This window comes from Botryobacter ruber, from assembly GCF_003347595.2.
In the GTDB taxonomy this organism is placed as follows: Bacteria; Bacteroidota; Bacteroidia; order Cytophagales; family Hymenobacteraceae; genus Pontibacter; species Pontibacter ruber_A.
Genome location: NZ_QCZK02000024.1, coordinates 173,015 through 230,248 on the forward strand (window position 1 = coordinate 173,015; position 57,234 = coordinate 230,248).

Sequence of the window (57,234 nt, forward strand, 5' to 3'; positions counted from 1 at the left end):
AAATAAAACAGCCAATCGTATCACCGATTGGCTGTTTTTGTTCAGAGGAATAATTTAGAAAAACTTCCCGGCCGCCATAAACAAGGTCCGGAAGCTGACCAAAATAATCACCACACCCACCATAATCAGCATGGTCTTCACCGGGATGCGGCGGGTAAGTGAGGCAGCGATGGGCGCAGCCAGCACACCGCCGATAATCAGGCCGGCAATAATCTGCCAGTGCGTGAGGCCAATCATGGTGATAAACGTGAGCGACGAAGCCAGCGCCACAAAGAATTCAGCCAGGTTAACAGAGCCGATGGTAAAGCGGGGGTTGTTGCCGCGCACAATCAGGCTCGACGATACAATAGGCCCCCAGCCGCCACCGCCAACCGAATCCATAAAGCCACCGAAGATAGCCAGCGGTGCGATTTTCTTGGCTTTGATACCATCCTTTTTGGGCACAAACGCCTTGCGCAGGATAATCATACCCAGCACCAGCGTGTACGCCGACACCAGCGGCTTAAGAATGTAGTTATATTCCTCCAGCGACGACAGCACATACGCCCCCAGCATAGCGCCCACAATACCCGGCAGCAGCAGGTTCTGGAACAGCTTGCGGTTTACGTTGCCAAATTTCAGGTGCATGAGCCCCGAGGCGCCGCTGGTAAAAATTTCGGACACATGCACACTGGCACTGGCCGCGGCAGGCGATACACCGGTAGCAATCAGGAAAGTAGTAGAGCTGACGCCGTAGGCCATGCCCAGCGCCCCGTCTATCATCTGGGCAATAAAACCGCCGAGTATGAACAGGAAAATATCGGAAGTCACTTCCTGTTTGATGCCAGCTGGAATGTACTCCAGCACCAGCAGGTGCATATCTGTAAACCAGGCAACGCAGCCAACCAACAGCAACAAAGTCAGCCCGAACCAAAGGTTCAGCTTTACTCCTTTTTCTTCTGCAGCAGCCACCAAAGCCTCTGCTCCTGTTTCTTGCTGCGGCTCTAAAACCGTGGCATTGTTAATCTTACTTCCTGAAGCCATCATGTTACCTGTTTAGCACTGTTAACTGCCTCTATTCTGAGATCGCAAGATAAACCCTTAATCTCTATAGAAATTATAGACAAATAGAGTAAAACTTTTTGACACTTCCAATTTATTCTTCTAAAAAGGTATTTATTTTGTCCAGATCGCTTAAAAACGTGGAATCCAGGATGTCGGCGGTGGCATCTCTTACCTTCTTCATCACGATCCGTATCTCGCAGGTTGCCTCGTCGATACACTCGTCGCACTTGCGGTAGTAGAGGTGGCTGACACAGGGAATCGGCGCCAGCGGACCATCAATCATCCGGATAACACTGCCAACCGATACCTCCGCCGGGTTCTTCACCAGCGCATATCCGCCTTTTTTGCCCCGTACACTTTGCAGCAGCCCGTTTGTTTTCAGGTCTACCAGTATCGCCTCCAGGAACTTACGCGGAATCCGTTCTTTTTCGGCAATGTCAGATATCAGGATGAGCCCCTCCTGCTGGTGCCTGGCCAGGTACAGAAGCGCTTTTAAGGCATATTTTGCTTTTTTAGAAAGCATGTTCAGGTTAATGGTTAATTTAGCAAAGGTACAAATAAAACAGGACAACCGTTTCCCGCACCAGTCACTTAGCGCTGCCAAGGACCTCAGGAGCAACCTGCGTGCATCAATTCTGAGTAGAAAGAACAGCCTGTTATTGCTAATGCTCTGCCTACTACACTACCTTTGCCGGTTCAGAAACAACAGCTACGGCTAAGCAGACACCCTATGCGTTATTTTTTATTTCTCCTGCTTTTTCTACCTTTTGCTGTCCGGGCACAGTCGGGCAGGAATGTAACGCATCAGCAACTGGTCTGGACGCGGTATCAGAACCAGTTGCAACTTGGCTCCAGATGGGCAATACAATCCGAAGTTGACATGCGTCGTTTCGTATACCACTACAAAATGCACCACCTCGTGATGCGGTCGCAAGGCAGATACACCTTTAACTCGCAGGTAGAGGCAGGGGCAGGATTAGTTTACACGCGACAGTATCCGCAGGACTCCAGGTCGGTTAGCGAACTGGTGGTGCCGGAGTTTCGGGTACAGGCAGATGTTACACTGAAGCAGGCGACAGGGCAGGTGAACCTGCAGCACCGGTACCTGGTGGAGCAGCGCTTTGTACGACGCGTAGTAGCCGATGCCCTTGCCAGCGACTACGTTACCAGCACCCGGTTCAGGTACAGGCTACAGGCGGAGGTGCCGCTCTGGAAAGGCGAAAAGCAGAGTTTTCGGGCAACTATACATGATGAGGTGATGGTACAAACCAGAGAGGCCGTAAAACGAAATATCTTCGACCAGAACCGTATTTACGCCGGGCTGCGGTGGGGAGTATCGCCTAAACTGGCTTTTGAACTGGGCTACCTGAAGTGGTACCAGCAACGGTCCTCCGGCGATGACTTTTACAGCAGGGATATCCTGCGGTTCAGCATCTTGCATAAAGTGCAGTTCTCCGGAGCTAAGTAGAGTACAGCAGCGGGTGTGGTGGCAGGTGCAGCCAGGTTTATTACCGTGTTTTTGACTTTTTTCTATCATCAGTCTTTCGGCGCATGGATACAAGTACGCAGCATTTTCCGGCTTCACGCCCCGTGAAACCAGGCTTCCGGGAGGCCCTGCTTTTCTGGCTCAAGCTGGGCTTTATCAGCTTTGGCGGACCGGCCGGGCAGATTGCCATCATGCATACCTTCCTGGTAGACCAGAAGAAATGGATATCCGACTCCAAGTTTCTGCACGCACTCAACTACTGCATGCTGCTGCCGGGGCCGGAGGCGCAGCAACTGGCTACCTACATGGGCTGGCTCCTGCACGGTGTGCGGGGCGGACTGGCGGCGGGTATCCTGTTTGTGCTGCCGTCGGTGTTCATCCTGCTGGGGCTGAGCATGCTGTACGTAACTTATGGTACCATTCCGTGGGTGGCGGCCCTGTTCTATGGCCTCAAGCCTGCCGTGGTAGCTATTGTGGCGCTGGCGCTGCTTAAAATCGGCAAAAAGTCGCTGCACAGCCCGTTCCACTACGCGGTGGCCCTGCTCAGCTTTGTAGCCATTTTCTTCCTCAACATCCCGTTTCCTTACATTATCCTGGGCGCCATGGCGGTGGCGTTTGTTGTCCGTAAACTGCACCCTTCGCTCCTGCAGGAAGGCAAAGACGGCGTGAGAAGTGCTGCCGATGAACAAAACTACTACATCAACGCATCCAGCAAAGTAGCGGAATCACAACTGGGACCAAAACAGCTCCTGGTAAGAGGAATTTCCGTGCTGCTGCTGTGGCTGATGCCTTTTGTTCTGTTCTACAGCCTGTCGCGGCACTTTGCTTTCTGGAAGACCCTTTCGCTGTTCTTTACCAAAGCGGCCCTCGTTACGTTTGGTGGTGCCTATGCAGTGCTGCCGTATGTGGCGCAGGTGAGCGTTGAAAAACTGCACTGGCTTACGGAGCTGCAGATGATAGACGGGCTGGCCCTCGGCGAAACCACTCCGGGACCGCTGGTGATGGTGCTGGTGTTCGTGGGTTTTATGGCGGGCTACTCTACCTACGGCGGTTCGCTGCTGATGGGCGCGCTGGGCTTACTCACCACCACCTTCTTTACCTTCCTCCCCTGCTTCCTTTTTATCCTGGCCGGCGGACCGCTTATCGAACGCACGCATGGCAACGTAAAAGTAAAAGCAATGCTGGGTGTGGTAACGGCAGCTGTGGTGGGCGTGATCCTCAACCTGACGGTTTACTTTGGCCGCGCTGTCGTATTTCCGGAAAGCTTCCGCTTCCCCGACCTCTTCGCCCTCACCTGGATTATCATTTCGGTGGTGGCGCTATACCGTTTCAAAATTGGCATGATCCCGTGGATTGGCGTGAGCGCGCTGGCGGGTTTGCTGTATTACCTGGTGACCGCCTATCTTTTTTAAGTAGCCGCTATGAAAGGATGTACAACAAACTGCAAAACCTGCCTGTAAACTATTCCATACAAAAAATAGTCAGGTTTAGGATTCCGGCAGGTTTGGCGTTCAACCGCTCCGTGAAAGATCCGCTACTTTTTTCTAAGAAAAATAATTAAATTAGCTTGTGCTTCACCTGTAAAAGCAGGAACTATCCGTTTAACTGGTATGATAAAAAAAATAAAACTACTGGCAGCCACTGCTATCCTTCTTTTTACCTGTGCCGCTTTACCGGCCACGGCACAGGAAGTAGATGTGATCAAGTTCAAAGAACTGGAAAAACTGCGCCAGCTCCCCCACGACACCCTGTACGTGGTAAATTTCTGGGCCACCTGGTGCAAGCCCTGCATCCAGGAGATGCCTTATTTTGAAGCGGTAACCAAACAATACAAAGACCAGCCGGTACGCGTGATCCTGGTGAGCATGGATGCGGTGGAAGACCTGGAAAAACGCGTTAAACCTTTTGTACAGAAGCGCAGTCTAAAATCCAGGCTGCTGCTGCTCGATGAAACCGACGCCAACACCTGGATTGACAAACTGGAGCCCAGGTGGTCGGGCGCTATTCCGGCTACCCTCCTGTTTAACAACCACCGCAAGCAGTACTTCTTCGCCGAAAAGGAGCTGAAAGAAGAAGAGTTACAGGCATTGATTAACAAGTATAAACCCGTAAAAAAGTAGTCGTATATGAAAAAAGTAAACCTCTCTTTTCTTTACCTGGCCTGCCTGCTGCTTGCAGGTGTGCTGGTATCTGCTGTTCCGGCTGAGGATGGCTATCAGGTCGGTGACAAGGCACGCGACTTTAAACTGAAGAACATAGATGGCAAGATGCTGTCGATGAGCGACTTCAAAGACGTGAAAGGCATTATTGTTACCTTCACCTGCAATTCCTGCCCATATGCCGTGGGCTACGAAGACCGCCTCATCGAGCTGCATAACAAATACGCGCCGCAAGGCTATCCTGTAGTTGCCATCAACCCCAACGACAAAACAAAATCGCCTGCCGATTCTTTCGACAAAATGCAGGAGCGCGCCAAAGACAAGAAGTTCCCGTTCCCGTACCTCTACGACGAAACACAGGAAATTACCAAAACCTATGGCGCTACCCGCACACCGCAGCTGTATGTGGTGCAAAAGCAGAAAGACGGCTCGTTTAAAGTGGCCTACATCGGCGCGATAGACGACAACTCCCGCGACGCTTCGAAGGTGGAAAAGAAATATGCCGAAGCAGCCCTGGATGAACTGGTAAAAGGCAAGCCCGTAACCCAGAACAGCACCAAAGCCATTGGCTGCACCATCAAGTGGCGCGAAGCATAAGCTAAACTATCAAGCAAAGGCTTATTACAGCTGGAAAGCCAGCGGCAACAGGATACTGAGATACCTGCCGCCGCTGGCTTTGTTGTTTTATTGGCCTGTCATCAGTTCTCCGGCATCGATTTTTTATTCTGCACCTGCCACCACACCTACACCTGCTGCTCACCGGCCTGTGCCAGCCCCGGCGGCTTTAGTATGTCCGGCATGTCCGGCGGAAAAATACGCTGCGCCCCGGCTACCCGGGCCTCTACTTCAAACTTGTTGTTGTAGTACCCCCGCTTCACTGACTCCCACAGGTACAATCCCAGGAAACGGTAATAGCCATGTTCCTTAAACTGCCTGATGTGGCACAGCTCATGCGCCACCCACTCTTCGTTGCGGAGAAAGGTGTCCCTGTCCACCCCGCTTAAATGAATGGTTTCCCCCAGCACCATCGCCACCCGTTTGGTTTTTAAAACGACGCGTGCGATACGGGCAAAAAAAGAATTTTCCACAATTTTACAATTCATATACTCCTATTCCTATATTGTATTATCCCTGGCTTCCGAAGCCGCTTTTCAAACAAGCTAAAAGGTTAATGTGCTGAAATATTGGGCGAACAATCAGTGGCGCCAAGCCAACTGTAAACCACTTAAATTTGGATATTTAACTTTTCACATTTAACTTCACAACCGGTTGTTATCTGGCAACACCCTGAAATTATAATCCGGCCTGGCTGGTGCCCTGTTGCACAGCCGGTTTGTAACAAAAGGTGAAACTGTTTTCTCCCGTAGCACGGGTCACAAACGAGCTAAACCCCATGATAAAAAGTATTACGCTGAGTGTATTTGCCCTGATCTCACTCGCGCTTTCTTATTTCTACGAAGTAATTCCTGCTGCAGACACCTCAGCAGCAACTGCAGCCGCAGCCGCCCCGGCTGCTTCTTTCTCCGGTGCCGACATGGTAAATACCCTGCAGCTGCGTCTGCCACCCGAAGAGGCTCCTGATGCACTCACAGCCACAGACTCTCTTTTTTACGAACGCTACTCCCAAAAGCTGGGCCTGAACCTCGACTACAGTGAAGACCGGAAGCTTTTGAAAACCGTAACCGCGTGGCTCGGCACCCCCTACCGCTACGGCAGCAGCTCTAAAAAGAAAGGCACCGACTGCTCCGGCTTCGTTTCCAGCATTTACCGCGAAGTGTATGGCATTAACCTTACCCACAGTTCCCACTCCATGTTCCAGCAAGTCGAACGTGTCCGGAAAGACAGCATCCGCACCGGCGACATCGTTTTCTTCCGCCGGAGCCCGAAACAACCCATCTTCCATGTAGGCATTTACCTGAAAGGCAACAAATTTATCCACTCCGCCTCCAAGGGTGGTGTCCGGATCAGTTCGCTGAAAGAGCCGTTTTACAACAGAAATTATTTTGCAGCCGGACGCGTAAACTAAGCTGCTCCCGATAACATTCTCAAGCCCTGTGGTGTATACGCTACAGGGTTTTTTGTTTTAAAAGCTACAACAATTTTTTCAGGAGGGAAGTATAGCTAGGTTGTTATTATTTAATCAAATTGCAACCTGTAACCAAAGCAACCGCCTGGCAGCACAGCCCGGGCAAATGCAGCATTAACAACAGCGTAATACACGAACAAACAGCATGGAGAATCAACGACCAGATGGCACCAGAGTAGCACAAAGCACTTTTTTTAAAGCATTTCTGCAGAAAGCTGAAAAGCTTCTGAAACACCCGATTGAAGTATCGAAACTGATAGGCGATGTGCTTAAAAAAGCAGCCTCCAAAAAGAACATTGGCGAACTGGCAGTAGAAGTCTGGGAAAACCTGCAGCTACTGTCGCGCATGATCAAGGCCGCCATGTCGGGCGAGTACCAGGGCATACCAACGCCTACGCTGGTAGGCGGCATTGCCGTTTTTATCTATTTCCTGTCGCCCATCGATTTTATCCCGGACTTTATACCGGTTGTCGGCCTGCTCGACGACGCCGCCCTACTGGCCTGGTTTATGACAAGCATTAAAACCGAGCTCGACCGCTTTGCCCACTGGGAAGCCACCAAACCCACTCCTGTCAGAAGCAGCACCGTCCACGACGCCGACAGCTCCTTCGGAACGCCAAAATACAGCAACCAGCCGGCAGGCACCGTAACAACTGCCAGCGGACAGGAAGCACCACACACGCATGGCGTAGGTTCCGAAAGCACGCACACCGGCAGCGACGAGCCTACGCTACGCTCCGCCACCACCGACAGCAGCCGCAGCCCCAAGAGCAGCAACGACGATCTGCCCACCGGCGGCAACATCCGGTAACATAAAATAACAGACAGGAAAGGCTGCTTTTTGCAGCCTTTTTTTGTGCCTTCCGGAGCCGCTTATCTTCCTCTTATCTTCCTCTCTGTTACCTTAAATATTCCAATAATTAACTATTAACAGGCTAAAATATAGTACAATTCAAATACAAAAATTTAAATTATTTAAGATAAAAGCACTGACCACTATAGCTTTTTAAAAAAATAATTACTTATATTTGGTTCAAGTATTTTGTATTTTAACTCTTAGCCACAGTGAGTTCATCATTTTTACGACTATCTTCCGTTAATCTTCACATAGATGGGATCGGGAAAGTACTGATTGAGAGAAGCGATAAAGCGAAGCGTGTTACCATCAGCGTAAGGCCCCTCAAAGGCATTCGGGTGGCTGTGCCGCCGCATGTTAGCTTTGAGAAGGCCGAACAACTGATCTACACCAAAAGCGACTGGATTAAGGAGCACCAGGCACGCATGAAGCAGCATGAGGCCAAGGTAACGGTGTACGACCACAACCAGGAGTTTAAAACCCGCTCGCATACCTTGCGCCTGCTCACCCACGCACAGTACACCATGCGCTGCGTGATTGACAACGAGTATATCAATGTATTTTATCCTGCCAACAAGGATGTGCGCGACAACGATGTACAGAAGTTTATTCGTAAGTCTATCGAGGAAACGTACCGCAAAGAGGCCAAGCAGTACCTGCCGCAACGCACTGCTTTTTTTGCCGAGAAGTTCGGGTTTAACTATCAGAATGTGTTCATCAAGAATGCCAAGTCGCGGTGGGGCAGCTGCTCGCACATCAACAACATCAACCTGAACCTGCACCTGATGCGCCTGCCCGATGCCCTCTGCGATTACGTGATCCTGCACGAACTGGCCCACACCGTAGAAAAAAACCACGGCCCGCGTTTCTGGGCACTGCTCGACAGCGTGTGCGGCAATGCCCGTGCCCTGGATAAAAAACTGAAAGCTTACCGCATCTCCATCTATTAATCCGGAACTTATCGGGAAAACTGTTACTATACTACATTTATTCTGAAACAGTCCGGGTGTTTGTGAAATGCATAAATCCACAAACACCCGGACTGTTTTATTTTGCTGCACCTGCCACCACACCCTCTGCTCCTTTGCCTGAACACGATTAAATGATTAAAGGATAAACAGGATGCTACACCAGCAATTCAACAATTTAGCCATTTAACAATTCACCCCCATTAGCACATCAGCACATTATATTCCGCTGCTGCAGCCACCATACCCTCTGCTTCACTTTGCAACGGGTAAGCTCTAAACAAAAAAAGGTGAAGCTCAGCCCCACCCTTTCTTGTACAAACACTATATTCAACTTGCCTTGCGGATCACGTGTGTCGACACATACTCTATGAAATCGCCCACCGTATCTATCGGAACTTCATCCGGAATGGTGATATGAAAATTTTTCTCTAACTCAAGAATAATATCCACCACATCTACCGGATCAAAACCAATGTCCTGCATCAGGTTCGCTTTTGCCTGCAGACGCGCAGGCCGGATGCGTTTCGTTTTGCTGATGATCTGGACTACTTCCTTTTTGATGGTTCTATCTGTTGTATCCATAATCTTATATATATTCTCTAACCTTTCCGTTTACTTGTACTGATTCCTGATTGCGCTTAAAGGTTGCAGCTCGTTTCTGTTTCCCGATGATTTTATCTTTCACCTTTTCGTTGAGCAGGTACATCACCGGCACAATCAGCAAGGTAATGATCGTGGCAAAACTCAGGCCAAAGATAATTGTCCAGGCTAACGGGCCCCAGAAAGCGGCACTGTTGCCGCCCATAAAGAAGTGCGGCTCAAACCTGGTGAACAGGGTGTAAAAATTCAGGTTGATACCTAAGGCCAGCGGCACAAGACCCAGTACAGTAGCTGTGGCTGTAAGCAACACCGGGTTCAGACGCGTTTTACCGGCTTCCACAATCGCTTCTTTCAGCTCTTTGCCTTCTTCCAGCAGCAGGTCTGTGAACTCTACAATCAGGATACCGTTTTTCACCACGATACCAGCCAGTGCCACGATACCTACACCGGTCATCACAATCGAAACATCCATTCCGAAAATGGAGAAGCCCAGCAGCACGCCAATAATACTAAACAGCACCTCGCTCAGGATAATGAATGGTTTCGAAACGGAGTTGAACTGCGTTACCAGCACCAGGAAGATAATACAGAAAGCTGCCACCAGTGCTATGAGCAGGAACTCCATTGTTTCCTGCTGTTCTTCCTGCTGTCCACCCATTTTTACCTCGTAGCCTTCCGGCGTCTGGAAGTTCTTCAGCGACTGCTCTATCTGCTGCACAATTTCGTTGGCGTTATAGCCTGCCAACACATTCGACTCGAGCGTCACCATGCGCTTCAGGTTTTTGCGTTTGATGCCGCCATAGGTGTTGGCATACTCCACACTCGCCACCGACGACATCGGGATCTGGCGGATCTGCCCGGAGTTCATGTCGCGGTACGTGATGCGCATATCGAGCAAGGCATTCAGGTTTTCCCGGTAATTCTCCTCCAGCCTTACCTGGATCGGGTATTCATCTTCGTCCAGTTTAAACTTAGAGGCCTCTTTACCAAAAATAGCCGTTCGTAACTCCGTACCAATCTGGGCAGTGCTGATGCCTTCGCGGTTGGCACGCTCACGGTCGATGTTGATGACGATCTCCGGTTTGCTGTCTTCCAGATCCGACTTCAAGCCTTCGATACCGGCAATCTGCTGCTGGTTGATGTACTGCGTCACAGACTTGGAAAGGGCGATCAGTTCCGGGAACTCTTCGCCCGAAATTTCGATGCTGATCGGCTTGCCAACCGGAGGTCCGGACTGCTCTTTGTCCACGGTTATCTCTGCACCCGGTATGCCTTTTACCGCCTCGCGTATCTCGCTCAGGTAATCGGCGGTGGTTCTGTCGGTGGTGCGGTCCTGGTACTCCACAAAGGCTACCGTCACTTTTCCTTTATGCGACTGCGCGGTTGTGCTGCGGTCGTTCTGGTCGCCGGCGCCAATGGCCACGTTCGAAATAACTGACTCCACATCCGGGTTTTCCTGGCCTATTACCTTGTAAATGCGGTTTTCCACCACTTTGGTCACAGAGTCGGTTACAACCTGGTCGGTACCAACCGGCATCTGGATGTAAGTGTACACAAAGTTCGGATCACTCTCCGGGAAGAACACCACCTTGGGCGGACGCACCGCCGTCAGGAAAATAGACAGGAAAAGCAACCCAATAACTCCCAGGAACACACCAACCGGCCTGTAGCCTACCAGTGTCCAGCGCAGCACGCGCTCATAGCCGTTCATAAAGCGGGGCAGCGTCTTGTTCTGGAAGGAGTGGATCATGCGCGTAAACAGGTACTTGTTCAGCACCACCAGCAGTACGCCCAGCACGATCAGGTTAGCAGTACCATACCAGCCTGTAATGTAGCCGATCACAGCCAATGCCAGGGCGCCCAGCACCAGCAGCAGGAACGACTTGCGTGCTTTTACCGAAACATCGGCACCATGATGCTCTTTCTTCATAAAAGAAACCGCAAACACCGGGTTCATGATAAAAGCCACCAGCAACGACGACACCAGCGTGAGGATGAGCGTGATGGGCAGGTAGAACATGAACTTACCCACAATACCCGGCCAGAAGGCCAGCGGCAGGAAGGGTGCTACCGTTGTAAGCGTACCGGCCAGTACCGGCACAAACACTTCGCCGGCCGCTAATTTGGCCGCCTTTACAATCCCTACATTCGACTGGTTAAAGATACGGTGCGTGTTTTCGATTACCACAATGGCATCGTCTACCACAATCCCCAGCGCCAGCAGAAACGCGAACAGCACAATCATATTGAGCGAAAACCCGATAATAGGCATCACGATAAAGGCAAGGCACATCGAAATTGGCACCGACAGGCCCACGAAAATGGCGTTCGTGGTTCCCATGAAGAACATCAGGATGATCGTTACCAGCACAAAGCCGATGATGATGGTGTTCAGCAGGTCGTTCAGGGTGTGGCGTGTCTGCGTGGCCTGCTCGCCGGTTATGGTTACCTTCAGGTCGTCGGGGAGCACGGTTCCCTGCATCTCTTCCACCAGGTCGGAGATGTTATTCGAAGCTTCGATCAGGTTCTCGCCGCTTCGCTTGATCACGCTGAGGGTGATAACGGGAGAATTGTCGAGGCGGGCAAAACTTTCACGCTCTTCAAATCCTTCCTTCACCTCGGCAATCTCCTTTAGCTGAATGTTGGCTCCGGAAAGCGATTTCACCACGATATCGCCAATCTTGTTCGGGTCCACATACTGGCCGGCAATGCGCACCGAACGGCGCATCTCGCCAACCACAATGTTACCGCCTGAGATTGTTACGTTTTCAGAAGCAATGGCACGCTCCACATCCGAGAAGGTAACTTTTGCCAGCTGCATTTTGTAGAGGTCCAGGTTCACCTGCACTTCTTTGTCCAGGGCACCAACCAGGTCTACGCGGGTAATTTCTTTCATCCCCTCAATCCGGTCCTGCACGTCTTCGGCATATTTTTTCAGCCGGTCCATGCTGTAGTTGCCCGACACGTTCACGGCCATAATCGGGAATTCGGAGAAGTTCACCTCCTGCACGTCCGGCTCCCGTGGCAGGTCCGACGGCAGCTCGGAACGGGCTTTATCCACCGCGTCTTTTACCAGCTGCTTGGCCTCCGTTACCTCCACATCGGTGTTAAACTCCACGATCACCATGGAGAAGTCCTGGATGGAGTTGGACGTAATTTTCTTCACCCCCGATACCGCCTTCAGCTTTTTCTCGATGGGGCGCGTTACCAGGTTCTCCATATCAGAGGGAGAGGTGCCCGGGTAAACGGTACCTACAAAAACAGTAGGAATAACAATATCGGGGAAGTTTTCTTTCTGCAGGGTGATATACGAATATATACCCGCCAGCGTAATGATTATGGTCATGATATAGACACTCGTTCTATTATCAATCGACCAACTTGTGGGCTTAAACTGCTTCATCTGGTTACGCTTTAATTTGATTGAACATTGCTCACCTGCCCGAACACCACCGGCTGCCCTTCGTTCAGGTTCTGGTAACCGGCTGTAATAATCTGGTCGGTAGGCTTAAGGCCTTCCAGCACTTCTACCTGGCCGGCATACGTAACGCCGGTGGTAATTTCCTGGCGTGCCGCCACATAGCGGTTGCCTTCTTTGCGGGCCACATAAATGTATTCGGCCTTACCATCCTGCTGCACCAGGTTTACCGGCACCGTAATGGCGTCTTCGTTTTTGTAGTTGCGGATGCGCACCACCGCCAGCAGGTTAGGGCGCAGCGCTATTTCCTTGTTGTTCTTCAGCTTAAGTTCGATTGTAAAAGTGCGGCTGGAAGGGTTGATAAACTGACTCACCACATCCACGGTAGCCGGCACCTCTTTGTCCAGGTCGGGAAAGCGCACAATGGCTTCGTCGCCTTTGTTTATCTTAGCCATGTAAGCTTCCGATACTTCTGCCACTACCTTGCCGCCTGTAGTATTCACGACCCGGATAATGCCCATACCCGGCATCACTGCCTCGCCTGTATTCGGCATTACATCGTCTACCACGCCACTGATAGGCGCTTTCACGTTAAACTGGCTGCGTTGCTGCTGCAGGGCACCCAGGTTGCGCTGCAGAGCTTCGTAGTTGTTTTTGGCCGTGAGGTACTGCATTTCGGTTCCAATCTTCTGGTCCCAGAGGTTTTTCTGTTTCTCGTAGGCAATGCGGGCCAGGTCCAGACGGGTGCGCAGTTCGGCCAGGTTCTGCTCCAGCACCGTCGCATCAATCGTAGCCATGGTCTGTCCTTTCGACACGCGGTCGCCACGCTCTACCTTCACGCTCGTCAGCACCCCGCCCACCTGCGGACTTACCAGCACATCCTGGTCGAACTGCGCCTTGCCCGGCACTTCCAGGTAATGGCTGAAAGTATCCTGCTGCACCGATGCCACGCTCACCGGCACCGTCTTTTTCTCGACAACACCACCTTTGCCTTCTTTTTTCAACTCTGCCTCCAGTGTGGCAATCTGCTCCTGTAGCTCTGTCTGCTGCTCTTTTAAGGCGGCCAGTTGCGCTTCCTTATCATTTTCCTGTTGGCAAGCTGCAAAGGCTATGGTGGCAGCTACAGAAGTAAATAGTAGTATCTTTTTCATTTTTAGTACAGGTCTGGTTGGTTTCAAGTGTTTTATTTTGTTGTTAAGGTGCCGGTAGCTTTGTCGAGGTTTACTTTGGCGATAAGGGCATCGTACATGGCGGCGTAGTAATTGGTTTGTGCCTGGCGCAGGTCGGTTTCGGCAGTTACCACTTCCAGGTTCGTGCCCACCCCTTCCTGGAATTTGATTTTGGCAACACGCGCGATTTCTTCTGCTAACTCTAAATTTTCGCGCTGCGAGGCCAGTACCTCCAGCGAGTTGGTGAGTTCTGTAGAAGATTGCGCCAGTTGCAGGTCAATGCTTTGCTTGAGGGTTTCAAATCCTAACTTCGTATTTTCGAGGGTAAGCTTGGACTGTTGTATCTGGTAGTGTTTGCGAAGTCCATCAAAAATGGGCACCTGCAGCTGCACGCCAAGAAATCCAAAATCCAGCCAGTTGGTCCTTTTAGTTATAAAAGAAAACTCATTACTGGCGGTACTGTAACCAAAGCGGGAATTCAGATACAGTTTTGGCAAATACCCGGAGCGCAGATTTTTCAGGTCCAGTTGGGCCAGGTCACGTTGCGTTTCCAGCAACGAATATTCTATGCGGTTGCTGTAGTTAAAGCTGCCCGTGTTCGCTTTGCTCATGTCCACCTCCACTTCACTTAGCTTATCTGTCAACACGAGCTGTTCTTCCTGGTCCATACCCATCTGGAATTTAAGCAGGTCTTCGCTCAGCTGCAGCAGGCGCTCTGTTTTTTGCTTCTCCACGTTCAGGTTATTGCGCGTAACACGCAGGCGGTCTACATCCAGCTTTTCGGCCACGCCATTCTCGAACATTACCTGCGTTTGATGCAGCAGGGTATCCAGGCGGGCTAGGTTCTGGTTCAGAAGCTCCATGCGCTCCCGACTTACCAGCACACTGTAATAAGCTTTTGACACCTGCTCTGCTACCTCTATTTCAGTTTGCGTCAGGCTCTTGCGCGATAGCTCTGTATAGGTTTTAGCAGCCTTTAGCCCGATCAGGTAAGATCCGTCAAACAGCAACTGGCTACCCGTAAGAACTGCATTGCCGGAATATATTGGTGTAAAAGGCAATGCCACGTATGTACCTGGCTCTGCATCCGGGTTAGTAAACTGAGCAGGCACAAAGGTCTTTTGCTGCACAAAGAAACCGCCCACATCAGCGGAAGCATTTATCTGCGGCAATCCCATCGCCCTGATCTCTCCCACTTTGGCTTTGGCACTAAGCTGCTCGTTGCGGGCAGCTTTCAGGTTGGGCCGGTTGGCGATGGCAAACTCGATACTCTGGCTTAGGCTAAAGGACTTGGGCGCTTCCTGAGCCTGCGCTCCTTGCAGGCAGAGGATGGCGAAAACAGCCCATAGCAGGCTACTTATTTTTTTCATGGTTCTGAGGAAATTTAAAGGAAGGATCAATTACTCTTCTTCTGTAATCTGTTTGTACTTGTTGATAAGTTTATGGCCTTTCAGGGTAGCGATGCCAAGCATGTATATCTCAAGATTTGACTCCTGCACGTGGTGCAGTTCAAACTTGTGTGGGGGGAAAATGTGCCTGTCGAACGGCACCTCGATCATGGTCAGGCGCAGGCGGGATACTACTTCAATATCCAAGTCGGTACGAAACAGGCCTTCTTTCATGCCCCGCTCCAGGTTCTCTTTTATCTTGCCAAGTATAAAATCAGCTTTATGTTTCTGCCACATCTGCCAGCTGCCGGCATGGTACTTCTGCAGATCATGAAAAATAACCGGATGTATGTTGGCAAAGATCTCCCGGGTTACCTCCATTATTTTAAACTGCTCATCAATGGCATTTTCAGCATGCTGAATAAAGCATTCGCAACTCGATGTATGATTTTCCAGGAAAACCCGGAAAGCGGCAAACACCATTTCATCTTTGTTGCTGAACCACTTGTAAATCGTTTTCTTGGACATAGACAGGTGCTGCGCCACCTCATCCATCGAAACACTTTTTATGCCCTTCTGGCAAAACAGCTCAAATGCGCCCTTTACTATCCTGTTTTGCACAGCTGCATTCTCTGCTAAAACTACTTCTTTCTGTTCCACAACACAAAACTATGGAAACGTTTTTTATTCCAAAAGTTTCCAAAAGCATTTATTTTTCCTCCTAACAAACCTTCGTGCAGCCGCTGCGGCTGTAAAATTGGAACATCCCGTTAACATCAGGAAGCACTATTAGACCAACTGCCGCTTTTCCTGTCCCAGTAGCCGGATTTTACCGCCGAACAAGAAAAGCGCCGCTATCACTTTACTGGAGCAGCGGGTGCTTCAGATGCCAAGCACACTGCGCAACCTGGTGTAGCCACTCTTACTCAGCGGAATGCGTACCCCACTCTTCAGCAAGGCCACATGGCTGTCTTTTTCAAAAGGTTCGATGCGGGTGAGCTGGCTCAGCGCCAGCATAAAAGAGCGGTGCACCCGCACGAACTGCTTCGGGTCCAGCGTCTTTTCATAATAGCTCATGGTCTTCTTCTTCAGGAAAACGCCGTCTCTGATATGAATTTTTACATAGTCGTCGTAGGCTTCCAGGTACAGCACCTCCTGCACCGGGATAATGCGGATGTTGTTGCCGGTTTTTACCACGATGCGCAGGTGCTCTTCGGGCTGCTTGCCTGTTACCTCCTCCAGTTGGTGAGCAGCGGGTGTGGTGGCAGCTGCAGAGCGCTGGGCGAGCCATTTTTTTACCGCCGCCTCAAAACGTTCTTTGCTGAAGGGCTTGAGCAGGTAGTCTACGGCATTGGCCTCGAAGGCTTTGATCGCATATTCATCAAAGGCGGTTGTGAAGATAACGCCCGGCGCCTGCTCTACCAGTTCCAGCATCTCAAACCCGTTTATTTTGGGCATCTGGATGTCGAGGAAGATGAGGTCGGGCTGGTGCTGCAGGATGGCTTTTACACCTTCAAACCCGTCGCCGCACTCCTGCACTACCTCCAGCTCCGGAAAGCTTTGCAGGTACTCGGCCACGATACTCCGGGCCAGGGGCTCATCGTCTATTATCAGGCATTTTTTCATGTTGCTGTTGTGGAATTTTAATGGTTGTTGTAAACACGCTGTCGTGCGGACTGGTAGTGAGCAGGTCCTGGCGGGCGTAGAGCAGGTAGAGCCTGCGCCTTACGGAATCGAGTCCGAAGCCGGTACCTTTGCGGGGCTGCTGCGTAGTCGGGTCGTATGGATTTTGAGTGGTGATTACAAGGTAACCGTCTTCCGTCGCGGCTTTTATGCTGATTTCGGTGTCGCCAACCGTATCGTAAAGTCCGAATTTGATGGCGTTCTCCACCACCGGCTGAAGCAACAGGACAGGCAGGCGCATTGGCAGGCTCTCCTCCTGCGCCGCTAACGTTACATGCAGGCGATGCCCGAAACGCACTTTTTCAATATCCAGGTACAGCTGCAGTTGCTGCAGTTCATCTGCCAGCGGCACCTGTTGCTGGTTGTCCTGGCGCAGCGTGCCCCGCAGGAAATCGGAGAGCTGCTGCACCATTTTCCGGGCCTGCTCCGGCCTGGCCACCACCAGTGCACTGATGGAGTTGAGGCTGTTGAACAGGAAGTGCGGCTGCAGTTGCTGGCGCAGGTTGTAGAGTTCCGCCTCACGGGCCAGTTTCTCGGTGGCCATTTTCCGCTCCTCGGCCTGTTGCAGCTCACGGGTATAAAACCAGAGCCACGTCAGCAGCAGCATCAGCAGTATCATCAGCCAGGCAACCGCCACACGCACAGCCAGGGTCGCGTTTACAAATGCCAGGTAAGCTTCCTGCCCTGCCCACAGCTCACCCACCAACCAGTAAAAAACAGCAGTACAGATACCGGCCAGCCCCAGTCCCCAGCCCAGCAGGAAAGCGCCCTGCCGTATGTCGGGCTGGTAATAGCGCAGACCGGTACCCATGGCATAGCCGCCCATCGCGATCAGCAGGTTGGAGAGCAGCGCATCGGTACCGGTGATGGCCACCCCGAAGCCGGCAGGCCACAGCACCAGTGCCTGTACCACCGCCCACAGCAGCGCCCAGCCCAGGTAAAGGAGAATCAGACGGAAAGGAGACATGAATTTTTCCGGTAGCGTTAGTAACTCTTGATGTTGAGGCCGCCGAGCAGCGTAGTTCCCTTCAGGATCAGCACTTTGTTGGGGTCGTGGCCGTGTGCCAAAGCAGGTCGCCTGTCATCGATACCGCCCAGGATGGCCACCATTTCTGATTTTAGCTGCCAGTGCGGCGGCAAAATGAGCGTAGTTCCCCCGAATATCTGCGTCACGTCCAGCACCACCGGGTGCTCTATATCGGCCTGGGCCAGGTTCAGCTCGGTACCGCCGAACACGTTCACTACCTCGCCTCCTTTAAAGCGTTTAGAAATGATGTTTTTTTTTATACCGCCAAATACGGCCGTGCTATCAATATAATCTTCTGCAGAAGTTTGGGCTGCATAGTCAACCGAGGCACCGGTATTGCTGCTGGTTCCGGCATAGCTGCTATCCTCGAAACCGGTGGGCGCTGCTGCCGGTGGTGGTGGCATAACGGGTTCCCGGTAGTGGTGCCGCCTGAACCGGTAGGGTTTCCGGGGCCGCAGCATCAGCCATAAACCTAAGGTAATTATCATTATGGGCCAGAAATACGGCTTCAGGTTGAACTGGTAGTAGTCGCTTAACAGGAAAACCAAACCGACAAGCACCAGCACCAGCCACCCCGGCCGCTGAAACGAATGGCGGAAACCCAGGAACAGCCCCAGCACAATCAGGAACATCTGCCACGACAGCACCCACGACGGCAGAACGAGCATGTCCAGTTTAGCGGCCAGTAGCAGCACACCAATGCCAATCAACAGCAGGCCGCCCAGCACCCTGCCCGAACGGTTGCCCCCCGGCCGCTCCCAGCCGCTGTTGGGGTCGAACTCCGGTTTATTATCTTGTTTTTCCATATCTGAATAACTTTAGCTTCAATGTCTGCTTCAAAAGTACGGCAATCGCCCGCGTACTACAACAGGCTTTAGGCAGGCCCGAACCGGAAGTCGGTAAAGCAGCAGATAAAGTCGGTGAATGAGAAGCAACAGAACTTTTCGGACCGCTGATGGTAGTGGTTGTACTGGTTAGGGTGATTTTATGATTGCCCAAACGTCTGCTGCAGCTGCCACCACTCCCGCTGCTCCTTGTGACTGAATCAGGACTTATAAAATTTCAAATTATTCAGGATTCCTGAGCTGTTTTGCTCCCGCTCATTTCGCTAGTACCGTCACTATCATCTATATTCAAAAAGCAAACATAAAATCACACCCATCATGCCATCACTACTATCAACGGTCAAAATTATTATCTTTGTGCATGGTTGAGAAAATACAACAAGTAGAACAAGATATAGCAGCGGCTGTGGTGGGCAGTGCTGCAGAACTGGAAGCGTTCCGGATTGCCTATATTGGCCGCAAAGGCAAAATTGCCGCCCTCTTCGACGACCTGAAGCAGGTAGCGCCCGAGCAGCGCCGCCAGGTGGGCCAGGAGCTGAACCGCCTCAAAAACCTGGCGCAGGAAAAGTTCGACCAGGCACAGGAGCAACTGGCAAATGCCACTGCCGAGTCTGCCGATACGGGCTTTGACTTTACGCTGCCGACGGTGCCCAACACGCTGGGCACCCGCCATCCGCTGTCGCTGGTGCGCAGCGAGATCATCCGCATTTTTGAGCGCATCGGCTTTAACGTGTCGGAAGGGCCGGAGATGGAAGACGACTGGCATAACTTTACGGCGCTTAACTTCCCCGAAAACCACCCTGCCCGCGAAATGCAGGACACTTTTTTCCTGAGCCAGGACCGCGACAAGCTGCTCCGCACGCACACCTCTACTGTGCAGGTGCGCCTGATGGAGATGCAGAAGCCGCCCTTGCGCAGCATTATGCCGGGCCGCGTGTACCGCAACGAAGCCATCTCGGCACGCGCACACATGGTGTTCCACCAGGTAGAAGGGCTGTATGTGGACAAAAACGTAAGCTTCGCCGACCTGAAGCAGACGCTCTACTACTTCGCCAAAGAGATGTTCGGACCGGACACCAAAGTACGCTTCCGTCCGTCGTTCTTCCCCTTCACCGAACCCAGCGCCGAAATCGATATTACCTGCCTGATCTGCAAAGGCGAGGGCTGTAACATCTGCAAAGGTACCGGCTGGGTAGAGATCGGCGGCTCGGGCATGGTAGACCCGAACGTGCTCGAAAACTGCAGCATCGACTCCGAAACTTACTCCGGTTTCGCCTTTGGCATGGGCATCGAGCGTATAACTATGCTGAAGTACCAGATAAAGGACCTGCGCCTGTTCACCGAAAACGACGTGCGGTTCCTGCGCCAGTTTAAAGGCATTCTGTAAGGTTAAATTGCTGAATTGTTGAATGGTTAACTGCTGCACAGCAACAACCAGCTGCACCCGGCAGTTTATCCATTCAACCATTTAACAGTTAACCGATGCAATTAGAAGAGATAAAGACAATAGGCGTAGTGGGAGCCGGCACCATGGGCGCCGGCATTGCCCAGGTTTGTGCCAGGGCAGGCTATAAAACCTTCCTGTTCGACATTAATGCCAACATGCTCCAAAAGTCGGAAGCAACCATTGGCGCCAATCTCGACAAAGGCATCGCCCTCGGCAAGTTAACGGCTACGGACAAACAAACTGTACTCGACAACATCGTTTTCACAGAAGATACGCTGCAGCTCATTACCGATGTCGTGATAGAAGCAGCGGTGGAGCGCCTGGAGGTAAAGCAGAGCATCATGCAGGAACTGGCCAGCATCAACAGCTCCGACACCATTCTCGCCACCAACACCTCGTCGTTGTCTGTTACACGCATTGCGGGCGCCGTAGCACACCCGGAGCGGGTTGTCGGGATGCATTTCTTCAATCCTGCCCACATCATGAAGCTGGTGGAAGTTGTTTCCGGTGCTGCCACCGCCCCCTCTGTAGCCGAAACTGTCCGGCAGCTGGCCCTGAAACTGGAGAAAACGCCTGTCATGGTGCAAGATTCTCCGGGCTTTATCGTTAACCGTGTAGCGCGGCATTATTACGTGGAAAGCCTGAAGCTCCTGGAGGAAGGTGTCGCCAGTGTCGAAACAATCGACCAGCTGATGCGTGCCAGTGGCTTCAAGATGGGCCCCTTTGAACTTATCGACCTGATTGGTGTTGATACGAATTATGCCGTCACCACCTCACTATTTGAGGCATTTCATTATGATCCGAAATTCAGACCAAACCGCATACAGCAGCAGAAAGTGGATGCCGGCCACCTGGGCCGCAAATCGGGCAAAGGCTTTTACACCTATGAGTAAATATTTTTCCTTACTCCCGTGCTTCTTGTTCCTGCTGCTTTCCTCCTGCAACGACAACGCCGACAGGCCTGCCATTCCGAATGTGCTGGTAAACGAGCAAATAAATGTAAGAAGCGCTATGTACCCCAGGCTGCAGCAGGACGGCGGCTATGCCTACATTGCAGGCGGCTACAAAGGCATTATGGTGGTACGCCAGAGTGCAGACCTATATTATGCCTTCGAGCGCACCTGTCCCTACGATCCGGCAGCAGCCTGTTCCCAAATAGAGGCAGACGACTCGAATCTGTTTATCATAGACAAATGCTGCGGTTCCCAGTTCAGTTTCCAGGGCAACGTGATGGCCGGACCGGCTGTGTACGGTCTCCGGGCTTATAAGACATCACTGGTTGGGTCAACGCTGTATATCAGCAACTAAAATTTTCAGCTGATTTTCAGCAAATTATTAAAATCCATAACATTTTTTTAGCCCTACACTTGCATAGAATTTAAAACCGCCGTAATATTGCATCACAATTCAACGCTAGCGCGGCGAATTGAAAACAAAATTCCTCCTTAGCTCAGTTGGTTAGAGCACATGACTGTTAATCATGGGGTCCTTGGTTCAAGCCCAAGAGGGGGAGCTTCAAAATCAGCCACTTACAGGTAAAACTGGTAAGTGGCTTTTTTTATTTGCATGCATTTTGCACACAACCTCCCCTTCGACAGCTCCCTGAGTATTTGGATTGATCTTCTAAAGCTGAGCCGTACACCTCAGGAGTACGTTTTTAGTCTGCTGCACCTGCCACCACAGCCTCTGCTGTTCTTCAGTACACGTTTTTTTACTGGCTGGCATTAAAAGCAGACGCTTAAGCAAGTATGGCCCAAAAGAAAGCCTGCTAAAACCTGGACTTGTCCAAATTTCAGCAGGCCTGTACCTTTAGCGGACCTGTTGAATGATAACAGGCTCAATTAACCCTTAAATCTTTACAGCTGACTTAGTTTCAGGTCTTTTAACACCACTTCCTCCTTAAATACTGTTCTGAAGCGGTCTGTTACCTGCACCGCTATACGCTGCGCCGAGGCGGACGGCCTGGCAAAGAACAGGTGGTCCGTCAGGTGCGGCTCTACCCACTTGTGCCTGGCAGGCTTGGCTGCTCCCAAATGCAGCTCCACCGACAACGGATCGAACGCTGTTTCCTGTTGCATTTGGCCCATGCTTTTGCCGTCTTCGAACCACTCCACCTGCCATGCCGGGTCCCAGTTCCAGACGTTTACGGCCAGGTGCTCCGGCTTCTCTTTAATGGCTCCCACCGGGTAAATGCGCAGCTGGTGCTGTTTCGCATGCCCTGTGGCTTTGTAGTACCACTGTATGTCGCTGCCGTTCACTTCGTACACGCCGTAGCCGCTGGGGGTGCCGTCGAAGCAGATAGGGCCGGTCCACCAGGCGCCGCACACGGTGCCATGCACGTGCTCAATTAAATTGTTACCGGTTACCAGTTTCTCGTTAAAGTGCGTGTGCCCCGACATAATGTGGGCTTTGTAAGGCTCCAGCAGGCGGTACAGTTCCCGCCGGTTGGCTACCACACCACCCATAGGCTCCTCCTTCTCCTTGTTGCGCACGTGCTGCTTTGTGTAGGCCGGTATGTGTAAGCTTACCACCACGGTAGCTCCCGGTTTTACAGTTGCCAGATCCTGCTCCAGCCAGGCCAGCTGCCGCTCCGTCAGGTAACCAATGTACTTCTTAGCGGTGCCGATAAAGAACACATCATCGAGCACGACATAATGTATCTCGCCGCGGTTAAAGGAGTAGTAGGTGGGGCCGAACAGCTTCTTGAAAGTCTTGCTGGAGAGGTCGTCGGAGCGGGCATCGAGGTCCATGTCGTGGTTGCCGATTACCTGGAAGAACGGAACACCTGTCATGCCGACAGCTTCTTTGTAATCCTCAAACAGTTCAAACTTATCCCACACCAGGTCGCCGCAGCCAATGCCATGGAACAAAGCGTTTTGCCCATAGCTGCCGACCAGCTTTTTGGTGTCCGGGGCAGCGGTAGCCTTCAGTTCCGCTGCATCGGCCTCGGATATCATCTGCGTGTCGGCCCAAACGATGAAGTTATGTTGGGTGTCGTCCTGGGCCAGTTTCTTCAGTTCAAAATCAGCTTTGAAACGGCTGCGTTCCGCCTTTATCCTTTCGTAGAATCTCGTAATGCCTTGCTCGTTCGTGAACTCATATCCGCGCGGAGTGGTGATGTACACAAATTCGGCAGTGGCATTGCTGTCCAGTTCGTAGTTGCCTTTCGCGTCGGTAAGGGTGATGTTGATGCCATCGGTAACGGCAACACCGGCAATGCCTTTGCCCTGGCTGTGCACTTTGCCGCTGAGGCTAACAATGGATAAGTCTTTGCCTTTTTCAGGTATTTTTACCTTAGGGCTGGCCTGAAGGGCGCCTGCGTTAAAAGTAAGCCCCACGCCTGCCAGTCCCAGCGATTTTAAGAAGGTTCGTCTTTTCTGTGACATGTCTTTTTTTTGAAGATGATGTTTTAGAACCCGCAGCGCATGACCTGCTTTTTCTGGACGTGCGCTGCAGGTTTTGTGAGCAGATGGGAGTCCGCTTATTTTTCCCACCAGCCTTTGGTGTTGATGTCGTCGCCACCCATTGTCTCGACTGCTTTCCTGTAGTTGGCGCTGTTGCTGATCTGCACGGAGGCCGGATAGCGGAAGCGCACAGGCACTTGCTTGTTGTTGAGCATGGCTTCGGTGGTAGGCAGCACAGGCAGCCCGGTGCGGCGGTACTCAAACCACTGCTGATAATCGTTAAAGTACAGGGCGTAGTACTTCTGCAGCATGATGCGCTCCAGCGTACCGTCATAAGCAGCGGCAGGATTTTCAAAATAACCAGCTGGTACCGTGGCGCCCCATTGTTCGATAGCGGCCTTCACACCGTTCTCGTAATGGGTTTGGGCATCGGAGGTTATCACCCCTTTCTGGGCCAGCTCGGCTTTTATAAACTCGACCTCAGCATAGCTCATAATCACAGCAATCATGGGGGCCGTAACCAGTGCTATGTTCAGGTTAGATGGAGTAAAGTCGAACTGGGCTTCGCCGCCAGCATAGCCGCTCGGTATGCCTTTATAGCCGATGGTGGTAGTGCCGTCTTTCAGTCGTGCCTGGCCGAAGAACTTTGACAGGCGGGGGTCGTTCATGTTGTTCAGGTTATCCACGAAAAACTCCGCTGCTGCCCGGCCTGTTCTGAAGTCGACGGCGCGGCCCCAGGGGGAGATAAGCGGCGGAATGCCGGGGATCTGCAGAATGGCGGCGTCATCGTTGCTTGTAAACACAGGGTATTTGGCAGGATCGTTGATCATTGCGGCCATCTTTTCAAAAGAACCCATCTCAGTACGTTTAGATACCCGCAGCAACAGCCTTAGGCGAAGGGAATTACAGAAACGCTGCCAGTCGGCTGCATCGTTGCCATACAGTATTTCGGTGCCGTAGATCATGTCTTTAGAGGTATCGAACAGGCTGTTGGCAGTCTCTAAATCACCTAAGATTCTCCTGTAAACCTCTTCCTGCGTATTGAAAGCCGGATAAAATATACCCTCGTCGCCACGTGCTGCCTCGTCCATCGGCACATCGCCAAAGCTGTCGGTGAGCAGGGAGTAAGTCCAGGCGTTTAAGGTAAGGGCAATGGCTTCGTAATTCGGGTCCTGAGCCGCAACCGCTGCCGCATGCATTTCCTTGATGTTGGTTAACCAGCGGTAGTAGGTGTTCCAGGTGGAGTTGCCGGCATTGTCGCCAATGTCGTAGCGGTGCTCCCCTCCCGACGGGCTAGGGTATGGAAGCGCCACCTGCATAATCTCAAAGGTGTAGGCATCGCTCCGGGAGGTGTTAAAACTGGCCATCTCGTAGAGGATGGGGTTGAGCAAGGTTCCCGGGCTGATCTTTTCTATCCGGTTGGGGTCGGTGTTAATTTCTTCGAAATCGTCGGTGCACGAAACGCTGACGCAGCTCAGGGCCACCATCAACACGACTATTTTCTTCTTTAAACTTATCATGATGTTTTTCTTCTTTTGAAGAACTGCCGGTTGCAGGGGTGTACTTCCGGCAGTTCTGTTATTGGTAATGTGTAAATGGATGCTAAAAGGCTGATGCCAAACCACGTTTCACCACTTCCAAAGCCGCATTTTGTTCTGCTGCACCTGTCACCACAGCCTCTGCTGCTACGAAAGGAAAATAAAGCGGGAAGGGTTATCTAAAATTTCAGGGTAACGTTCATGCCGTAGGTTCTGGGGGTTGGCATCTGGCCGATCTCCACGCCTGGCAGAATGGTAGAGCCATTCAGAGCGGCCGTTTCCGGATCGAAAATCGGGAAGTTGGTGAGCATGGCCAGGTCGCGACCGTACAGCGCTACGCTGGCCCCTTGCAGGAACCTGGCCCGGTTGAGCAGCGACTTGGGCAGGTTGTACTCCAGGCGCATTTCGCGGAGCTTCAGGTAAGAGGCGTCGAATGAGTTTGACTCCACGTTGGCCCTGCGGTAGTAGCGCTTGTAATATTCCATCGGGCTTACTTTGGTCGTGTTGGGGGAATAGGTGCCGTCGCCGTTGTCTACCACACCCTCGCCGATTATGTAGCCTTCTTCACGGCCCATCAGCGTGTGCTTCAGCTTGCCCTGCTCCGACATCTTGTGGTGCGTCTGAGAATAGATAATGCCGCCGTACTGGCCATCGAGCAGGAAGCTGAAGCGGAAGTTCTTATAAGAAAACTCGTTGGAGAAGCCGCCTTTCCAGTCGGCGTAGGCGTTGCCAATGTATTGTGTCTCATCCGGGTAAGCCGGTAAGCCCGCCGCATCGTACACAATCTGCCCGTCGGGGCTCCTGACGAAGCCGTAGCCGTAGATGTCGCCTGTAGTGCCACCCACCTTGGCGATAATAGTTGCCTGGCCGCCGGAGCCGATGATCTGCTGGTCGTCCATCCCTTCCGCCAGTTCCAGCACCTTGTTATCGTTCTTAGACCATACAAGCGAAGACTTCCACTTAAAGAAAGCATTGTCAATTGGTCTTGCGTTCAGCACCAGCTCAACTCCCTGGTTGCGTACCTTTCCGGCGTTCATAACGGCTCTGCTGTAGCCTGTGGTCGGGTCGAGTGGCACATCCAGGATCTGGTTGCGGGTAAAGCTTTTGTAGAGCGTAATGTCCATGCCGATGCGGCCCTTGTAGAGCATGTATTCTAAACCGGCTTCGTAGCTGGTGGTAATTTCCGGCTTAAAGTTCACGTTGTGCAGCGTAGTGGGTACCGAACCGGAACCTGCAAAGTCGCTTTGCCCGTAGTACTTCCTGGTTTTGTACGGATCGGTATCGTTACCTACCTGTGCTGCCGATAGCCGCAGCTTGGCAAAAGAAACCTGGGTTGGTAAGGCAAATAAATCGGTCAGCACAAAGCTGGAGCTGATGGAGGGGTAAAAGAATGCGTTGTTCTGCACAGGCAGGGTGCTCGACCAGTCGTTACGGCCTGTTACATCCACAAATATCTTGTCTTCATAAGAGAAAGAGGCCAGCGCATACAAACTGTTTACCCGTTTATTGCGGTGCAGTGTCGTCATCATGGGCGTGCTGATGCCGTTGGAGAGTTTGTATACGCCCGGAATTACCAAGCCGTCCACCACGCCGTTGGTGCCTTTGTACTTGCGGTTCATCATGTTACCCCCGACAGAGGCTCTTACGTCTACCAGGCTTCCAATTTTGTCGCGGTAAGTAAGCAAGGCGTCGGTGTTAACCTCGTAGTCGAAAATGCTCTGCTCTTTGTAGTAGCCATACTGGAAGTTGGCCGTGCTGAACGGGCGACGCTGCTCCCGGTCTTCCGCACTCATGTCTACTCCGGAGCGTACCATCAGGTCAAACTTTGGCGAGAATATATAGGTGGCGGAGAGGTTGCCGATGGTGGAGTAGTTGTTGAGCGCGTTCGTCATCTCATAAGCGATCACGTAGGGGTTGTCGATGTAGGAGCTGAACGGGTGTATCTGGTCTATTTGCTCCTGCCCGCTTTTCCATCTTGGCTCATACCAGGCCAGATCCACGTTCGGGTTCTGGAAGATCATGAAGTAGGAGATGGACTGGTTGTTATAACCGGTTGCCGGAAGGTTGTCGCTCTTCTTGTGCGTGAAGTTGACTTTGGAGTTGAGCCTCAACTTATCAGAAGCTTTGTAGTTCAGGCTAAGCGCAGCTGTCAGGCGCTCGAAACCGGTGTTCGGCATAATCCACTCGTTCTTAGAATGCGTGACAGAAGCACGAGCCGACCCTTTCTCATTTCCTCCTTCCACAGCTACGCTGTTCGTGATAGTGGAGCCTGTCCTGAAGAAGCCTTTTACGTTATCTTTATACGGCCTCCAAAGCTGCCGCTCTGCCGACTGCCCCTCCAAGGTTGGGTCGTACTGGTAATAGTACTGCCCATCGAACTTCGGCCCGTAGGCGCTACTGGTGCTACCTGTGTTTGCTCCGTCTTCTGAAGCACGGTACGAATAGTATGGCTTCCCTTCTTTGTTCAGGTTTTCCGTGCCCTGGCCATATTCATGCTGAAAGTCCGGCCACCGCAGCACATCGTTAAAGCTGATATTGGTGTTTACGGTTACGCCAATGCCTTTCTGCCTGCGGCTTCCTGATTTGGTGGTAATGATGAGGGCGCCGTTGGCTGCCCGGCTACCGTAGAGCGCGGCTGCACTTGGGCCTTTGAGTACGGTAATGCTTTCGATATCATCGGGGTTGATATCGGCAATGCCATTCCCGAAGTCTATCGGCACATCGTTTCCGGAGCCGGCGCCATAGGCGCTGCTCACCCCGGAGCTGGTCATTTCGCTGCTCATCGGCACCCCGTCCAGCACAATTAAAGCATTGTTGCCATCGGGGTTCAAAGAGTTGTCTCCCCGCAGCGAAATCCTGGTGGAGTTAACGGGCCCGGAGCCGGGTGAAGTTAAGCTTAAGCCGGCCACCTTACCAGACAGTGCCTGTGCAAAATTATTGGAGCGGGCGTCGTTCAGGCTTTCGCTGCTCACCGTTTGGGTGGCGTAGCCCAGCGCCTTCTGCTCCCGCTCTATGCCGAGCGCCGTTACCACCACCTCGCTCAGCACATGGTCGTTTACCTGCAGCTTCACATTAATTGTCGCTTTACCACTATACGCCACTTCAGATGTTTTATATCCGATGAAGCTGAAAACAAGAACATCCCCGGTGGTAAGCGCGCCAGGAATTGTAAGGCTGTAAGCGCCTCCCATGTTGGTAGATGTAGCCACTGTGGAACCTTTAAGTAACACTGTTACACCAGGCAAGGGTTGGCCCTGGCTATCGGATACCACGCCGCTGATGGTTTGCGACTGCGCCAGCAGACCGCAACTGCATACTAGCAACAGAAAGAGCGTTGCAAGCAGGTGCTTTCTGTAAACTGTAAATCTCTTAAAACGCATAACTTTGCTTGATTAATTTGACAGCAAAGCTAGCATTGGCGGATTGCCAGAATGTTAAGGGAACTATATGTCAATGTTATAACTTTTAAAAAAACGCTGCTTCTCTTAACAGTTTTTTTATGCAGCCGTGATGTTTAACTAAGAAAACATTTTACCGGGACGAAGTTTAACAACCATCTCTGGCCTCACCAGGGCAGATGATGCAGCGCAAAACGTGGAGACGTGAAAGTGGAAAAAGATTGTCCCCAAAGCGCAGACTTTGAAGGCTACTGAAAAAGTGGTAATTTTAATTTGAGCCTGTCAACCAATTTCAGAACGGGACATACTATCATCTTTATGCAAACATTACAGCAACTAAAGGCTGGTCAGCTTGCCGGCGCTAAACGCCTGAAACTCGCCTGCGGCCTGACGGAATTTCCCCGCGAGATACTCGAACTGCACGAAACGCTGGAGGTCCTGGATTTATCGGGCAACCACCTGACACACCTGCCCGAAGACTTTGCTCAGCTGCAGCACCTGAAAATAGCCTTCTTTTCGGATAATGATTTTACGGAGTTTCCTGCTGTACTGGGAAAGTGCCCAAACCTGGAAATGGTTGGCTTTAAAGCCTGCCGCATCCGCCAAATTCCAGCAGAAGCTTTCCCGTTGCAGTTGCGCTGGCTGATAGTAACAAATAACCAGATCGCAGAAATTCCGGCGTCTATTGGCAAATGCGCACGGCTGCAGAAGCTGATGCTTGCTGGCAATAACCTCACGCACTTACCTTCCGAACTGGCAAACTGCCTGAACCTGCAGCTGCTCCGGATTTCGGCCAATAAACTGGAGCAGCTGCCAGACTGGCTCTTTACCATGCCGCTGCTGTCGTGGCTGGCTTTTGGCGGCAACCCGTGTGTGAAGCCTGTGCAAGAAAACTGTGACCTTGCTGAAATAAACTGGCGCGACCTTGCAGTGGAGCAGCAGCTAGGCGAAGGCGCCTCCGGCCTGATAGCAAAAGCGCACTGGCACAGCAGCAACCGGGGCAGCAAACCAAAACAGGTAGCAGTAAAAGTGTTTAAAGGCAAAGTGACCAGCGACGGTTTGCCTGCCGATGAAATGACTGCCTGCATGGCCGCAGGTACGCACGCTAACCTTGTTCAGGTACTGGGGAAAGTAGCCAATCACCCGGAGCAGAAGCAGGCGCTGGTCCTGGAACTCATTCCGCCTGCTTTCCGGAACTTAGGCGGCCCGCCAAGCTTCGAAACCTGCACCCGGGATACCTTTCCGCCCGGCACCTCCTTTTCGGTAACAGAAATCAGCACCATTGCACTGGGCATTGCCGCTGCCGCTGCCCACCTGCACGCACGCGGCATTATGCATGGCGACCTTTACGCACACAACATCCTGGTTAATGAAACTGCACATCCCTTGCTGGGTGACTTTGGCGCCGCTACAGCTTACGAGGCAGCCGACCCAGAAAAAAGGGCAGCCCTGGAACGTTTGGAAGTTAGAGCTTTTGGCTGTTTACTCGAAGACTTGCTCGGATACGTAGCTCCCGCAGACAGCAGCCATCCGTGCCTTCCCGCGCTAACCAGGCTCAAACAGGCATGCATGCATCTTCATGTAAAACAGCGCCCCGGCTTCGCAGTCATCCTGGAAAGCCTCAAATTATTATCAGTTCCCGAACCAGCTCCTGCCTCAGCTGATTTGGTATAAAATTAATCCCATAAAGCAAAACGAACAGCCACTTGCCAGGCTAACCCGGCAAGTGGCTGTTCGTTTTCTTTTATACTTAACTACCCCATCACCTCTCCGCTTCCTACACTCTCCTTTCCGGTGACTTTAAGCCTTCTTCCAATCTGCTGCACCTGCCACCAGAGCCTCTGCTCCTGAAAAGCGTTAACGCAACCAACCGTGCAGCGAACTGGAGATGCTACTTATTAATGATAGGCAGGACAAACTACCCGTTTGTTGAAAACGGCGAAGAAATTCCTGAGATTGAAAGTTTTTTTCCCGGACTTAGCCCCTTTCTTATTTTTTACTACTGCATAAGCGCTGGTCTTCAGGTTTACAGAAGAAGCAAAGCTTTGTTGCGTTAACGAAAGGGAAAACACGATTAGCAGGAGGGCGGCGAAATAATGGATTTTTTTCATTTTATCGTTTCGATCATTCTATAGTTTAGCTTTATTTCAGATACAGACAGCACTAAACCTATAAAAAAGAATCAACTCCTTCTCATCTAAAGGCAATAAAAATTTTCACCTGGCTCCAAAACTGTATACTTTGCCAGCAGACACTAACAGATGTCGGGCATCAGCCCCACTTTCACCTCCGGAAAAAGGCAACATAGCAGGAATTTAGCTGCGTATAACAAGCAAATACCACACACTGGCGCCGCAGCAGGCAACCTGTTTCTGCTAACCTTTTCGCGCGTTTCACAGTATAAATATGGTAATATTTTCATATTTAAGGTTGAGCAGAAACAGGCAGCAGTATCCATGTTTTACCTGCTCAGCCATTCGTAAACTTTAATTCTAAAACGATGAAAGATATAAGACCTTATTTAGCTGTTATTTTCGTGATGATGGCTGTTACACTAAGCAGTTGCGAACTTGTAGGAGACATTTTTAAAGCAGGCATGTGGACAGCACTGATCATTATCGTGCTTATCGTGCTGCTGGTAGCGTGGCTGTTCAGAAAGCTGAGAAGATAAAAAAACAGCAAAGGAGCCTGCGTGGGCTCCTTTGCTGTTTTTAAAGCTATCGTCTTTACGGAACGTGTCCTGTATTATTTCCCTTTTTTGGGCATCGTACCCAACAGCCAGTCCCAGAGGGGCGACGAAACGCCAAACGCAGCTTCCGGATCTTTGTAATGATGAATGCTGTGGTGCACCCAAAGTACCTTCAGGAAATTTTTTGGCGGCGCATAGGCGTGTACCGCATAGTGCACAAACAGGTACAGCGCATAGCCAAACAGCAAGCCTGCCACCAGGCCAAACACCAGCCGCCCGACAAAAAGCTCAAATACAAAGAAGAGGAACGATGCTAACAGCACGCTCACAATAGGGGGCATCGCCAGCCGTTCTTTATCCTTCGGATAGTCGTGGTGGTTGCCGTGGAAGGTATATTGTACCCGCTTCTTCAGAGGCGTATTCGTCTCCATATGGAAGACGTACCGGTGCGCCATGTACTCAATCAGCGTAAAAATGAGCCAGCCCAGCAGAAAATAGCCTGTTGCCTCCAGCACATTTATAAAGCTGTTTGTTAAGCCATAATAAATCAGCCCGGCAGCTATAATAATGAAGATAGAAATAGGCAGGGCAATATGGGTTCTGGTAAGTCGCTCCAGAACAGGATTCTGGAAAATCTGGGCGCGTCCTTTATGATTAGGTTTCATTTTGAATTTGTTGTGTTGGATGCAATTACTTTAACCGCAAAAAGGCAAATTGGTTACAACTGCTGCAAAGCTACGCACATAAGAATTACCTCCAAAATAATAAACCGGAATCAGATTAAAATATGATCTGCGTCATTTATTCCTTGTTTAACACAGATAAAATTGATTCCAGATCTGCTTCTCCCCGGAAAATGTAACGCGCCTGCTCGTAAAATTTCCGCCTGTCGGCTAACGTATTACCCACAAATGCCTGTAGCTCAGCCTCCGACTTATTGGCCAGCAGCGGACGCACCGAAAGATCAGACGCAGCAAGCCGTCGCACGATTTCGGTTTCGGGCACATCTAGGAACACGCTTTTGCCATGCTGGTTAATGTAAGCCATGTTATTGTGGAAACAGGGCATGCCGCCACCGGTAGCTATCACGGCCTGCGCATACTCCTGCACGACTGCTTCCAGTGCCTCACGCTCCAGTTCCCGGAACCTTTCGGCCCCCTCCTGCTCAAATAGCTGGGCGATGGTCCTGCTCTCCCGCTGCTCGATGTACGCATCCATATCCACAAAAGGGTAATCCAGCGCCTGGGCCAGTTGTACGCCCAAAGTTGTTTTACCGGCTCCCATCATGCCGATTAAAAAAATTCTCATGGTTGTTTAATTACGCGATAAATTATTCCAGCTTCACCCGCGGGTCCAGGGCCACATACAGCAAATCTACGAAGATGTTGATCAGCACAAAAAGAAAGGCGACAAACAGCGTGGCCCCCATCACCAGCGGGAAATCCAGGTTCTGCACCGCCTGAATGGTAACAGCTCCCAGGCCTTTCCAGTTAAAAATATACTCGATAAAGAAAGCGCCCGCCATCAGCGAAGCCATCCAGCCCGACGCTGCCGTCACCACCGGGTTGAGCGCATTTTTCAGTGCGTGTCCTGTAATCACCCGGTAGCGGTTCAGTCCCTTGGCGCGAGCCGTCCGGATGTAGTCCTGCGACATCACGTCGAGCATGGAGCTGCGGGTGAGCTGCACAATTACCGCCAGCGGACGGATGCCCAGCGCAATGGCAGGCAGCAACAGGTTCCGCAGCATGAGCTGTTTTCCTTTGAAAGGATCGATCTCGTAAAGCTGCCCGGTAAGGCTGAGGCCGGTCCAGTCGCTCCAGTAGAAACCAAACGTAATGGCAATGAGAATGGCGGCTACAAACGAAGGCACCGAAATACCCAGCACCGAGGTGGTGACGAGGGTATGGTCGAGGGTGCTGTGCGGTTTTAAGGAGGCCAGTACGCCAAACAGAATCCCGAACACTAACGCAATGAGCATGGCTGCAGCAGCCAGCCAGAGGGTGCCGGTGAAGTGGTCGAGCAGGATATCGGTTACGTTTTTATTGCTCTGGAACGAGCGGCGCAGGTAAGGCGTCTTCCAGGCCAGCACATCGTCGCCAAAATCGGCGAGGGTGGTGTAGTCGTACTTCTGCCGGTTCGCCTCCGTATCCTCGTGCACCGACAGCGGCGACACATCGTTTATGTAATACAGCAGCTGCGCAGGCAGCGGCTTGTCCAGTCCGAGTTCTGCTGCAATAGCGCCGCGTGTTGCCAGGTCGGAACGCTGACCGGCGAGCAAGGCTACCGGATCGCCGGGCAGCACGTTGAACAAAAAGAAAATAGCCACCAGCACTCCCAGCAATATCAGCAGCCCATGCCCCAATCGGTTCAGTATAAATGCCAGGAATTTCATGGTTGGTGGTTTAAATTACAACCGCTCCTTCACCTCCTCAATATCCGGCGTATCGTTGTAGTGCCACTTGCCTTTTACGGTACCGTCCTGCAGCAGCATAATGCCCGGGTTGGAGCGGATCATGGTTTTGAGCACGGTGCCGTCGGCAAAATAATACGGAGCTGCCAGGTTTACCTCGTGGCGGAACTCCTCAAAATCCTGGCTGCTCGACGAGGTAAGCACAAACGGCATAATCGCCTGCTGCTCTGCCTCCTGCACCAGCCGGCTTATCTGCCGGAAGCTTTCTTTATCCGCCTTCTGCACATTCTGCACAATAATCAGCAGCTTCTTCCCCTGCAGGATCAGCTTAGTATGGTCGCCGTCGTCGTTCCAGGTATTAAAGTCGGTAATCTTCGGACCATCCTCCGGGTTCAGGGCCACCATCTCCTTAAACTTGTAGCTCTCATCCATCGGGTAATCCGTAAACTCATAGTCCCTGCCGTCTTTCTCCATCACATATTTATAACGGAGCGGCGCCGAAGGCTTCATCAGGGCCGGAATGTTGTTACCTACTTTATAGGCTCTGAAGTCGATAAAAGGCAGGTGCTCGTACGCAAACCAGGCAATGGCTACCGATAAAACAGCTGACACTGCCACCACCGTAGCGCCTGCCCTGTTGTTGGTGATGGGCGGCAGGAACCGCTGCGTAAACAGCAGCACCAGGATCATGGCCAGCAGCACCATGTCTTTTGCAAACGACTGCCAGGGCGTAAGCTTAATCGCATCGCCGAAACAGCCGCAGTCGGTTACTTTGTTGTAGTAGGCTGAGTAAAAGGTAAGGAAGCCGAAAAAGATGGTCAGGGCAAGCAGGGCCACCAGGATGCTTTTCAGCTTCCAGCGCACCAGCAGTGCCACCCCGAGCACCACCTCCGCCGTGCTTAACAAAATAGACAGCAGCAGCGCATACGGCTCAAACACATGGAAAACCGAAGAAAAGTCTTCGGCAAACACCTCGAAGTATTCTTCCAGTTTAATGGCTGTACCAACCGGATCATTCAGCTTGATCAGGCCCGAAAAAATAAAAAGCACGCCCACAAAGAGCCAGAAAAACTTACTTACAAATCTCATCCTGAGCAAAGTTTAGTTTGATAAGGGCAAAAACAGCATAGTTGATCATGTCGCGGTAGTTGGCCTCCACCCCCTCCGATATCAGTGTCTGCCCCTGGTTGTCTTCAATCTGCTTGGTGCGGTAGAGCTTCATCAGGATAATATCGGTAATGGAGCTCACGCGCATGTCGCGCCAGGCTTCGCCGTAGTCGTGGTTCTTGGCTTTGAGTAGTTTCAGGTTTTCTTCGATCTGCTCCGCATACAGCCGCTCCACTTCTTCTGCTGGCAGCGCCATGGCAGCATCGGCTGGCAGCGAGGCCTGTATCAGGGCGATAACGCTGTAGTTGATAATGCCCACAAACTCAGATGCAATACCTTCTTCCACCAGCTGCACTCCTTTTTCCTGTATCGAACGGATACGCTGTGCTTTAATGAAAATCTGGTCTGTAATGGACGGCAGCCGCAGCACGCGCCAGGCCGTACCATAGTCAGCGGTCTTTTTCACGAACGTGTCTTTGCAGCGCTGCACTACCTGATTATATTCCTGAATGGTTTGACTAATCAACTTTTTAGTTTTAATTTTAAAAATAATTGACTACGATGCCAACATTAGGAGCGAAAGATACGCTTTTTCAAAAAAAAAGCACACTTAACTGCCGCGGAAAAATCCTGTCGCTTGCCACGCCGCAGGTAATGGGCATCCTGAATGTTACCCCCGATTCCTTTTATGCCGGCAGCCGCCTGGCCGCTCTCCCCGATGTACTCCGCAAAGCTGAAAGCATGCTTTCCGACGGTGCTGCCATCCTCGACATTGGCGGCTACTCCTCGCGCCCGGGTGCGACCGATATTCCGGTGCAGGAAGAACTCGACCGGCTGATACCGGCAATAAAAGCCATCGCTGCTGAATTTCCGGAAGCAATAATTTCGGTAGATACGTTTCGGGCACAGGTAGCAGCAGCGGCTGTGGAGGCTGGTGCTGCCATTATTAACGACATCGGCGGCGGCACTTTAGACGAGGCCATGTTTGAAACCGTTGCCCGGCTGCAGGTGCCTTACGTACTCATGCACATGCGCGGCACTCCGCAGACCATGACCACCCTTGCCCAATATGACGATATTGTGCTGGATGTGCTCGACGAATTGCAGCAGCGGGTAACTACTCTTATCACTTTAGGCGTAAAAGATATTATACTTGACCCCGGCTTCGGATTTGCCAAAACAGTAGACCAAAACTTTGAACTTCTTAACCGCCTCGACGAGCTGAACATCATGCAGCTGCCGGTGCTGGCCGGGCTGTCGCGCAAATCCATGACGTACAGGTTCCTGCAAATTGACCAGGCAGAGGCCCTGCCCGGAACAATTGCACTAAATACCATCGCTTTGATGCGTGGAGCCGGCGTTTTACGGGTGCACGACGTAAAAGAAGCTAAACAGACCATAGACCTATTCACGAAAACAACACGTTGATTCCTTTATTTAACATAGGATTTTTAGAGATTGAGTGGCTCGATGTCATCGACATCCTGCTCGTAACCATACTCTTATACCAGCTCTACAAGCTGCTGACGGGCAGTGTGGCCTTAAAAATTTTCCTGGGGCTGCTCTCTGTCTACCTGCTGTACCTGGTGGTTCGGGCGGCGGGCATGGAGCTGTTGAGTATTATTCTAGGCCAGTTTATGGGTGTAGGTGTGCTGGCAGCTATTATTGTATTCCAGCCGGAGATACGGCGCTTCCTGTTGCTGATCGGCAAAACCACTTCCCTCAACCACGACCGCTTCTGGGGTTTTCCATGGCGGCGGGAGCAGGCCGAAAAGCTCAGCCTGACACCTTTTATCGAAGCGGCCAAATCGTTGGCAGGTAAAAACACGGGCGCGCTGATCGTGTTTTCCAAAAGTTCCGAACTGAAATACTACGCCGAGTCCGGCGACTTAATTGATGCCGTTATTTCCAAGCGTCTGCTCATGTCTATCTTCAACAAGACAAGCCCGCTGCACGATGGCGCCGTGATCATCTCGAACAACCGCATCAAAGCCGCCCGCTGTATCCTGCCCGTAACCGAAAACAACGACATCCCCGCCTCCATGGGCCTGCGCCACCGCGCCGCCATCGGCCTGACCGAAGTGACCGATAGTATTGTGCTGGTGGTGTCGGAAGAGACGGGGCAGATTGCGTTGGTGCGCAACGGCGAAGTGTACCGCAACCTTTCCGCCGCCGACCTCCGCGTAAAGCTAAACCAGCTCCTGTTCGACACCGATCAGAAAGCCCCCACCGCAGCCCCGTCGTCTGAGAAATCGGTGAATGTAGCGTAGGGAAGTTTGGGAGTTAGAGAGTTTAGGAGTTTAGGAGTTAGAGAGGTAGAAAGGTAGAAAGTTAGTTATTTTGTAGGGGTTGAAAATCTTCAACCCTGTAACAGAAAGGTAGAGAGGTCAGGTGTATTAGCTGTAGAGACGCGGTGCCCGCGTCTCCTGCACGAACCACCAACAAATACAATCAATCCTGTTATTCCTTAAATCTTCTTCATCTTGTTCAGACAACCCTAATCCTGAAAATCCTAGAATCCCGTAAATCCTGATTCAGACAATAAACAAATGCTGAATTACTGACTATTCCCCCTTCTCTTCCAGAAAAACCAATACACCGGCACACCCAGCAGGGGCACCCACAGCACCACCAGCCAGCGCAGCCGCTGGTTCAGGTTATAGTCTGTTTTGAAAATGAGGTGAATGATGGAAAACACTACGCCTATGTAGTAAAAAGAAACTGCCAGAAAAATAAGGCCTTCGGTTACACTAAATTTCATGAACTGCCAACGTTACTGAGCTCGAAAACATTCTGTACCTCCTTTCTATAACTGAAATAATTTATTTGATCACCCCCAGCTCTTTCCCCACTTCCGTAAAAGCTCCAATGGCTTTATCGAGATGCTCCTGATCGTGCACCGCCGATAGCTGCACCCGGATACGCGCCTTCCCCTCCGGCACCACCGGGTAGTAAAAGCCAATTACGTAGATGCCTTTTTCGAGCATACGGGCGGCAAATTCCTGCGCCAGCTGCGCCTCGTAGAGCATCACCGGCACAATCGGATGATCGCCTGGCCGGATATCGAAACCGGCTGCCGTCATATTATCACGAAAGTACCGGGTGTTCCATTCCAGTTTGTCGCGGAGGCCGGTGTCGGTGCTGAGCAGGTCCAGCACGGTGATGGTAGCTCCTACAATAGCAGGCGCCAGCGAGTTGGAGAACAGGTAGGGGCGCGAACGCTGCCGCAGCATATCGATGATCTCTTTGCGCCCCGACGTAAAACCGCCCATGGCACCGCCCAGTGCTTTGCCTAAGGTACTTGTAATAATATCCACTTTCCCCATCACCTGCCGGTACTCATGCGTTCCGCGGCCTGTTTTGCCCAGGAAGCCGGTAGCGTGCGAATCGTCCACCATCACAACAGCTTTGTATTTATCGGCCAGCGCCACGATCTTATCCAGCTGCGCAATGGTGCCGTCCATCGAGAAAGCGCCATCAGTGGCAATAATACGGTGCTTTGCATCCTGTGCCTGCTGCAGTTTCGCCTCCAGGTCCTGCATGTCGTTGTGCGCGTACCGGAAACGCTGCGCCTTGCACAGCCGGATGCCGTCAATGATCGAGGCATGGTTCAGTTCATCCGAAATAACAGCCGAATCTTCCCCTACCAGCGGCTCGAACAGCCCGCCGTTGGCATCGAAGGCAGCAGCATACAGAATGGTATCTTCCGTTCCCAGAAACTGCGCAATTTTCTGCTCCAGTTCCTTATGAATGTCCTGTGTGCCGCAGATGAAGCGGACGGAGCTCATGCCATAGCCGTGCGTCTCGATGGCATGTTTGGCTGCTGCTATCACGTTGGGATGGGCAGAGAGCCCCAGGTAGTTGTTGGCGCAGAAGTTGAGCACATGCGCCTGCTGCGTCGTATCGACAACAGCACCCTGCGGTGTGGTAATAATCCGTTCTTTTTTATACAGCCCCGCCTGCTCTATGGCGGCCAGCTGCTGCTCTAAATCCGGTTTTAAAGTTTCGTACATTGTTCCGTTTGCTGTAAGGTGTTGGCTCCCTTACACCTTACGGATGTGAGACGGATTGGTAACTACCAGTTCAGCTTCTCTCCCGCTACTCCTCCGTTTTCGGCGGCGGACGGCGCATGATGGGCCGCGGACGAGGCGGTTTTGGCTTTTCTGCAGGAGCCTCTACTCCTTCTGCACCTGGTTTGGGCTGTTCCGGTTCCGGTTTTACCTCTTCGGCAGGTGTTGACGGTTCCGTAGCTGGTGCAGAGGTTTCTTTAGGCTTTTCAGCAGGTACTTCCGGAGCCGGAGCTTCCGGTGCTGCTGGCGGTGTGGCCGCTCCGGGACGTTTTATGATGGGTCGTGGCCGCGGCGGTTTAGGCGCTGCAGGTTGCGCTTCAGTTGGAGCATCAGCAGTGTTCTCTCCTTCTGTTGGGGCCGGTGCCGGTGGCTCCTGTGGCGGTTTCTGCAGTGCCGTTGGCCGCTTGATAACCGGGCGCGGACGCGGTGGCGTTGGTTTGGCACCTTCTTCAGTAGCTGGCGGTGGCGTCTCAGCTGCCGGCGGCGTAGCAGGAGGTGCTGCGGCACTTTCAGGCGCTTCGGCAGCCTTGTCCTGCGGCGGCTTTTGCAAAGCGGCAGGCCTTTTGATTACTGGTCGCGGACGTGGCGCTGGCTTGGCTGCCTCTGCTGCTGGCTGCTCTGTTGCCTGCTCACCTGCTGGAGGCGTTGCATCCCCGGCTTCGTCAGTAGCTGCCGGCTTTGGAATAACGGGTCGTTTGATAACCGGACGCGGACGTGCGGCTGGTTTAGCAGCTTCGGGTGCCTGTTCTGCCGCTTGCTCGCCCACAGCAGGCGCCGTTGCAGCTGCTTCATCGGGCGTGGCTGGTTTGGAAATAACCGGACGTTTGATAACAGGCCTGGAACGTGCAGGAGTTGGTTGAGCTGCCTCGTCGGGTTTGGGTGTTTCTGCACCAGCCTCCCCTCCTTCAGCTGCCGGTTTTGGCCGCATGGCAGCAGGACGGGGCACGACAGGCCGTGGTTTGGGAGCAGGTGCAGGCGCTTCCTGTTTTTCAGCACCAGCCTCGCCTGCGGCTGGCGCTGTAGCCGAAGCATCGGCAGCAGGGGCAGCAGGGGCAGCACGACGGGCAGACGGACGGGCAGGCGCAGCAGTTACCTCCGGTTTTGGAACAGCATCCTCCGCCAGGTGATAGGAAAGTCGAACATCGTTGAGCACCATTTTTACGGCCATGTAAAAGCTGTTCGGGTGCATCTGCGCATACATGTTCGCCCACTCTTTGCAACGCATGGGGTCGTCTGCCTCAAAAGCTGCCTTGTCTATCCTTCTTTTTATCAGAAATTCTTCAAACGTCATACTTGCTGCGTTACGTGCTCCTTAACCGGTTCGGGGTGCTGCCCACCGGCTTTGCATTCCGGTAATTTCACACAAATATATAAAATTCGCAGGCCTGCTGCAGGTTATATTGTTTTGGTGCCCACCGGTAAGGCCAAAAGTTCTGCTGCACCTGCCACCACAGCCGCTGCTGCTTCTTTTCCGGTTCCGGCGCAGCAACAACTTCTATCAGCTACTTGCAGTATTGTGAAGAGGGAAAAGCAGCAAGTACAAACGTATGGCAGCAAAGGCAACGAAAGAGATGGTGCTCGTGATCGGCGCCTGCGGACAGCTGGGTTCGGAGCTGACGCTGGAGCTGCGATACCTCTACGGTGGCGCGAATGTAGTGGCCGCTGACATCGCTCCTCCCAAACAGGCCGAGCTGTTGGAATCAGGCCCGTTTGAGCAGGCCGATGTGCTGGACATGAAGGCGCTGCGCCACCTGGCTTCCAAATACACCTTCACGCATATTTACCACCTGGCGGCCATCCTCTCGGCGGCGGGCGAGAAAAACCCGGAATTTACCTGGCGCCTCAACATGGACGGGCTGCTGCATGTGCTGGACCTGGCGCGCGAACAAAAGACAGCCCGCGTATTCTGGCCGAGTTCCATTGCCGTGTTTGGTCCGCACACGCCCCGCCACCACACGCCCCAGTACACGCCCATGGACCCGAACACCGTCTACGGCATCAGCAAACAGGCCGGGGAGTTGTGGTGCGCGTATTATTTCGAAAAGTATGGCCTCGATGTCCGCAGTCTCCGCTACCCTGGCCTCATCAGCTACAAAGCTCCTCCCGGCGGCGGTACCACCGATTATGCCGTGGATATTTACCACAAAGCCCTGAAAGAGCAGAAGTATGCCTGTTACCTGCGCGAAGACACCTTCCTGCCCATGCTCTACATGCCCGATGCCATTATCGCGGCCCTCGACCTGGTGCAGGCACCTGCCAGCCAGGTAACGGTGCGCTCGGCGTACAACCTCGGCGGCATGAGTTTAGCGCCAAAAGACATTGCCGCTGCCATCCACGAGCACATCCCTGCCTTTGAAATCAGCTACCAGCCCGACTACCGCCAGCAGATAGCCGACTCGTGGCCGCAAAGCATCGACGACAGCAGCGCCCGTCACGACTGGGGCTGGAAACCCGCCTACGACCTGCCCGCCATGACCGCCGACATGCTCCAGAACCTGAAAACCAACCTCTCTGCCAACGCGCCACTGCCATTATAGCAGCAGTAGCTCATTTTTTATACACCTCATCTTCAGCGCAATAATCACAAAACTTCCAGGTTTGAAATAAATTTTGATGTTTAAACCGCAGCTACCGCGCATAAAGGTATAGTTATTGCTATATAGGGATAAACCAAACAACCCATAATTATTTCACAATCATGAAAAACAAATTAGTACTTCTTCTCATGATGCTTGTTTTGGCCGCAGGAGCAAACGCCCAGGACAGCAACAAAGCCGCAACCGGTAACACTACTGCCGAAATCGGCCTGAACTTTAACAACGGTACCTTTCTGCAGGGCGGCAACCTGCGCTTCAGGCATTTTATGGCCGACGATATGGCCGTTCGCTTAGGCCTTGGCGCGAACTACAACTACAATAAAATTAGCGAAGACGCTAATTCTTCCGTATTCAGCCTGCGGATTGCACCCGGCATAGAAAAACACTTTGCCGGCACCGAAAAATTATCACCTTATGTTGGAGCGGAACTTCCAATCGGCTTTACTACTGCCTCTTACGAAGATGCCAATTTTGAGTACAGAGGCGCTTCAGCACCGGGCACTAACGCCAACAGATCAAACTTTAATATTGGCCTGAACGCTGTTGCTGGCGTTGACTATTACTTTGCCAGCCACTTCTACGCCGGTTTCGAAATTGGTGCAGGAATTACCTATTTCAAAAACAGCGACGTGGAAGTTGAAAACAAAAACAATGGCAATGTGAACAATACCAAAGGCTACCACAGCCTGAACTTCTCTCCTTTCGCGACAGGAGGCATTCGGGTAGGTTTCGTATTCTAACACCTGCTTACCAGCACAAACAAAAGCAGCCGGCACCACCCTTGCCGGCTGCTTTTGTTTTTACCTTAACCCGCTGCTGCTTTTCTCCGTCTATAGGGTTGTATTTCCAATTAAACCAATGACAATAACAGAATCAAACGATAACCACCTGCGGCAGCTTATTTTTGAGAAACCCCGTGTGATCGTAAAATATACGGATGAAGAATGCCTGATTTGTAAAGAGCTTTCCCCTTCCTTTGCCAGCTTATCTTCCGACCCGACGTACGGCGAGATAGTATTTGTCCGGATGAACGCAAAGGAAAACCCGGTTTCGAGCAAAGAAGTGAAGCTGACAGGCACGCCTTTTTTTGCAACTTACAAAAACGGGACCTTATTGGAGTGCGGCGTTGTTAGTACAGAAGAAGGCATAAAAGCAATGTTGGCTAAGCTTCTGGAAATTAAGTAAATTGGCGCTCCTGCCATAGTAGCTGATTCGGAAAAGCTGTAACTTGCATCGCTTTTTTTTAATCAGCAACAAACGTGAAAAAACTTATCTCCCAAACAGCTGCTTCCTTACTTTTTGCAGCAACCCTCAGCCTGAGCTTACCAGGCTGCTCCGGCACATCAAACCTAAACACGGAAGCCCCTGTCAGTTCGGTGGCAGCTACGCCTGCTTACCAGCCACGGCTCTCTTCTGTTTCGGTGCCTGTTTCAGTTTCGATCAGTGCCATAGAAGAAAGGCTGAACAAGGAATTTGCCGGCGTGCTCTACAAAGACGATAAGCTGGAAGGCGACAATGTAGCTGTTACCGTATCGAAAAACGGCCGCCTGAGCATCCGGGCCGACAAAGACAAAATTTACTTCAGCGTGCCGCTCCACATCTACGCCAAAGGGCGCTGGAAGTGGGACCCCTGCAAACTCTGCCCTACCATCGACAAAACCGAAGACACGGCTTTTGACATGGTGATCAACACCGAGAGCAGGTTCGGCATTACGGAAGACTACAGCATCAAAACCATTACCAGCACCGACTTTGAGTGGGGCAATACCAAACCTACCCTGCAACTGGGTCCGCTGAAGATTGGCCTGGCCCGCTTCGTGGAGCCTAAAATGCACGAGCAGATGGCGCTGATGGGCAAACTCCTGGACAAGGAACTGCAGAACCACCTGAACATGCGCAAGTATGTTGTAAATGCCTGGCAGCTGATACAGGAGCCTGTAAAGCTGGACGACGGGCTGGATGCCTGGCTTAACATTGTGCCGCAGGATGTGCGCATTGCACCCTTCCAGGTAAAAAACGGCAACCTGAGCACCCGCATCGGCATCACGTCTTTCATCTCCGTTAGCACGGATGGTAAGCCGCAGATACAGGTAAACAAAAACCTGCCAAAGCTCCTGATCGACAACCGCCTCAGCGACGACATTCAGATTGGCCTTACCGCTAACATTCCTTATGAGCACGCCAGCAAGCTACTGCAGGAGCAGGTAGCCGGGCAAACCTACAAATTTGATGGCGACAAGAGCCAGCTCACTGTAAAAAATGCCACCATTTCTCCGGGAGGCCAGCAGCTGATCATGATGCTGGATGTAGACGGCAAGACCAAAGCCGGCCTGTTTACAAAGAAAATAGCGGGCAAAATATACCTGCGCGGCACCCCGTACTACGACGCCCAAAGCGCTACCATCAAAGTACGCGACATCGACTACGACCTCGACACCAAGGACAAACTCCTCAGCGCCGCCAGCTGGCTCGCAAAAGACAAGTTCAAGGAAATGATACAGGCGCAGGTGAACTTCCCGGTACAGGGACAGCTGACAGAGGCGAAGAAGATGCTGCAGAAAAACCTGGACCAGTCGGCACGGGTGCACGAATCGGTGCTGCTGCGGGGAAGTATTAAAGATATTGTACCCGAAAATATCTACCTGACACCGGCCGGCATAAAAGCCGTCATAACCGCAAATGGTAACCTGACTGCTACTATTGATAAGTTGTAGTTCTGGAGAGATTTTAAGGTAAAAAGAGGAAGGGCTGCCATGATTTGGCGGCCCTTCCTCTTTTTACTTTAATCTAGCCTTTCAGAACCCGCTTTTACTGCTCTTCGCTACGGGCATCGGGCTGTTGAAGATCGTGTCGGGCACATGGGCCGGCACGGCTATGCGGTGCAGCCGCAGGTCGCTCTGCAGGCTGCTGCGGTCGGCGGCAAGTTTTATGCTGCCATAGTCACCATAGTCGGACCACCTCCGGATGAAGACCGGGGTGGCACTGGTGCTGTCGCTGAAGAAGGCCCACTGCGTTACCAGCCCCTCCGCCTTATCAACCCAGACCAGGTACTTCCCCGCTCCCTCTTCCGGAAACGTAACTTCGAGCATATCGGCGGGAGCGCCTGTTTGCGTTTTGCCTTCACCCGCATATGCCAGGTCTGTTTCTTTATCCAGGAGCCGGAAGGGCATCAGCAGCCAGAACGAATTGTAGGTCCATTGGGCGTAGGCATGGTCCAGCAGGTCGCGTACTTTTTGCTCGTCCTGCAGGGCCTGCCCCCGCTCGTACACTTTCCCGGTTCTGGCCCGGATGTCCAGCACCGCCACCAGGCTGTCCTTTTCCCAACGGAACTGCTGCTGTTGCTTATCCCAGATCTGGTACTGCCCGATAAAGGCCCACGAAATAAAACGCGTCGCCTCCCAGCCTTCGGCGCCGCCCATCTGCTGCAGTACCCGCTCCGCCAGCGCTCTGGCTTTGGGATCGGCGCCGGCCTGTGCAGGTTGTGGCGCCAGTGCTGCCTGCTGCAGGAACAGGCACACTATCAGTACAAATTTCAATGGTCTCATCCGTCTCCTCCTGTCTTTGCTTAGCTGCTGCTCTTGTATACGTACTCCCGGTGCCGGGGCTGCCTTTTCCTGCTCCTGGCACAGTACAAGCAGGAGCAGAGGCTATGGTGGCAGCTGCAGTAAAGCTTTTGCAGGATTAACGGCCCTTTCAGGCTGCAGCGGCTGAAGAGTTAACCAATATCAGTAGCTGCCGTATCAGAAAACGTTTTAACTAACATGCAAAAAGTGCCAATGGCAAACCTACTACTAAAGAAAACGCTTCCGCTGCTAAAGGCTACCTTCTCCGGCTTTAACGAAAACAACTCGCTTATGCTGGCGGCTGCACTGGCTTTCAATGCGATCTTCTCTATTCCGCCGCTCCTGATTATCATCATCCGGGCTGCGGGTTTTTTCCTGGGAGAGGAGGCTGTTTCCGGAGAGTTATCGAACCAGATTGCTGCCGCTATCGGACCTAATGCAGCAAAAACAGTTGAAAACATCATTCAGAATGCGCATGTGAGCGAATCGGGGGGGCTCGCTTTCTGGATCGGGCTTGGCACCCTTGTTTTTGCTTCCACCACCTTCTTCGCCACACTGCAGGAGTCGCTCAACCGGGTCTGGAACCTGAAACCCAAACCTACAAACGGCATCCTGAAAATGCTGAAGGTCCGGATGTTTTCTTTCGGAATCGTGATCAGCATGGCGTTCCTGATGCTTTTGTCGTTGCTGGTAAGTGCGCTGGTTTCCATTTTAAGCGACTTTTTAAAAGACACTTTTCCGGACATCAGTTTCTTTGTTATCCGGGCTATAGATTTTGCGCTCTCTGTTGGCATCATCACCCTGCTTTTTGCCCTGATTTATAAATACCTTCCGGACGCGATTATCCGCTGGAGCGATGTGTGGGTGGGCGCTTTTATCACGGCCCTGCTTTTCGTGATTGGCAAATTCCTGATCAGCTGGTATGTTGGCACCAGCGACCCCGGCTCTGCCTATGGCGCCGCAGGCTCTATTATCGTGATCCTGGTCTGGATTTATTATACCTCGGCCATCGTGCTCCTGGGGGCTGAATTCACACAGCAATTTTCCGTGATGTACGGGCACAACATACTTCCGAAGGAACATGCTACTTTTTACCGGGAGCAGGAAATAGCGGAGTTTCCTAAGTTTTCGAGCAAAGGCACCGGAAGGCCCCGGGCAGAAGGCAGGTTTAACAAGGAAAGCTCCTGATAAAAAACCAAAAGCGCCATTTCCAGGAAAGGAGATGGCGCTTTTGGCGGGCTAAAAGTACTATCTTTAGGGTGTTTCCTTTACGGCCAGCTGGCCGCAGGCAGCGTCTATATCTTTACCCCGGCTGCGGCGCACATTTACCTGCACCCCACGGTCGGCGAGGTAGTAGATAAAGTTTTGCCACTTTTCCTCGTCTGTATTCACAAAGTCGGCATTCTCGATGGGGTTGTACTCAATCAGGTTGATTTTGCAGGGGATGATCCTGGAAAAGCGCAGCAGCTCCTCCGCATCCTGCAGCGTATCGTTAAAGTTGGCGAACACAATGTACTCATAGGTTACTTTACGGCCTGTTACCTGGTGGTAGTATTTGAGTGCATCCGTTAATGCTTCAATCGAGTTGGTTTCGTTTATCGGCATGATCTGGTTGCGCTTCTCGTCGTTGGCGGCGTGCAGCGACAAAGCCAGGTTGGCTTTAATGCCGTCATCAGCCATTTTCTTAATCATCTTGGCAATACCGGCCGTACTTACCGTGATGCGGCGAGCCGCCATGTTCAGGCCATCGGGCGCCGTAATGCGCTCGATGCTTTTCATTACGTTGGCGTAGTTGAGCATTGGTTCGCCCATGCCCATGTACACGATGTTGGAGAGCGGCGTACCGTACTGCTTCAGGCTCTGCTCGTTAATGCGCACCACCTGGTCGTAGATTTCGGCGGCATCGAGGTTGCGCAGGCGGTCCATGTAACCGGTGGCGCAGAACTTGCAGGTAAGCGAGCAGCCTACCTGGCTCGACACGCAGGCGGTTTTACGCTCCTCATGCGGAATCAGCACCCCCTCTACAATGTGGCCATCGTATAGTTTGAAAGCCGATTTTATGGTACCGTCGTTGCTCAGCTGCTCCCTGGACACCTGCACCGCATTGATGGTGAAGTGCTGTTCCAGTTTCTCGCGCAGCGCCAGGCTCACATTGTTCATCTCGTCGAATGACTGCGCAGCATGCTTCCATAGCCAGTCGTACACCTGCTTTGCCCGGAAAGGCTTCTCGCCCTGCTCTACCAGCCACGCCTTCAGGTCGTCTAAAGACAGCTTTCGGATATCTTTCTTGTTCAGGATATTGATGTCTGCGATTATCGTCATACAGCAAAATTACAAATTCATTTTCATTACAAGCTATAAACCAAACATTTACAACCTAAAATGATGCTTATTTTATACTTCAGGTAAAACAATGGGAATCACTTTTGAAGTTTTCCTGCTTCTGCTCCCTAAGCCACAACAAATATACTGATAAAATAGCTCCTTTGTATAGCAATAAAAAAGCCTGTCCGGCTGAACAGGCTATTCCAGGCCCTGAACCATACCAGGTTATTTTTTGAAACGAACAAAGGACACTCCTACCAGCAGCAACCCGGCAACTATCAAGGCTAACTTGAGGCGGTCTGCCTCGTCGTCCTGTTCCCGAATCTTGTTTTCCTGCTGCTCAATTAATCTTCGGCTTTCCGCCAGTTCATTTCTGAGCGTTTTTTCCCGCTCCTGGCAGGCTGCTACTGTCGCGTTGCTTTCCTGTACCTTGTTCGTCTGCTGCTTAAGTAAATGGTTATAATAACTGGCATCGGGCTGCTTAACCTGGGGCGTGTATTTCCTTGTGATAATCCGGGGTGCCGGTTCAGGGCAGGGGATACTGTCGGCTTTTACCACCACCTCCTTTACAACTGTGTCAACTATAGTGTCCGTTTTGGTTACTGTTGTTTCGCGGGCAGGAAACCAGTCCGCATACTTTTGTTCAACCATTTCAGGCCAGCGCTCTTTTAAAGCGTCCTGCGTCTGCTCTGCCGCCTCCTGAGTTTCGGTGGCTTTATCGATTGCCTTTTCGGTGCTCACGCAGGCTAAGACCAGTAGCAGCAAACCTATGTATAACAGCAGTGTTCTCATATACTTGTTGAAGAAGGATTACAAAGGAGAAAGCCTATGCCGGCAGTTTTACTACGAAGCGAACGGCCTTACCAGATATGATTATCCTGTTAGATTCCAGCAGCAACAGCATGATCTTTGTCGCGCGGGCGCTGCAGGGCCTAAAAACAATCCTGACAAGCCGGAGAAAACACCACTGCAACAACATACCCCACCTCCCATACAGCCAGGAAAGGCACAGTTGTCGTTCTGCAAAAAGTCAGGTGCTGGATTCCAGCTTCGCCTTCACCTCCTCCGGCAGCGCGGTTAATTTACGGGTTGTGTAGTCGAAGCAAAGCATACCTGTTTTGGCGCGCGCTATCTCTTTGCCGTGCTGGTTGAACACGTGGTACGTAATATCGAAACCGTATTTGCTCAGATCGGCAAACGCCATGTTGATGGTTAGCACATCGCCGTAAAAGCTCTCGCCTTTGTAGGAAATAGCCACATCGGCCATAATCAGGCTGGCGCCACCCATTTCCAGTTCGGTATAGCCAAAATGCGCTAGCAACTGCACACGCGCCTCGTGCAGGATGGACAGCAGGGCATCGTTGCCCAGGTGGTTGCCATAGTTCAGGTCTGTTATCCGGACCGGGATGTGGGCTTTGAATGCGGTATCTGCCGGAATTTCTACTTTTACACGTGCCATTTCAGGTTTATTTTTTTGCTAACTATCTGTTATTGTACCTCCTGTAAATTAGGGCAGGAATTTTATTTATAACAATCGATAATTCGTTTATACATTTGTAAAGTAACACAACAAAAATGTACCTCGAAATCAGAAAAACGAAAGATGGCTCTAACACTCTGTTTGTACCGGCTCTCAACGAGCATTATCATTCGGTGCATGGGGCGCTACAGGAATCGCAACACGTTTTTATAAAGCACGGACTGGAGCACGTGCTCACTACCAAAACCGATATCAAAATACTGGAAGTTGGTTTTGGCACCGGCTTAAACGCTATACTTACGTTACCTTTTGCCTTGTCGCAGAAAGCCTTTATACAGTACGATACCCTCGAAAAGTACCCGCTCAGCGAGAAACTGGTGGAGCGGCTGCACTTCGAGCAGTTTATCCTGAACCCGGAACTGCAGGACTACTACCTGCAGCTGCACCACTGCAACTGGAACGAGCCGGTAACGCTGATGCCTTTCTTTACCCTGCAGAAAATTAACGAAGGACTGGAGGATTTCTTTCCCCCGGAAGCCTATTACGATATTATTTACTTCGATGCCTTTGCACCCGAAAAGCAACCGGAACTGTGGACCGAAGAAATCTTCCGGAAGCTGTACCAGGCCACCAGGCCCGGCGGTATTTTAGTTACCTATTGCGCCAAGGGCTCTTTTAAGCGAAACCTGAAAGCCGCTGGTTTTGAAGTAGAAGCCCTGCCCGGCCCTCCGGGTAAACGCGAAATGACGCGGGGACTAAAGCCGATCATTCTGTAACCATCATTACCGGGCAACAGCAGCAGCAAATTATGAAGCTGCAGGCGGCGGAATTTCCCCTGTTTTAGATGGAAATTCCGAAAGGAATTATTTACCTTACCACTTTGATAGCGTAGCACTAAACAACTCTGACATGGAAACCATCGCTTTGATTGCGCATAACAATAAGAAGACGGATCTTCTGAACTGGGTAAAGGAAAATCACCAGGCCCTACGCAAGTACGACCTGGTAGGCACCACCAATACGTCTGCCCTCATCAACGACCTGCTCGACATGAACATCAAGCCTTTCGGGCATGGCCCCAGCGGTGGCGATATTCTGCTGGCTGCTAAAATTCTGCAGGGCGAGATTCATAAGGTCATTTTCTTTATCGACGCCGAAACCCCGCACGGCCACGAGCACGACATCCAGACGCTCATCCGTACGGCAGTGCTGAATAACATACCGATTGCGCTCAACCGTGCTTCAGCCAACTTTATGATCCTGGAGAAGGCGTCGCAGTAGTTCAGGCTCCTGTAGCAGCACCAGCCTCGACGGGCGCTGCTGTAGGAATATGCAGGAGCAGCGGGTATGGTGGCTGCTGCAGCAAAGCTTCTCCTGTATTTCCGGAAATTGTAACAACTACTTTGATAAGGTATACCCAGCAAAAAGCCTCACTTCCTGAAACAGGTAGTGAGGCTTTTACTTTCTCCGCCTTAGGCGTAATATTTTCGGGTGAAAACCGGTTATATGTTAAGCGGTTGGATAAAACCGCAGTTGCAGTAACTTCAGGCCATCGTTGTCATAATCCCAGAAGTATCCCTCCATTGCCTCATCAAAGAGTGGATAGGTGCCTGCCTCCAGCAGCACATTGCCATCACCATCCAGAACATCTGCCAGCAGGGTAACATAAAGAAGCGAGCCGCTAACATCCGTAAACTTGCCATACCTGGCTCGGTCTAAGGTAATTCCCTCACAAGAAAGCACAGCCTCTACATACGTACCATCTTCTGTCTGCACCATATCGGCGCAGGTTGTTATGGTTACAGAACCTTTCTGATTGCCAGGAATACGCGCCCAAACTGTCCAGGCATTCGACACATTCTGGGGTAACTGGAATCTTGCACCATTTGAGTCGGTTCCGTTAGCATCCAGTACCTGGAAGCTTTCTCCCTCCGGTGCCGGAGTTAAACCTATCTTTGTTTTACCCTGTAGGTCAACAAAGATTCTGCCGCCGTTATTGCCGGTCATGTCAGCGGTTTTTCCTTTTGGAACGCCAATAATGTTTAGGTTATAGTGCACACCGCTGGGAGCACCGTTACCTGTCGCCAACGTGGTAGATGCCGCATCAAGGGCAGCTGTCGGGGTGATTTCCTGCTCTTCGGAGCAGCTCATTGTAAATAATGCCGGAAGTACCAGCAAGGCAAACAAACTTTTTCTTTTCATAATATATATAGCTTAAGTTATAAAAGAATTTTGTTTGCTGTAAATATATAATAAATTTTATATAATGTTATACCATTATATATTTATTTTTTAATACTTATAATTATTTTCATCATAATCGTTAAAACCAGCCTGTAACACCCCTTTACGCGCAAAAAATATTTCGAAGATTAACACCCGAAGTTTTCCCCTGGCTACATTTTTCATAACACTAACCGGCTCTGTTTAGAGGAGCTAAGGCAATGGTGGCAGCTGCAGAATATTCTAACAGGGGCTTTCCCTGATAAAGATGCTAACGACCACTACGCACCTGCATCTCCTGCTTCACTTTCTTTCCACACCAAAACACTTTCTTTTGCGAAGAAGGAATAGAACTATGAATGGTTTTTTTTAACAAATTGCATTATCTTTAGCCATTACAACCAGCATGCCTGCGCTTACATAATTCCTGCATACCAATGTGCGACAGGCGCCCTGGCTATGAAAGCTGCTGTCTATATGAAAAAGCTGTACTTCCTGCTGCTGTGCCTGCTTGCCAGCTCTGCCTATTCGCAAAAAGCAACATTCCGGGCATATGTGTCGGGCAATTTTCCTGTTATTGCGGATGTGGAGAAGCAGGTGACTTACGATAGCTCTTTGCCATACATGGGATACTATCAGATTCCGCAACAGGAAAAAGCTACCATCAAAACCAGTTTCAAGGAGAAGCCCGGAGGGCGGTTTGGTGGTACTGTTGCTGTTGGTATCTCGCCGAAATTTGCTCTGGAAACCGGCCTGCTGGCAACGCTGGTGCGGTTCCAGAAATCAAACAGTATTGCAGTTGAAGGAAACCAAAGCTCACAAGCTACTGATGGCTCTCCGTTTGGCAGCTCTTATGGGTTTCGCTTTAAGGATGTATATGGTTCAGAAGATAGCATGGCACGAGACAAAGATGGAAACCTGATTTATGATGCAAACGGAAATCCCATCCGTATGCGTTTTTCCCAGTCTAGCCCGGATGGTTCTGTCATCAGAAGGTGGCAGGATGGATCGGATGCTACTGCAACCCAACACGCACCAGAACCCTATCGGAAAGCAGGAAACACAACGATACTGTACCTGGACCTCCCGGTGATCGTCCGCTACAACCTACACCGGTTTTTTGATGTAAAAGCTGGCTTTACCACATCGTTAGTGGCTTATTCCGAAAGAATACTGTACTTCTCAAATTATGATATACCCTACATGCCAGCCGCCAGCACCCCCACCTGGACGCATAGCGACTCCTACGGAAGTTACGGGAAAGTTAAAAACGGCGGTGGCATCAGCAAAACCCTTTTTGCCCTGAATGCCGGTGTCACGCTTAAAGCCACCAGGCACATTGGCTTCGACCTGGACTACGCCCGCTACCTTACCCCCATTTATACGAGCCGGGCAGAAACGCACAAGTACAACCTGTTTAGTTCCGGCATGTCGTATGCCTTCTAAGCTCTGAAGCATGCTTATAATCCGGGAAGCGAAGCTGGAAGACCTGAAGGTTGTACATCAACTGGAAGAAGAACTGTTCGGGCAGCACAGCTACCCGCTCTTTGTGCTGCGGCAGTTGTTTGATATTACCAACGACCTGTTTCTGATAGCAGAAGTTTCCGGTGCGGTAGCGGGTTACGCCATTGGCCATTACAATGCGGAGCAGGAAGAAGGATGGCTGCTGTCGCTGGCGGTACATCCCGTCCACCGGGGAAAGCGGATTGGCGAACAATTAACTGCCACCCTGGCAGAAGCCTTAAAAGCAAAAGGAGCCCGAACCATGCTCCTGACAGTACACCCGGAGAATGCGCCCGCCCTGCGCATTTACCAGCAAGCCGGATTCACGACAACGCAGCTGTACCCCGATTACTACCTCGACAATAGCCCCAGATGGCTGATGGTAAAGACGCTTTAAATCACCGCTTTTGCCATAGAGCGCAGCGTTTTTGCTCGTGCTAATTCTGCTGCACCTGCCACCACACCTACTGCTGTTCCTCTGTGGAACAAGTCCTTCACACTTCCTGTACAAGCACCAGTTCTGTTACACTGTTTCATGAAGCTTCCATTCTGCCTTTTCCCCTGCACACAGCTGCACCTGCAGCAGCACAACCCACACCTTAAAAATACAAATACACATTTAGAACTATTTCTTTAACACAGCGGTTACAGGCATTGTAATTTAAAAAAATAGTTATAATTTAAAGCGCCATTAAACCAAATAATCCACACAAACATTATTTTATGGAAACTTTTAGCCCTAATACAAAAAAGCCCTCTCGTGTGAAAACTTTACTTAAAAAAGTTACAAAACCATTTCTCCCGAAGTACGAAGTGGTCTGCACTACTTACCAGGTAATTCCCGGCCTTCCGGTAAACAAAAGCCAGAGCAACCATGTGTTCGAGAAGGGAGCAGCTGTAGAAGCCCGTACTTTTTATGTGAAGGTAGCCACCTCCGATATTACCAGGACCATGGCTCCTGTAGAGGTACACTTAAAGAGAAGAGGCCGTATCATCGAAAAAACAGAAATTGGCCCGGTGCAGGACATCAAGAAGTTTAACGTTGTAACCAGCAACTAAACTTTTACCAATCAGCTAGCAATGCCCTTCGGCTCTCTCTCCGGAGGGCATTGCTTTTTTAGTTCCTGCTATGCAAAACCGGCAAAAAACACTGCTGCACTAGCCACCACTCCCTCTCCACACGCTCTCTGGCGTGATGGCACAATCCAGGGGAACATCAAACGGGTTAGGGTCTGCGATACGCTCTACAGGCGGCTCCAGCGACAGACCTACCTTCAGCACATCGGGGCGGCAATCGGCCAGGAAGCGGTCGTAGAAGCCTTTGCCGTAACCTACGCGGTGCCCGGTTTTGTCGAAAGCCAGCAGCGGCAGCAGCACTACATCCACCTCCTCTGCCTGGATAATATGCGCGTTCTGCGGCTCGGGTATTCCCCAGTCGTTTTCCAGCAGCACCGCCTCATCGGTCAGGTGATGATGCGTGAGCACGCGCTGCGCCACATCAGTTACCGGCACCGCCACGCGCACCTCCGGGTGTTCCACCCGAAGCCGGTCGATGATTACCCAGGTATTTACTTCGTTGTTTTTGAGGATGGGCAGGAACACATGTACCGTTTGCCCGGCCTGCAGTGCAAAGTGCTGGAAAAACTGGTCTGCAATGCGCTGGCTGCGCAGCTGCACCTCCTCCGCCGGAAGCGCCCGCCGCCGCTCCAGCATCAGTTTCCGTAGCATCGCCTTCTGCATTATTCTTCCTCCAGTATCGTAAATTTCAGGTCGAACGGGTCGAAAGCGGCAGCCAGTTCCGCTATAAAATCCGGGTTGTTGGTCCGGTAAGAGAGCAGGTTGTCGTAGCGCTCCTGCAGACTGCCGCCCGGGAACAGCTTCTCCTTCAGGTTCTCGAGCTGTTTAAACGTCTGCTCGTGCTTGTTGTCGCGGGCTTTGGATATTTTCTTCTCCAGCATCTGCAGCGTATTGGTTGCTTTCTGGGCTTCTGCTCCTACTGATTTGGTGAGCGTCGGGTCAATTTCCTGCGCCAGCTGCTCTACCTGGGCAAAGGCGGCAGCAACCTGCTCCCGCTGCGCTTCCAGGCTTATCTCCTCTTCGTGCAGCACCAACGACATGTGCTTCTTCAGCTCCACATAATCTTTGAACAGCACCTCCGGCTCCAGCCCCAGTTTATGCATCCGGCTGGCGTTGCTGCGGCCAATGTAAAGCGCGGAGTTGCGCAGCATCAGCACCGGGAAAGTAACTTCGTATGTCTCAAATAACTTCTTCAGCTGGAACCAGTACAGCACTTCTGCCCCACCGCCCACATAGGCCAGGTTGGGCAACACCAGCTCTTCGTACAGCGGCCGCAGGATCACATTCGGACTAAACTCCTCCGGATGCTCCTTCGCCCGTTGCAGCACTTCTTCCCTGGTAAAGCTGATGTCGGTGTTTAATACGTTGAACTGCTCGCCTTCCTGCACAATCCGCTCCCGGAGCCCCTCCTTCAGGTAAAACAGGTTGATCTCGCGCGGGTACACCTGCGGTTTGTAGCCTGCCTGTTCCAACTGCGCACTTGTTTCGCTTACCAGCTTATGCGACAGGTTTTCGGTCAGCTCCTTCTCAATGACAGGTGTGAGCGCCTGCTTCAGCACCGGGTGATCTCCGTCGATGCTCACCAGCCCGTAATCGCCAAACAGGGCATGGGTGATGGCACGGGTAGCATCGGCCAGCGTTTTGCTGTTGCGGTAGGCTTCTTCGAAAACGGGAAACTTCTCCGGCAGCTCGTCCAGCAATTGCTCCAGGCCTGCTGTTGAAAAACGGCCTACGGCACCTGCCTGCTCCGTCTGCCATTCGTAACGTTTGCCAAACAGGTTGAAGTGGTTGATCTCTGCAAAGTCGTGGTCTTCGGTCGCCATCCAGTACACCGGCACGAAGTTGTAGTCAGGGTACTTTTCCTGCAGCACCCGGCAGGTGTTGATGGCGGTGATGATCTTATAAACAAAGTAGAGCGGCCCCGTGAAGATGTTGAGCTGGTGACCGGTGGTGACGGTGTAGGTATTGGGCTGCAGCAACAGCTCTATGTTTTGCTGCACTTTCGGGTTAACTTCTGTTACTGTTTTATACTGCTCCAGCAATACCTGTTGCAGCGTCTGCCGCTGTTCCTGGCTAAAATGTTTCTCCTTCAGCTGCACTTCAAATACCTCCGGTGCCGGAAAACGGTTATAGAAAGGCTGCAGCTTTTCACTGCGACACAGGTAATCGGTTATGGCCTGGGAGAAGGCGCCGGTGGCGGCGTAGTCGATCTTGGTTATTTTCATAGTTGCTATTTCCATCAGCAGTAGCTATTCCTGTTACAGAATTGCCGGAAAACTGTTGCGCCGGCACTAGCCTTTGCACATCACTACAAAGTAACGGTTTTATTTTTGTTTTGTAAGGGAGATGTTACTCCGTATCAGAGGACCTCGCAGTGTGCGCAGCTCCTGCGAGTGTCTGACAGCAGTCGACCCAGACACTCGCAGGAGCTGCGCACACTGCGAGGTCTTTGTGAAACTGCAAAACAAAAAAAGCCCCACAAGCGAAAAACACCTGCAGAGCTTACGAATCGAAACAAATCTTTTACTTCACCACCTCGCCATACAGGTCGAAGTCGGAGGAGTCGGTTATTTTCACGTTGGCGAAGTCGCCGATGCGCACGTAGGTGTCGGTAGCAGGTACAAGCACCTCGTTGTCTACTTCCGGCGAATCGAATTGCGTACGGCCTACGAAGTAGCCGCTTTCTTTGCGGTCGAACAGCACTTTGTAGGTGTTGCCTACTTTTTCCTCGTTCAGCTCTACCGAGATTCCCTGCTGCAGTTCCATAATGGCGTCGGCACGCTCCTGCTTCACGTCTTCCGGCACGTTGTCTTCTAAGGAGAAGGAGTGGGTGCTTTCTTCGTGAGAGTAGGTAAAGATGCCGAGGCGGTCGAAGCGGGTTTCTTCTACCCAGTCATACAGCTCCTGGAAATCCTGGTCTGTCTCGCCGGGGTGACCTGCGATGAGTGTGGTTCTTAAAGCAATATCCGGCACCCGCTGGCGGATGGCGTCAACGAGTTTGATGGTACGGCGCTTGCTGATGCCGCGGCGCATGGTTTTGAGCATGTTGTCGGAAACGTGCTGCAGCGGCATGTCGAGGTACTTGCAGATGTTGTCGCGCTCGTTCATCACGTCGAACACTTCCATCGGGAACTGCGACGGGTACGCGTACTGCATCCGTATCCAGTCGATGCCTTCCACATCCGAGAGGTGGCGGAGCAGGTCGGGCAGCTTGCGCTCGCCGTAATGCTGCAGGCCGTAGTAGGTCAGGTCCTGGGCAATAAGTATCAGTTCTTTGGTGCCCATGCTGGCCAGGCGCTTTGCTTCTTTTACCAGGTCCTCGATCGGGCGGTCTACGTGCTTGCCACGCATCAGCGGGATGGCGCAGAACGAGCAGGGACGGTTACAACCTTCGGCAATTTTGAAGTAAGCAAAGTGTGATGGGGTGGTAATCAGACGCTCGCCCACCAGTTCGTGCTTGTAGTCCGCCTCCAGCTTTTTAAGCAGCTGCGGCATTTCGAGCGTACCGAAATAGGCATCCACCTGCGGTATCTCCACCTCCAGCGAATCTTTGTAGCGCTGCGAGAGGCAACCGGTTACGTATAATTTATCAATTGCACCAGCCTCCTTAGCGTCTGCATAGCGCAGAATGGTGTCGATGGATTCCTGCTTGGCATTGTCGATGAAGCCGC

At 51.7% G+C, this 57,234-nt stretch carries 54 protein-coding genes and 1 tRNA gene (1 of these 55 running past the window's edge); 25 read left to right on the forward strand and 30 right to left on the reverse strand.

Annotated features, from left to right (window positions below; all coding sequences use genetic code 11):
* Positions 1-54 precede the first annotated feature (54 nt).
* Together DCW36_RS06040 and DCW36_RS06045 are read right to left on the reverse strand one after the other, a co-directional pair.
* Positions 55-1,026, reverse strand: a complete 972-nt coding sequence (locus tag DCW36_RS06040; RefSeq protein ID WP_114777449.1) for a sulfite exporter TauE/SafE family protein — start codon at positions 1,024-1,026, stop codon at positions 55-57.
* A 109-nt stretch (positions 1,027-1,135) separates the two neighbouring features.
* On the reverse strand, positions 1,136-1,567 hold the full coding sequence (locus DCW36_RS06045) for an RrF2 family transcriptional regulator (protein ID WP_114777450.1): 432 nt from the start codon (positions 1,565-1,567) through the stop codon (positions 1,136-1,138).
* 207 nt (positions 1,568-1,774) lie between these two features.
* Here DCW36_RS06045 and DCW36_RS06050 point away from each other — a divergent pair, with 207 nt between their 5' ends.
* From DCW36_RS06050 to DCW36_RS06065, 4 genes are all read left to right on the forward strand, one after another.
* Complete coding sequence (locus DCW36_RS06050; protein WP_114777451.1) at positions 1,775-2,512, forward strand: DUF2490 domain-containing protein; 738 nt, start codon at positions 1,775-1,777, stop codon at positions 2,510-2,512.
* Between the two features lie 83 nt (positions 2,513-2,595).
* Positions 2,596-3,942, forward strand: a complete 1,347-nt coding sequence (chrA, locus tag DCW36_RS06055; protein ID WP_114777452.1) for a chromate efflux transporter — start codon at positions 2,596-2,598, stop codon at positions 3,940-3,942.
* A gap of 198 nt (positions 3,943-4,140) precedes the next feature.
* Entirely contained in the window at positions 4,141-4,650 is a 510-nt protein-coding gene (locus DCW36_RS06060) for a TlpA disulfide reductase family protein (RefSeq protein ID WP_114777453.1), read from the forward strand.
* 6 nt (positions 4,651-4,656) lie between these two features.
* Positions 4,657-5,286, forward strand: a complete 630-nt coding sequence (locus DCW36_RS06065) for a thioredoxin family protein (protein WP_114777454.1) — start codon at positions 4,657-4,659, stop codon at positions 5,284-5,286.
* A 146-nt stretch (positions 5,287-5,432) separates the two neighbouring features.
* Here DCW36_RS06065 and DCW36_RS06070 read toward each other — a convergent pair whose 3' ends face one another.
* Positions 5,433-5,777 carry a hypothetical protein gene (locus tag DCW36_RS06070; RefSeq protein WP_240676074.1) on the reverse strand — a complete coding sequence of 115 codons (345 nt, stop codon included), beginning with the start codon at positions 5,775-5,777 and terminating at the stop codon, positions 5,433-5,435.
* Positions 5,778-6,082: 305 nt separating this feature from the next.
* Between DCW36_RS06070 and DCW36_RS06075 the strand changes: the two genes are divergently transcribed.
* From DCW36_RS06075 to DCW36_RS06085, 3 genes are all read left to right on the forward strand, one after another.
* Positions 6,083-6,715: a C40 family peptidase gene (locus DCW36_RS06075; RefSeq protein WP_114777735.1), complete on the forward strand. Its 633-nt coding sequence runs from the start codon at positions 6,083-6,085 to the stop codon at positions 6,713-6,715.
* A 205-nt stretch (positions 6,716-6,920) separates the two neighbouring features.
* Complete coding sequence (locus DCW36_RS06080; protein WP_114777455.1) at positions 6,921-7,586, forward strand: YkvA family protein; 666 nt, start codon at positions 6,921-6,923, stop codon at positions 7,584-7,586.
* 254 nt (positions 7,587-7,840) lie between these two features.
* Positions 7,841-8,581: a M48 family metallopeptidase gene (locus DCW36_RS06085; protein ID WP_114777456.1), complete on the forward strand. Its 741-nt coding sequence runs from the start codon at positions 7,841-7,843 to the stop codon at positions 8,579-8,581.
* Between the two features lie 348 nt (positions 8,582-8,929).
* On the opposite strand, the gene DCW36_RS06090 is transcribed toward DCW36_RS06085, so the two are convergent.
* The 8 genes from DCW36_RS06090 to DCW36_RS06125 all read right to left on the reverse strand — a co-directional run bounded on the left by DCW36_RS06090 (position 8,930) and on the right by DCW36_RS06125 (position 18,693).
* Positions 8,930-9,184, reverse strand: coding sequence for an acyl carrier protein (locus tag DCW36_RS06090; protein ID WP_240676075.1), 255 nt, complete (start codon positions 9,182-9,184; stop codon positions 8,930-8,932).
* Between the two features lie 4 nt (positions 9,185-9,188).
* A complete protein-coding gene (locus DCW36_RS06095; protein WP_114777458.1) occupies positions 9,189-12,605 on the reverse strand; it encodes an efflux RND transporter permease subunit in 3,417 nt (1,138 codons plus the stop codon).
* A gap of 11 nt (positions 12,606-12,616) precedes the next feature.
* Complete coding sequence (locus DCW36_RS06100; RefSeq protein ID WP_114777459.1) at positions 12,617-13,771, reverse strand: efflux RND transporter periplasmic adaptor subunit; 1,155 nt, start codon at positions 13,769-13,771, stop codon at positions 12,617-12,619.
* Between the two features lie 32 nt (positions 13,772-13,803).
* Positions 13,804-15,159 (reverse strand): TolC family protein, encoded by a 1,356-nt coding sequence (locus tag DCW36_RS06105; protein ID WP_114777460.1) that lies wholly within the window; start codon positions 15,157-15,159, stop codon positions 13,804-13,806.
* Positions 15,160-15,189: 30 nt separating this feature from the next.
* Positions 15,190-15,798, reverse strand: a complete 609-nt coding sequence (locus tag DCW36_RS06110) for a TetR/AcrR family transcriptional regulator (protein ID WP_240676076.1) — start codon at positions 15,796-15,798, stop codon at positions 15,190-15,192.
* 261 nt (positions 15,799-16,059) lie between these two features.
* Entirely contained in the window at positions 16,060-16,803 is a 744-nt protein-coding gene (locus DCW36_RS06115) for a LytR/AlgR family response regulator transcription factor (protein WP_114777462.1), read from the reverse strand.
* Positions 16,775-17,827, reverse strand: a complete 1,053-nt coding sequence (locus DCW36_RS06120; protein WP_114777463.1) for a sensor histidine kinase — start codon at positions 17,825-17,827, stop codon at positions 16,775-16,777. The genes DCW36_RS06115 and DCW36_RS06120 overlap by 29 nt, the downstream gene beginning before the upstream one ends.
* Positions 17,828-17,844: 17 nt before the next feature.
* The gene (locus DCW36_RS06125; RefSeq protein ID WP_114777464.1) at positions 17,845-18,693 is read right to left on the reverse strand and encodes a LiaF transmembrane domain-containing protein; all 849 of its coding nucleotides are present in this window, start codon (positions 18,691-18,693) and stop codon (positions 17,845-17,847) included.
* Positions 18,694-19,093: 400 nt separating this feature from the next.
* Here DCW36_RS06125 and pheS point away from each other — a divergent pair, with 400 nt between their 5' ends.
* From pheS to DCW36_RS06145, 4 genes are all read left to right on the forward strand, one after another.
* The gene (gene pheS / locus DCW36_RS06130; protein WP_114777465.1) at positions 19,094-20,119 is read left to right on the forward strand and encodes a phenylalanine--tRNA ligase subunit alpha; all 1,026 of its coding nucleotides are present in this window, start codon (positions 19,094-19,096) and stop codon (positions 20,117-20,119) included.
* A 95-nt stretch (positions 20,120-20,214) separates the two neighbouring features.
* A complete protein-coding gene (locus tag DCW36_RS06135) occupies positions 20,215-21,072 on the forward strand; it encodes a 3-hydroxyacyl-CoA dehydrogenase family protein (RefSeq protein ID WP_114777466.1) in 858 nt (285 codons plus the stop codon).
* On the forward strand, positions 21,065-21,487 hold the full coding sequence (locus DCW36_RS06140) for a Rieske (2Fe-2S) protein (protein WP_114777467.1): 423 nt from the start codon (positions 21,065-21,067) through the stop codon (positions 21,485-21,487). The genes DCW36_RS06135 and DCW36_RS06140 overlap by 8 nt, the downstream gene beginning before the upstream one ends.
* A gap of 131 nt (positions 21,488-21,618) precedes the next feature.
* Positions 21,619-21,692: transfer RNA gene (locus DCW36_RS06145), tRNA-Asn, on the forward strand.
* 343 nt (positions 21,693-22,035) lie between these two features.
* On the opposite strand, the gene DCW36_RS06150 is transcribed toward DCW36_RS06145, so the two are convergent.
* The 3 genes from DCW36_RS06150 to DCW36_RS06160 form a co-directional block, all read right to left on the reverse strand.
* Entirely contained in the window at positions 22,036-23,565 is a 1,530-nt protein-coding gene (locus DCW36_RS06150; RefSeq protein WP_114777468.1) for a calcineurin-like phosphoesterase C-terminal domain-containing protein, read from the reverse strand.
* Between the two features lie 95 nt (positions 23,566-23,660).
* Positions 23,661-25,103, reverse strand: coding sequence for a SusD/RagB family nutrient-binding outer membrane lipoprotein (locus DCW36_RS06155; protein WP_114777469.1), 1,443 nt, complete (start codon positions 25,101-25,103; stop codon positions 23,661-23,663).
* A gap of 197 nt (positions 25,104-25,300) precedes the next feature.
* Complete coding sequence (locus DCW36_RS06160) at positions 25,301-28,501, reverse strand: SusC/RagA family TonB-linked outer membrane protein (RefSeq protein ID WP_114777470.1); 3,201 nt, start codon at positions 28,499-28,501, stop codon at positions 25,301-25,303.
* 336 nt (positions 28,502-28,837) lie between these two features.
* Here DCW36_RS06160 and DCW36_RS06165 point away from each other — a divergent pair, with 336 nt between their 5' ends.
* Both DCW36_RS06165 and DCW36_RS22495 read left to right on the forward strand, forming a co-directional pair.
* Positions 28,838-30,193, forward strand: a complete 1,356-nt coding sequence (locus tag DCW36_RS06165) for a leucine-rich repeat-containing protein kinase family protein (RefSeq protein ID WP_114777471.1) — start codon at positions 28,838-28,840, stop codon at positions 30,191-30,193.
* Between the two features lie 826 nt (positions 30,194-31,019).
* The gene (locus tag DCW36_RS22495; protein ID WP_164891043.1) at positions 31,020-31,190 is read left to right on the forward strand and encodes a hypothetical protein; all 171 of its coding nucleotides are present in this window, start codon (positions 31,020-31,022) and stop codon (positions 31,188-31,190) included.
* A 74-nt stretch (positions 31,191-31,264) separates the two neighbouring features.
* Here the strand turns inward: DCW36_RS22495 and DCW36_RS06170 are convergent, their stop codons facing one another.
* From DCW36_RS06170 to DCW36_RS06190, 5 genes are all read right to left on the reverse strand, one after another.
* The gene (locus tag DCW36_RS06170) at positions 31,265-31,873 is read right to left on the reverse strand and encodes a sterol desaturase family protein (protein WP_114777473.1); all 609 of its coding nucleotides are present in this window, start codon (positions 31,871-31,873) and stop codon (positions 31,265-31,267) included.
* A gap of 136 nt (positions 31,874-32,009) precedes the next feature.
* Positions 32,010-32,516: a shikimate kinase gene (locus tag DCW36_RS06175; RefSeq protein WP_240676077.1), complete on the reverse strand. Its 507-nt coding sequence runs from the start codon at positions 32,514-32,516 to the stop codon at positions 32,010-32,012.
* A gap of 22 nt (positions 32,517-32,538) precedes the next feature.
* Positions 32,539-33,600 (reverse strand): ABC transporter permease, encoded by a 1,062-nt coding sequence (locus tag DCW36_RS06180; protein ID WP_114777474.1) that lies wholly within the window; start codon positions 33,598-33,600, stop codon positions 32,539-32,541.
* A 15-nt stretch (positions 33,601-33,615) separates the two neighbouring features.
* Positions 33,616-34,707 (reverse strand): BT_3928 family protein, encoded by a 1,092-nt coding sequence (locus DCW36_RS06185; protein WP_114777475.1) that lies wholly within the window; start codon positions 34,705-34,707, stop codon positions 33,616-33,618.
* Positions 34,691-35,251 (reverse strand): DUF1599 domain-containing protein, encoded by a 561-nt coding sequence (locus DCW36_RS06190; protein ID WP_114777476.1) that lies wholly within the window; start codon positions 35,249-35,251, stop codon positions 34,691-34,693. Before DCW36_RS06190 ends, DCW36_RS06185 begins: the two co-directional genes overlap by 17 nt.
* Before the next feature lie 35 nt (positions 35,252-35,286).
* Here DCW36_RS06190 and folP point away from each other — a divergent pair, with 35 nt between their 5' ends.
* Entirely contained in the window at positions 35,287-36,153 is an 867-nt protein-coding gene (folP, locus tag DCW36_RS06195) for a dihydropteroate synthase (protein ID WP_114777477.1), read from the forward strand.
* Positions 36,150-36,995, forward strand: a complete 846-nt coding sequence (cdaA, locus tag DCW36_RS06200; protein ID WP_114777478.1) for a diadenylate cyclase CdaA — start codon at positions 36,150-36,152, stop codon at positions 36,993-36,995. The genes folP and cdaA overlap by 4 nt, the downstream gene beginning before the upstream one ends.
* Before the next feature lie 287 nt (positions 36,996-37,282).
* On the opposite strand, the gene DCW36_RS06205 is transcribed toward cdaA, so the two are convergent.
* The 3 genes from DCW36_RS06205 to DCW36_RS06215 all read right to left on the reverse strand — a co-directional run bounded on the left by DCW36_RS06205 (position 37,283) and on the right by DCW36_RS06215 (position 40,086).
* Entirely contained in the window at positions 37,283-37,486 is a 204-nt protein-coding gene (locus DCW36_RS06205) for a hypothetical protein (protein WP_114777479.1), read from the reverse strand.
* 61 nt (positions 37,487-37,547) lie between these two features.
* Positions 37,548-38,738 (reverse strand): glycine C-acetyltransferase, encoded by a 1,191-nt coding sequence (gene kbl, locus DCW36_RS06210; RefSeq protein ID WP_114777480.1) that lies wholly within the window; start codon positions 38,736-38,738, stop codon positions 37,548-37,550.
* A gap of 85 nt (positions 38,739-38,823) precedes the next feature.
* Entirely contained in the window at positions 38,824-40,086 is a 1,263-nt protein-coding gene (locus DCW36_RS06215) for a hypothetical protein (RefSeq protein ID WP_125185090.1), read from the reverse strand.
* A gap of 256 nt (positions 40,087-40,342) precedes the next feature.
* Between DCW36_RS06215 and DCW36_RS06220 the strand changes: the two genes are divergently transcribed.
* The 4 genes from DCW36_RS06220 (at position 40,343) to DCW36_RS06235 (ending at position 44,106) form a co-directional block, all read left to right on the forward strand.
* Positions 40,343-41,332, forward strand: coding sequence for an NAD-dependent epimerase/dehydratase family protein (locus DCW36_RS06220; protein ID WP_164891044.1), 990 nt, complete (start codon positions 40,343-40,345; stop codon positions 41,330-41,332).
* Positions 41,333-41,493: 161 nt separating this feature from the next.
* Positions 41,494-42,132 carry a BT1926 family outer membrane beta-barrel protein gene (locus DCW36_RS06225; protein WP_114777482.1) on the forward strand — a complete coding sequence of 213 codons (639 nt, stop codon included), beginning with the start codon at positions 41,494-41,496 and terminating at the stop codon, positions 42,130-42,132.
* 118 nt (positions 42,133-42,250) lie between these two features.
* On the forward strand, positions 42,251-42,577 hold the full coding sequence (locus DCW36_RS06230) for a thioredoxin family protein (RefSeq protein ID WP_114777483.1): 327 nt from the start codon (positions 42,251-42,253) through the stop codon (positions 42,575-42,577).
* Between the two features lie 74 nt (positions 42,578-42,651).
* Entirely contained in the window at positions 42,652-44,106 is a 1,455-nt protein-coding gene (locus DCW36_RS06235) for a DUF4403 family protein (RefSeq protein WP_114777484.1), read from the forward strand.
* 81 nt (positions 44,107-44,187) lie between these two features.
* Here the strand turns inward: DCW36_RS06235 and DCW36_RS06240 are convergent, their stop codons facing one another.
* On the reverse strand, positions 44,188-44,937 hold the full coding sequence (locus DCW36_RS06240; RefSeq protein ID WP_125185091.1) for a hypothetical protein: 750 nt from the start codon (positions 44,935-44,937) through the stop codon (positions 44,188-44,190).
* A 231-nt stretch (positions 44,938-45,168) separates the two neighbouring features.
* On the opposite strand from DCW36_RS06240, the gene DCW36_RS06245 reads away from it, so the two are divergent.
* The gene (locus tag DCW36_RS06245; RefSeq protein WP_114777738.1) at positions 45,169-46,143 is read left to right on the forward strand and encodes a YihY/virulence factor BrkB family protein; all 975 of its coding nucleotides are present in this window, start codon (positions 45,169-45,171) and stop codon (positions 46,141-46,143) included.
* Positions 46,144-46,209: 66 nt separating this feature from the next.
* On the opposite strand, the gene rlmN is transcribed toward DCW36_RS06245, so the two are convergent.
* The 3 genes from rlmN to DCW36_RS06260 all read right to left on the reverse strand — a co-directional run bounded on the left by rlmN (position 46,210) and on the right by DCW36_RS06260 (position 48,739).
* Positions 46,210-47,277 (reverse strand): 23S rRNA (adenine(2503)-C(2))-methyltransferase RlmN, encoded by a 1,068-nt coding sequence (gene rlmN / locus DCW36_RS06250; protein WP_114777486.1) that lies wholly within the window; start codon positions 47,275-47,277, stop codon positions 46,210-46,212.
* 228 nt (positions 47,278-47,505) lie between these two features.
* Positions 47,506-48,072 carry a hypothetical protein gene (locus DCW36_RS06255; RefSeq protein WP_128396954.1) on the reverse strand — a complete coding sequence of 189 codons (567 nt, stop codon included), beginning with the start codon at positions 48,070-48,072 and terminating at the stop codon, positions 47,506-47,508.
* A gap of 238 nt (positions 48,073-48,310) precedes the next feature.
* The gene (locus tag DCW36_RS06260; protein WP_114777488.1) at positions 48,311-48,739 is read right to left on the reverse strand and encodes an acyl-CoA thioesterase; all 429 of its coding nucleotides are present in this window, start codon (positions 48,737-48,739) and stop codon (positions 48,311-48,313) included.
* 116 nt (positions 48,740-48,855) lie between these two features.
* Here DCW36_RS06260 and mnmD point away from each other — a divergent pair, with 116 nt between their 5' ends.
* The gene (gene mnmD, locus DCW36_RS06265) at positions 48,856-49,536 is read left to right on the forward strand and encodes a tRNA (5-methylaminomethyl-2-thiouridine)(34)-methyltransferase MnmD (protein ID WP_114777489.1); all 681 of its coding nucleotides are present in this window, start codon (positions 48,856-48,858) and stop codon (positions 49,534-49,536) included.
* 133 nt (positions 49,537-49,669) lie between these two features.
* Positions 49,670-50,041: a methylglyoxal synthase gene (locus DCW36_RS06270; protein WP_114777490.1), complete on the forward strand. Its 372-nt coding sequence runs from the start codon at positions 49,670-49,672 to the stop codon at positions 50,039-50,041.
* Between the two features lie 228 nt (positions 50,042-50,269).
* On the opposite strand, the gene DCW36_RS22830 is transcribed toward DCW36_RS06270, so the two are convergent.
* A complete protein-coding gene (locus DCW36_RS22830) occupies positions 50,270-50,962 on the reverse strand; it encodes a hypothetical protein (protein ID WP_240676078.1) in 693 nt (230 codons plus the stop codon).
* A 498-nt stretch (positions 50,963-51,460) separates the two neighbouring features.
* On the opposite strand from DCW36_RS22830, the gene DCW36_RS06280 reads away from it, so the two are divergent.
* From DCW36_RS06280 to DCW36_RS06290, 3 genes are all read left to right on the forward strand, one after another.
* Entirely contained in the window at positions 51,461-52,429 is a 969-nt protein-coding gene (locus tag DCW36_RS06280) for a hypothetical protein (RefSeq protein ID WP_125185092.1), read from the forward strand.
* A 10-nt stretch (positions 52,430-52,439) separates the two neighbouring features.
* Entirely contained in the window at positions 52,440-52,883 is a 444-nt protein-coding gene (locus DCW36_RS06285) for a GNAT family N-acetyltransferase (RefSeq protein WP_114777493.1), read from the forward strand.
* Positions 52,884-53,248: 365 nt separating this feature from the next.
* Positions 53,249-53,545: a hypothetical protein gene (locus DCW36_RS06290; RefSeq protein WP_114777494.1), complete on the forward strand. Its 297-nt coding sequence runs from the start codon at positions 53,249-53,251 to the stop codon at positions 53,543-53,545.
* A gap of 99 nt (positions 53,546-53,644) precedes the next feature.
* Here the strand turns inward: DCW36_RS06290 and DCW36_RS06295 are convergent, their stop codons facing one another.
* From DCW36_RS06295 to rimO, 3 genes are all read right to left on the reverse strand, one after another.
* The gene (locus DCW36_RS06295; protein WP_114777495.1) at positions 53,645-54,226 is read right to left on the reverse strand and encodes a 5-formyltetrahydrofolate cyclo-ligase; all 582 of its coding nucleotides are present in this window, start codon (positions 54,224-54,226) and stop codon (positions 53,645-53,647) included.
* The gene (gene bshC / locus DCW36_RS06300) at positions 54,226-55,788 is read right to left on the reverse strand and encodes a bacillithiol biosynthesis cysteine-adding enzyme BshC (RefSeq protein ID WP_240676079.1); all 1,563 of its coding nucleotides are present in this window, start codon (positions 55,786-55,788) and stop codon (positions 54,226-54,228) included. The genes DCW36_RS06295 and bshC overlap by 1 nt, the downstream gene beginning before the upstream one ends.
* 298 nt (positions 55,789-56,086) lie before the next feature.
* Positions 56,087-57,234, reverse strand: partial view of a 30S ribosomal protein S12 methylthiotransferase RimO gene (rimO, locus tag DCW36_RS06305; protein WP_114777497.1) — the 3' portion only. The gene runs 166 nt beyond the window's last position; 1,148 of the gene's 1,314 nt are visible here — the last part of the coding sequence; its start codon lies off the right edge, out of view; it ends in the stop codon at positions 56,087-56,089.

Bases quoted from the DNA above. Each gene is read 5' to 3' on its own strand.
- DCW36_RS06040 (WP_114777449.1), bottom strand. From the start codon at position 1,026: ATGATGGCTTCAGGAAGTAAGATTAACAATGCCACGGTTTTAGAGCCG.
- DCW36_RS06045 (WP_114777450.1), bottom strand. From the start codon at position 1,567: ATGCTTTCTAAAAAAGCAAAATATGCCTTAAAAGCGCTTCTGTACCTG.
- DCW36_RS06050 (WP_114777451.1), top strand. From the start codon at position 1,775: ATGCGTTATTTTTTATTTCTCCTGCTTTTTCTACCTTTTGCTGTCCGG.
- chrA (WP_114777452.1), top strand. From the start codon at position 2,596: ATGGATACAAGTACGCAGCATTTTCCGGCTTCACGCCCCGTGAAACCA.
- DCW36_RS06060 (WP_114777453.1), top strand. From the start codon at position 4,141: ATGATAAAAAAAATAAAACTACTGGCAGCCACTGCTATCCTTCTTTTT.
- DCW36_RS06065 (WP_114777454.1), top strand. From the start codon at position 4,657: ATGAAAAAAGTAAACCTCTCTTTTCTTTACCTGGCCTGCCTGCTGCTT.
- DCW36_RS06075 (WP_114777735.1), top strand. From the start codon at position 6,083: ATGATAAAAAGTATTACGCTGAGTGTATTTGCCCTGATCTCACTCGCG.
- DCW36_RS06080 (WP_114777455.1), top strand. From the start codon at position 6,921: ATGGAGAATCAACGACCAGATGGCACCAGAGTAGCACAAAGCACTTTT.
- DCW36_RS06090 (WP_240676075.1), bottom strand. From the start codon at position 9,184: ATGGATACAACAGATAGAACCATCAAAAAGGAAGTAGTCCAGATCATC.
- DCW36_RS06095 (WP_114777458.1), bottom strand. From the start codon at position 12,605: ATGAAGCAGTTTAAGCCCACAAGTTGGTCGATTGATAATAGAACGAGT.
- DCW36_RS06100 (WP_114777459.1), bottom strand. From the start codon at position 13,771: ATGAAAAAGATACTACTATTTACTTCTGTAGCTGCCACCATAGCCTTT.
- DCW36_RS06105 (WP_114777460.1), bottom strand. From the start codon at position 15,159: ATGAAAAAAATAAGTAGCCTGCTATGGGCTGTTTTCGCCATCCTCTGC.
- DCW36_RS06115 (WP_114777462.1), bottom strand. From the start codon at position 16,803: ATGAAAAAATGCCTGATAATAGACGATGAGCCCCTGGCCCGGAGTATC.
- DCW36_RS06120 (WP_114777463.1), bottom strand. From the start codon at position 17,827: ATGTCTCCTTTCCGTCTGATTCTCCTTTACCTGGGCTGGGCGCTGCTG.
- DCW36_RS06125 (WP_114777464.1), bottom strand. From the start codon at position 18,693: ATGGAAAAACAAGATAATAAACCGGAGTTCGACCCCAACAGCGGCTGG.
- pheS (WP_114777465.1), top strand. From the start codon at position 19,094: ATGGTTGAGAAAATACAACAAGTAGAACAAGATATAGCAGCGGCTGTG.
- DCW36_RS06135 (WP_114777466.1), top strand. From the start codon at position 20,215: ATGCAATTAGAAGAGATAAAGACAATAGGCGTAGTGGGAGCCGGCACC.
- DCW36_RS06140 (WP_114777467.1), top strand. From the start codon at position 21,065: ATGAGTAAATATTTTTCCTTACTCCCGTGCTTCTTGTTCCTGCTGCTT.
- DCW36_RS06150 (WP_114777468.1), bottom strand. From the start codon at position 23,565: ATGTCACAGAAAAGACGAACCTTCTTAAAATCGCTGGGACTGGCAGGC.
- DCW36_RS06155 (WP_114777469.1), bottom strand. From the start codon at position 25,103: ATGATAAGTTTAAAGAAGAAAATAGTCGTGTTGATGGTGGCCCTGAGC.
- DCW36_RS06160 (WP_114777470.1), bottom strand. From the start codon at position 28,501: ATGCGTTTTAAGAGATTTACAGTTTACAGAAAGCACCTGCTTGCAACG.
- DCW36_RS06165 (WP_114777471.1), top strand. From the start codon at position 28,838: ATGCAAACATTACAGCAACTAAAGGCTGGTCAGCTTGCCGGCGCTAAA.
- DCW36_RS22495 (WP_164891043.1), top strand. From the start codon at position 31,020: ATGAAAGATATAAGACCTTATTTAGCTGTTATTTTCGTGATGATGGCT.
- DCW36_RS06170 (WP_114777473.1), bottom strand. From the start codon at position 31,873: ATGAAACCTAATCATAAAGGACGCGCCCAGATTTTCCAGAATCCTGTT.
- DCW36_RS06175 (WP_240676077.1), bottom strand. From the start codon at position 32,516: ATGAGAATTTTTTTAATCGGCATGATGGGAGCCGGTAAAACAACTTTG.
- DCW36_RS06180 (WP_114777474.1), bottom strand. From the start codon at position 33,600: ATGAAATTCCTGGCATTTATACTGAACCGATTGGGGCATGGGCTGCTG.
- DCW36_RS06185 (WP_114777475.1), bottom strand. From the start codon at position 34,707: ATGAGATTTGTAAGTAAGTTTTTCTGGCTCTTTGTGGGCGTGCTTTTT.
- folP (WP_114777477.1), top strand. From the start codon at position 35,287: ATGCCAACATTAGGAGCGAAAGATACGCTTTTTCAAAAAAAAAGCACA.
- DCW36_RS06205 (WP_114777479.1), bottom strand. From the start codon at position 37,486: ATGAAATTTAGTGTAACCGAAGGCCTTATTTTTCTGGCAGTTTCTTTT.
- kbl (WP_114777480.1), bottom strand. From the start codon at position 38,738: ATGTACGAAACTTTAAAACCGGATTTAGAGCAGCAGCTGGCCGCCATA.
- DCW36_RS06215 (WP_125185090.1), bottom strand. From the start codon at position 40,086: ATGACGTTTGAAGAATTTCTGATAAAAAGAAGGATAGACAAGGCAGCT.
- DCW36_RS06220 (WP_164891044.1), top strand. From the start codon at position 40,343: ATGGCAGCAAAGGCAACGAAAGAGATGGTGCTCGTGATCGGCGCCTGC.
- DCW36_RS06225 (WP_114777482.1), top strand. From the start codon at position 41,494: ATGAAAAACAAATTAGTACTTCTTCTCATGATGCTTGTTTTGGCCGCA.
- DCW36_RS06230 (WP_114777483.1), top strand. From the start codon at position 42,251: ATGACAATAACAGAATCAAACGATAACCACCTGCGGCAGCTTATTTTT.
- DCW36_RS06240 (WP_125185091.1), bottom strand. From the start codon at position 44,937: ATGAGACCATTGAAATTTGTACTGATAGTGTGCCTGTTCCTGCAGCAG.
- DCW36_RS06245 (WP_114777738.1), top strand. From the start codon at position 45,169: ATGGCAAACCTACTACTAAAGAAAACGCTTCCGCTGCTAAAGGCTACC.
- rlmN (WP_114777486.1), bottom strand. From the start codon at position 47,277: ATGACGATAATCGCAGACATCAATATCCTGAACAAGAAAGATATCCGA.
- DCW36_RS06255 (WP_128396954.1), bottom strand. From the start codon at position 48,072: ATGAGAACACTGCTGTTATACATAGGTTTGCTGCTACTGGTCTTAGCC.
- DCW36_RS06260 (WP_114777488.1), bottom strand. From the start codon at position 48,739: ATGGCACGTGTAAAAGTAGAAATTCCGGCAGATACCGCATTCAAAGCC.
- mnmD (WP_114777489.1), top strand. From the start codon at position 48,856: ATGTACCTCGAAATCAGAAAAACGAAAGATGGCTCTAACACTCTGTTT.
- DCW36_RS06270 (WP_114777490.1), top strand. From the start codon at position 49,670: ATGGAAACCATCGCTTTGATTGCGCATAACAATAAGAAGACGGATCTT.
- DCW36_RS22830 (WP_240676078.1), bottom strand. From the start codon at position 50,962: ATGAAAAGAAAAAGTTTGTTTGCCTTGCTGGTACTTCCGGCATTATTT.
- DCW36_RS06280 (WP_125185092.1), top strand. From the start codon at position 51,461: ATGAAAAAGCTGTACTTCCTGCTGCTGTGCCTGCTTGCCAGCTCTGCC.
- DCW36_RS06285 (WP_114777493.1), top strand. From the start codon at position 52,440: ATGCTTATAATCCGGGAAGCGAAGCTGGAAGACCTGAAGGTTGTACAT.
- DCW36_RS06295 (WP_114777495.1), bottom strand. From the start codon at position 54,226: ATGCAGAAGGCGATGCTACGGAAACTGATGCTGGAGCGGCGGCGGGCG.
- bshC (WP_240676079.1), bottom strand. From the start codon at position 55,788: ATGAAAATAACCAAGATCGACTACGCCGCCACCGGCGCCTTCTCCCAG.